The sequence below is a fragment of the Duganella sp. SG902 genome (assembly GCF_013376005.1).
In the GTDB taxonomy this organism is placed as follows: Bacteria; Pseudomonadota; Gammaproteobacteria; order Burkholderiales; family Burkholderiaceae_D; genus Rugamonas.
Map to the genome: position 1 here is coordinate 1 of NZ_JABMJK010000002.1, position 55803 is coordinate 55803.

54 protein-coding genes (1 of these 54 only partly in view) are annotated in these 55803 nt (G+C 65.7%); 37 read left to right on the forward strand and 17 right to left on the reverse strand.

Annotation, left to right across the window (positions count from 1 at the left end; all coding sequences use genetic code 11):
- Positions 1–416 precede the first annotated feature (416 nt).
- From FHW83_RS03475 to kdpE, 6 genes are all read left to right on the forward strand, one after another.
- Positions 417–506, forward strand: coding sequence for a potassium-transporting ATPase subunit F (locus tag FHW83_RS03475; protein ID WP_176644983.1), 90 nt, complete (start codon positions 417–419; stop codon positions 504–506).
- A 1-nt stretch (position 507) separates the two neighbouring features.
- The gene (kdpA, locus tag FHW83_RS03480; RefSeq protein ID WP_176644984.1) at positions 508–2319 is read left to right on the forward strand and encodes a potassium-transporting ATPase subunit KdpA; all 1812 of its coding nucleotides are present in this window, start codon (positions 508–510) and stop codon (positions 2317–2319) included.
- 9 nt (positions 2320–2328) lie between these two features.
- Positions 2329–4443, forward strand: a complete 2115-nt coding sequence (gene kdpB, locus FHW83_RS03485; RefSeq protein ID WP_176644985.1) for a potassium-transporting ATPase subunit KdpB — start codon at positions 2329–2331, stop codon at positions 4441–4443.
- An 81-nt stretch (positions 4444–4524) separates the two neighbouring features.
- The gene (kdpC, locus tag FHW83_RS03490; protein ID WP_176644986.1) at positions 4525–5106 is read left to right on the forward strand and encodes a potassium-transporting ATPase subunit KdpC; all 582 of its coding nucleotides are present in this window, start codon (positions 4525–4527) and stop codon (positions 5104–5106) included.
- 16 nt (positions 5107–5122) lie between these two features.
- Positions 5123–7915 carry a two-component system sensor histidine kinase KdpD gene (gene kdpD, locus FHW83_RS03495; protein ID WP_176644987.1) on the forward strand — a complete coding sequence of 931 codons (2793 nt, stop codon included), beginning with the start codon at positions 5123–5125 and terminating at the stop codon, positions 7913–7915.
- A 5-nt stretch (positions 7916–7920) separates the two neighbouring features.
- A complete protein-coding gene (kdpE, locus tag FHW83_RS03500; RefSeq protein WP_176645551.1) occupies positions 7921–8616 on the forward strand; it encodes a two-component system response regulator KdpE in 696 nt (231 codons plus the stop codon).
- A 1-nt stretch (position 8617) separates the two neighbouring features.
- On the opposite strand, the gene FHW83_RS03505 is transcribed toward kdpE, so the two are convergent.
- The 3 genes from FHW83_RS03505 to FHW83_RS03515 are packed head-to-tail and all read right to left on the reverse strand — an operon-like array spanning position 8618 to position 11227.
- On the reverse strand, positions 8618–9787 hold the full coding sequence (locus FHW83_RS03505; RefSeq protein WP_176644988.1) for a VWA domain-containing protein: 1170 nt from the start codon (positions 9785–9787) through the stop codon (positions 8618–8620).
- 1 nt (position 9788) lies between these two features.
- Positions 9789–10382 (reverse strand): GNAT family N-acetyltransferase, encoded by a 594-nt coding sequence (locus FHW83_RS03510; RefSeq protein ID WP_176644989.1) that lies wholly within the window; start codon positions 10380–10382, stop codon positions 9789–9791.
- A complete protein-coding gene (locus tag FHW83_RS03515) occupies positions 10379–11227 on the reverse strand; it encodes a MoxR family ATPase (protein WP_176644990.1) in 849 nt (282 codons plus the stop codon). The genes FHW83_RS03510 and FHW83_RS03515 overlap by 4 nt, the downstream gene beginning before the upstream one ends.
- Positions 11228–11419: 192 nt before the next feature.
- Here FHW83_RS03515 and FHW83_RS30445 point away from each other — a divergent pair, with 192 nt between their 5' ends.
- Entirely contained in the window at positions 11420–11758 is a 339-nt protein-coding gene (locus tag FHW83_RS30445; protein WP_218106067.1) for a cytochrome c, read from the forward strand.
- 11 nt (positions 11759–11769) lie between these two features.
- Positions 11770–12114 carry a cytochrome c gene (locus tag FHW83_RS30450; protein ID WP_218106074.1) on the forward strand — a complete coding sequence of 115 codons (345 nt, stop codon included), beginning with the start codon at positions 11770–11772 and terminating at the stop codon, positions 12112–12114.
- A 13-nt stretch (positions 12115–12127) separates the two neighbouring features.
- On the opposite strand, the gene FHW83_RS03525 is transcribed toward FHW83_RS30450, so the two are convergent.
- The gene (locus FHW83_RS03525; protein ID WP_176644991.1) at positions 12128–12553 is read right to left on the reverse strand and encodes a DUF1841 family protein; all 426 of its coding nucleotides are present in this window, start codon (positions 12551–12553) and stop codon (positions 12128–12130) included.
- An 81-nt stretch (positions 12554–12634) separates the two neighbouring features.
- On the opposite strand from FHW83_RS03525, the gene FHW83_RS03530 reads away from it, so the two are divergent.
- Positions 12635–13216 (forward strand): malonic semialdehyde reductase, encoded by a 582-nt coding sequence (locus FHW83_RS03530; protein ID WP_176644992.1) that lies wholly within the window; start codon positions 12635–12637, stop codon positions 13214–13216.
- Positions 13217–13254: 38 nt separating this feature from the next.
- On the opposite strand, the gene FHW83_RS03535 is transcribed toward FHW83_RS03530, so the two are convergent.
- Positions 13255–13881, reverse strand: coding sequence for an RNA pyrophosphohydrolase (locus tag FHW83_RS03535; RefSeq protein WP_229224008.1), 627 nt, complete (start codon positions 13879–13881; stop codon positions 13255–13257).
- A gap of 202 nt (positions 13882–14083) precedes the next feature.
- On the opposite strand from FHW83_RS03535, the gene FHW83_RS03540 reads away from it, so the two are divergent.
- Positions 14084–15811 (forward strand): proline--tRNA ligase, encoded by a 1728-nt coding sequence (locus FHW83_RS03540; protein WP_176644993.1) that lies wholly within the window; start codon positions 14084–14086, stop codon positions 15809–15811.
- Positions 15811–16401 carry a lytic transglycosylase domain-containing protein gene (locus FHW83_RS03545; RefSeq protein WP_176644994.1) on the forward strand — a complete coding sequence of 197 codons (591 nt, stop codon included), beginning with the start codon at positions 15811–15813 and terminating at the stop codon, positions 16399–16401. The genes FHW83_RS03540 and FHW83_RS03545 overlap by 1 nt, the downstream gene beginning before the upstream one ends.
- 130 nt (positions 16402–16531) lie before the next feature.
- On the opposite strand, the gene FHW83_RS03550 is transcribed toward FHW83_RS03545, so the two are convergent.
- Positions 16532–16903 carry an SWIB/MDM2 domain-containing protein gene (locus tag FHW83_RS03550; protein ID WP_176644995.1) on the reverse strand — a complete coding sequence of 124 codons (372 nt, stop codon included), beginning with the start codon at positions 16901–16903 and terminating at the stop codon, positions 16532–16534.
- A gap of 180 nt (positions 16904–17083) precedes the next feature.
- The gene (ffh, locus tag FHW83_RS03555) at positions 17084–18451 is read right to left on the reverse strand and encodes a signal recognition particle protein (RefSeq protein WP_176644996.1); all 1368 of its coding nucleotides are present in this window, start codon (positions 18449–18451) and stop codon (positions 17084–17086) included.
- A gap of 175 nt (positions 18452–18626) precedes the next feature.
- On the opposite strand from ffh, the gene FHW83_RS03560 reads away from it, so the two are divergent.
- The 12 genes from FHW83_RS03560 (at position 18627) to FHW83_RS03615 (ending at position 32542) form a co-directional block, all read left to right on the forward strand.
- Positions 18627–19700 (forward strand): YjgN family protein, encoded by a 1074-nt coding sequence (locus FHW83_RS03560; protein ID WP_176644997.1) that lies wholly within the window; start codon positions 18627–18629, stop codon positions 19698–19700.
- Between the two features lie 2 nt (positions 19701–19702).
- The gene (locus FHW83_RS03565; protein ID WP_176644998.1) at positions 19703–20710 is read left to right on the forward strand and encodes a M48 family metallopeptidase; all 1008 of its coding nucleotides are present in this window, start codon (positions 19703–19705) and stop codon (positions 20708–20710) included.
- A gap of 58 nt (positions 20711–20768) precedes the next feature.
- Positions 20769–21743 (forward strand): ABC transporter substrate-binding protein, encoded by a 975-nt coding sequence (locus FHW83_RS03570; RefSeq protein WP_176644999.1) that lies wholly within the window; start codon positions 20769–20771, stop codon positions 21741–21743.
- The gene (locus FHW83_RS03575; RefSeq protein ID WP_176645000.1) at positions 21743–22567 is read left to right on the forward strand and encodes an ABC transporter permease; all 825 of its coding nucleotides are present in this window, start codon (positions 21743–21745) and stop codon (positions 22565–22567) included. Before FHW83_RS03570 ends, FHW83_RS03575 begins: the two co-directional genes overlap by 1 nt.
- The gene (locus FHW83_RS03580) at positions 22567–23358 is read left to right on the forward strand and encodes an ABC transporter ATP-binding protein (protein WP_176645001.1); all 792 of its coding nucleotides are present in this window, start codon (positions 22567–22569) and stop codon (positions 23356–23358) included. The genes FHW83_RS03575 and FHW83_RS03580 overlap by 1 nt, the downstream gene beginning before the upstream one ends.
- A 21-nt stretch (positions 23359–23379) precedes the next feature.
- Entirely contained in the window at positions 23380–24183 is an 804-nt protein-coding gene (locus FHW83_RS03585) for an inner membrane protein YpjD (protein WP_176645002.1), read from the forward strand.
- Positions 24180–24476, forward strand: coding sequence for a PP0621 family protein (locus FHW83_RS03590; RefSeq protein ID WP_218106076.1), 297 nt, complete (start codon positions 24180–24182; stop codon positions 24474–24476). Before FHW83_RS03585 ends, FHW83_RS03590 begins: the two co-directional genes overlap by 4 nt.
- A gap of 12 nt (positions 24477–24488) precedes the next feature.
- Positions 24489–26186, forward strand: a complete 1698-nt coding sequence (locus FHW83_RS03595) for an ATP-binding protein (RefSeq protein WP_176645003.1) — start codon at positions 24489–24491, stop codon at positions 26184–26186.
- Complete coding sequence (locus tag FHW83_RS03600; RefSeq protein ID WP_176645004.1) at positions 26186–27607, forward strand: sigma-54 dependent transcriptional regulator; 1422 nt, start codon at positions 26186–26188, stop codon at positions 27605–27607. The genes FHW83_RS03595 and FHW83_RS03600 overlap by 1 nt, the downstream gene beginning before the upstream one ends.
- Positions 27604–28221, forward strand: a complete 618-nt coding sequence (gene ampD, locus FHW83_RS03605; protein WP_176645005.1) for a 1,6-anhydro-N-acetylmuramyl-L-alanine amidase AmpD — start codon at positions 27604–27606, stop codon at positions 28219–28221. The genes FHW83_RS03600 and ampD overlap by 4 nt, the downstream gene beginning before the upstream one ends.
- Positions 28222–28391: 170 nt before the next feature.
- The gene (locus FHW83_RS03610; RefSeq protein ID WP_176645006.1) at positions 28392–31313 is read left to right on the forward strand and encodes a ribonucleoside-diphosphate reductase subunit alpha; all 2922 of its coding nucleotides are present in this window, start codon (positions 28392–28394) and stop codon (positions 31311–31313) included.
- A 116-nt stretch (positions 31314–31429) separates the two neighbouring features.
- Positions 31430–32542 carry a ribonucleotide-diphosphate reductase subunit beta gene (locus FHW83_RS03615; RefSeq protein ID WP_176645007.1) on the forward strand — a complete coding sequence of 371 codons (1113 nt, stop codon included), beginning with the start codon at positions 31430–31432 and terminating at the stop codon, positions 32540–32542.
- Positions 32543–32587: 45 nt separating this feature from the next.
- Here FHW83_RS03615 and FHW83_RS03620 read toward each other — a convergent pair whose 3' ends face one another.
- The gene (locus FHW83_RS03620; protein WP_218106079.1) at positions 32588–34084 is read right to left on the reverse strand and encodes an FAD-dependent oxidoreductase; all 1497 of its coding nucleotides are present in this window, start codon (positions 34082–34084) and stop codon (positions 32588–32590) included.
- Between the two features lie 80 nt (positions 34085–34164).
- Here FHW83_RS03620 and FHW83_RS03625 point away from each other — a divergent pair, with 80 nt between their 5' ends.
- From FHW83_RS03625 to FHW83_RS03640, 4 genes are all read left to right on the forward strand, one after another.
- Positions 34165–34635 carry a MarR family winged helix-turn-helix transcriptional regulator gene (locus FHW83_RS03625; protein WP_229224009.1) on the forward strand — a complete coding sequence of 157 codons (471 nt, stop codon included), beginning with the start codon at positions 34165–34167 and terminating at the stop codon, positions 34633–34635.
- A gap of 358 nt (positions 34636–34993) precedes the next feature.
- A complete protein-coding gene (locus tag FHW83_RS03630; protein WP_176645009.1) occupies positions 34994–35476 on the forward strand; it encodes a hypothetical protein in 483 nt (160 codons plus the stop codon).
- A gap of 129 nt (positions 35477–35605) precedes the next feature.
- Entirely contained in the window at positions 35606–36586 is a 981-nt protein-coding gene (locus tag FHW83_RS03635; protein WP_176645010.1) for a hypothetical protein, read from the forward strand.
- A 100-nt stretch (positions 36587–36686) separates the two neighbouring features.
- Complete coding sequence (locus FHW83_RS03640; protein WP_176645554.1) at positions 36687–37199, forward strand: YggT family protein; 513 nt, start codon at positions 36687–36689, stop codon at positions 37197–37199.
- A 28-nt stretch (positions 37200–37227) separates the two neighbouring features.
- Here the strand turns inward: FHW83_RS03640 and FHW83_RS03645 are convergent, their stop codons facing one another.
- From FHW83_RS03645 to FHW83_RS03680, 8 genes are all read right to left on the reverse strand, one after another.
- Positions 37228–38166: a carbohydrate kinase family protein gene (locus FHW83_RS03645; protein WP_176645011.1), complete on the reverse strand. Its 939-nt coding sequence runs from the start codon at positions 38164–38166 to the stop codon at positions 37228–37230.
- Positions 38167–38175: 9 nt separating this feature from the next.
- Positions 38176–39744 carry a DUF3426 domain-containing protein gene (locus FHW83_RS03650; RefSeq protein WP_176645012.1) on the reverse strand — a complete coding sequence of 523 codons (1569 nt, stop codon included), beginning with the start codon at positions 39742–39744 and terminating at the stop codon, positions 38176–38178.
- Between the two features lie 11 nt (positions 39745–39755).
- Entirely contained in the window at positions 39756–40697 is a 942-nt protein-coding gene (gene prmA / locus FHW83_RS03655; protein ID WP_176645013.1) for a 50S ribosomal protein L11 methyltransferase, read from the reverse strand.
- Positions 40698–40700: 3 nt separating this feature from the next.
- On the reverse strand, positions 40701–42080 hold the full coding sequence (gene accC / locus FHW83_RS03660) for an acetyl-CoA carboxylase biotin carboxylase subunit (RefSeq protein WP_176645014.1): 1380 nt from the start codon (positions 42078–42080) through the stop codon (positions 40701–40703).
- Between the two features lie 108 nt (positions 42081–42188).
- Entirely contained in the window at positions 42189–42662 is a 474-nt protein-coding gene (gene accB, locus FHW83_RS03665) for an acetyl-CoA carboxylase biotin carboxyl carrier protein (RefSeq protein ID WP_176645015.1), read from the reverse strand.
- A gap of 52 nt (positions 42663–42714) precedes the next feature.
- Entirely contained in the window at positions 42715–43152 is a 438-nt protein-coding gene (gene aroQ, locus FHW83_RS03670) for a type II 3-dehydroquinate dehydratase (protein ID WP_176645016.1), read from the reverse strand.
- Positions 43153–43236: 84 nt separating this feature from the next.
- On the reverse strand, positions 43237–43785 hold the full coding sequence (locus FHW83_RS03675; protein WP_176645017.1) for a TlpA disulfide reductase family protein: 549 nt from the start codon (positions 43783–43785) through the stop codon (positions 43237–43239).
- Entirely contained in the window at positions 43782–44411 is a 630-nt protein-coding gene (locus FHW83_RS03680) for a hypothetical protein (RefSeq protein ID WP_176645018.1), read from the reverse strand. Before FHW83_RS03680 ends, FHW83_RS03675 begins: the two co-directional genes overlap by 4 nt.
- A gap of 183 nt (positions 44412–44594) precedes the next feature.
- Between FHW83_RS03680 and mpl the strand changes: the two genes are divergently transcribed.
- The 8 genes from mpl to corA all read left to right on the forward strand — a co-directional run bounded on the left by mpl (position 44595) and on the right by corA (position 52690).
- Positions 44595–45962 carry a UDP-N-acetylmuramate:L-alanyl-gamma-D-glutamyl-meso-diaminopimelate ligase gene (gene mpl / locus FHW83_RS03685; RefSeq protein ID WP_176645019.1) on the forward strand — a complete coding sequence of 456 codons (1368 nt, stop codon included), beginning with the start codon at positions 44595–44597 and terminating at the stop codon, positions 45960–45962.
- Positions 45959–46537 carry a YqiA/YcfP family alpha/beta fold hydrolase gene (locus tag FHW83_RS03690; RefSeq protein WP_176645020.1) on the forward strand — a complete coding sequence of 193 codons (579 nt, stop codon included), beginning with the start codon at positions 45959–45961 and terminating at the stop codon, positions 46535–46537. The genes mpl and FHW83_RS03690 overlap by 4 nt, the downstream gene beginning before the upstream one ends.
- Positions 46534–47127, forward strand: coding sequence for a chorismate lyase (locus FHW83_RS03695; RefSeq protein ID WP_176645021.1), 594 nt, complete (start codon positions 46534–46536; stop codon positions 47125–47127). Before FHW83_RS03690 ends, FHW83_RS03695 begins: the two co-directional genes overlap by 4 nt.
- A complete protein-coding gene (locus FHW83_RS03700) occupies positions 47124–49139 on the forward strand; it encodes a ribonuclease catalytic domain-containing protein (protein ID WP_176645022.1) in 2016 nt (671 codons plus the stop codon). The genes FHW83_RS03695 and FHW83_RS03700 overlap by 4 nt, the downstream gene beginning before the upstream one ends.
- Before the next feature lie 17 nt (positions 49140–49156).
- On the forward strand, positions 49157–50041 hold the full coding sequence (locus FHW83_RS03705) for a TonB family protein (RefSeq protein ID WP_176645023.1): 885 nt from the start codon (positions 49157–49159) through the stop codon (positions 50039–50041).
- 4 nt (positions 50042–50045) lie between these two features.
- Entirely contained in the window at positions 50046–50864 is an 819-nt protein-coding gene (gene aroE / locus FHW83_RS03710) for a shikimate dehydrogenase (RefSeq protein WP_176645024.1), read from the forward strand.
- Positions 50861–51565, forward strand: coding sequence for a monofunctional biosynthetic peptidoglycan transglycosylase (gene mtgA / locus FHW83_RS03715; RefSeq protein WP_176645025.1), 705 nt, complete (start codon positions 50861–50863; stop codon positions 51563–51565). Before aroE ends, mtgA begins: the two co-directional genes overlap by 4 nt.
- A gap of 159 nt (positions 51566–51724) precedes the next feature.
- Positions 51725–52690, forward strand: a complete 966-nt coding sequence (corA, locus tag FHW83_RS03720) for a magnesium/cobalt transporter CorA (protein ID WP_176645026.1) — start codon at positions 51725–51727, stop codon at positions 52688–52690.
- On the opposite strand, the gene FHW83_RS03725 is transcribed toward corA, so the two are convergent.
- Complete coding sequence (locus FHW83_RS03725) at positions 52683–53183, reverse strand: hypothetical protein (RefSeq protein ID WP_176645027.1); 501 nt, start codon at positions 53181–53183, stop codon at positions 52683–52685. The genes corA and FHW83_RS03725 overlap by 8 nt on opposite strands.
- A gap of 141 nt (positions 53184–53324) precedes the next feature.
- On the opposite strand from FHW83_RS03725, the gene FHW83_RS03730 reads away from it, so the two are divergent.
- Both FHW83_RS03730 and FHW83_RS03735 read left to right on the forward strand, forming a co-directional pair.
- Positions 53325–55055 (forward strand): ABC transporter permease subunit, encoded by a 1731-nt coding sequence (locus tag FHW83_RS03730; RefSeq protein ID WP_176645028.1) that lies wholly within the window; start codon positions 53325–53327, stop codon positions 55053–55055.
- Positions 55056–55065: 10 nt separating this feature from the next.
- Positions 55066–55803 carry the 5' portion of a nitrate/sulfonate/bicarbonate ABC transporter ATP-binding protein gene (locus FHW83_RS03735; RefSeq protein ID WP_176645029.1) on the forward strand. The gene runs 582 nt beyond the window's last position, so the window shows 738 of its 1320 coding nt (coding positions 1–738); its start codon is at positions 55066–55068; the stop codon falls past the right edge of the window.

Sequence of the window (55803 nt, forward strand, 5' to 3'; positions counted from 1 at the left end):
GCCAGGCGCAAAATCCCAATAATCTGCTCGTCGGTAAATCGTTTCTTCATCTAGCCTCCATGTGTAAAAATATCATGAAGACTAACCAGCCGCATGGCTACAAAGTTCCGATCAGGTCACTTTTAGTTCCGCTTATCGATGAATAGGTGTAGGTAGTACGGGATAGGCAATTTTAGTAAAACCGCGAAAAAAGAAACCCCCTCCCTATATCCTCCAAATTTTTACGCCTTGTTTACACTCCGCAGCCCAGTCTTTACAAAATCTTTAGGCCCTTGTCGCTAAGCTTCATTCCATCAAAACAAGACCTGTGAGGGTGTGATGGACTTTGTATTTATCGGCGCCATGGCGCTGTTTTTCCTGCTGACGGTGGTCATGGCCGCCGGCTGCGACAAATTGGCCGAATCGGGAGGCCAGTCATGAACACGTTCTATGTGATCGGCGCGATCGCCGCGGCCGGCCTGCTGGTCTACCTGGTGGCGGCCCTGCTGAAGGCGGAGGAGCTGTAACATGACCACGCAATCCATCGTGCTGTTGATCGTCTTCCTGGCCGTGCTGCTGGCGCTGGCCTGGCCGCTGGGCGCGCTGCTGGCCCGCGTCGGCGAGGCGGGCGCCGGCCCCGTGCCAGGCATGCGCTGGCTGGCGCGCATCGAACATCTGATCTACCGCGCCGCCGGCGTCGATCCCAAGCAGGGGCAGGGCTGGAAGTCGTACGCCGTGGCGCTGCTGCTGTTCAGCGTGATCGGCGCGCTGTTCACCTACGGGCTGCAACGGGTGCAACTGTGGCTGCCGCTGAATCCCCAGGCCATGGCCAATGTCAGCCCCGACTCGGCGTTCGACACGGCGGTCAGCTTTGTCGCCAACACCAACTGGCAGGGCTACAGCGGCGAGCAGACCATGAGCTACCTGACCCAGATGCTGGCGCTGGCGGCGCAGAACTTCTTCTCGGCCGCCACCGGCATGGCCGTGGCGTACGCGCTGATCCGCGGCTTCGCGTCGCGCTCGGCCAAATCGATCGGCAACTTCTGGGTCGACCTCACGCGCTCCACCCTGTACGTGCTGCTGCCGCTGTCGCTGCTGCTGGCCGTGTTCCTGATGGGGCAGGGCGTGATCCAGAACTTCTCGCCATATAAAGAGGTCCAGCTGCTCGACCCCGTCACCTACACCCAGCCGAAGGTGGGCGCCGACGGCCAGCCGCTGCTGGACGCCAAGGGCCAGCCGCTGACCGAGACGCTGACCGCCACCACGCAAACCATCGCCATGGGCCCGGTGGCGTCGCAGGAGGCGATCAAGATGCTGGGCACCAACGGCGGCGGCTTCTTCAACGCCAACTCGGCCCACCCTTACGAAAATCCGACCGCGCTGACCAACTTCGCCCAGATGCTGGCCATCTTCCTGATCCCGGCCGGCCTGTGCTTCGCCTTCGGCCGCATGGTGGGCGACCAGCGCCAGGGCTGGGCGGTGCTGGGCGCGATGACGCTGTTGTTCGTGGCGTGCACCGTGTTCGTGCTGGGCGCCGAGCAGGCCGCGCATCCGGGCCTGCAGGCGCTCAACGTCGACCAGGGCGCCAGCGCGCTGCAGGCCGGCGGCAATATGGAGGGCAAGGAGACGCGCTTCGGCATCAGCGCCTCGGCGCTGTTCGCGGCCGTCACCACCGCCGCCTCGTGCGGCGCGGTCAACGCCATGCACGACTCGTTCATGCCGCTGGGCGGGCTGGTGCCGATGCTGCTGATCCAGTTCGGCGAGGTGATCTTCGGCGGCGTCGGCTCCGGCCTGTACGGCATGCTGATCTTCGCCATCATGGCGGTGTTCATCGCCGGCTTGATGATCGGGCGCACGCCCGAATACCTGGGCAAGAAAATCCAGGCCTATGAAATGAAGATGACCGCGATCGCCATCCTGGTTACGCCGACGCTGGTACTGGCCGGCACCGCGATCGCGGTGCTGTGCGACGCCGGCAAGGCCGGCATCGCCAATCCCGGCGCGCACGGCTTCTCGGAAATCCTGTACGCCTTCAGCTCGGCCGCCAACAACAACGGCAGCGCCTTTGCCGGCCTGTCCGCCAACACGCCGTTCTACAACACCCTGCTGGCGATCGCCATGTGGTTCGGCCGTTTCGCCATGATCGTGCCGATCCTCGCCATCGCCGGTTCGCTGGCCGGCAAGCGGCGCCTCGAGGCCAACGCCGGCACCATGCCGACCCATGGCGCCATGTTCATCGGCCTGCTGTGCGGCGTGGTGGCGCTGGTCGGCGTATTGAATTACGTGCCGGCGCTGGCGCTCGGCCCGGTCGTCGAGCATCTGCAGCTGTTTGCCCAATAAGGAGTCACCATGTCACAAGCAAGTACCTTGTTCACCAATCCTCCGGCCAGGAGGCTGCGCATGTTCGAGTCCACGCTGGTGCTGCCGGCCGTGGCCGACGCCGTGCGCAAGCTGCACCCGCGCACCCAGTTGCGCAGCCCCGTGATGTTCGTGGTCTACGTCGGCAGCATCCTCACCACCTTGCTGGCGGCGCAGGCGCTGGGCGGCAAGGGCGAGGCGTCGTTCGGCTTCATCGCCGCCACCGCCGTGTGGCTGTGGTTCACCGTGCTGTTCGCGAACTTCGCCGAGGCGCTGGCCGAGGGCCGCAGCAAGGCGCAGGCGGCCTCGCTGCGCAGCCTGAAACAGAGCGTGACGGCCAAGAAGCTGGCCACGCCCAAGCATGGCACCACCTGGCTGCCGGCGCCGGCGCTCGAGCTGCGCAAGGGCCACACCATCCTGGTCGAAGCCGGCGACGTGATCCCGATCGACGGCGAGGTGATCGAGGGCGTGGCCTCGGTCGACGAAAGCGCCATCACCGGCGAATCGGCGCCGGTGATCCGCGAGTCGGGCGGCGACTTTTCCTCGGTCACCGGCGGCACCCGCGTGCTGTCGGACTGGCTGGTGGTGCGCGTCACCGCCAACCCGGGCGAGACCTTCCTCGACCGCATGATCTCGATGGTGGAGGGCGCCAAGCGCCAGAAGACGCCCAACGAGATCGCCCTGACCATCCTGCTGGTGGCGCTGACCATCGTGTTCCTGGTGGTGAGCGTGACCCTGCTGCCGTTCTCGCTGTTCTCGGTCAGCGCCGCCGGCGCCGGCGCGCCGGTGTCGATCACCGTGCTGATCGCGCTGCTGGTGTGCCTGATCCCGACCACCATCGGCGGCCTGCTGTCGGCCATCGGCGTGGCCGGCATGAGCCGCATGATGCAGGCCAACGTGATCGCCACCTCGGGCCGGGCGGTGGAAGCGGCCGGCGACGTCGACGTGCTGCTGCTCGATAAAACCGGCACCATCACGCTGGGCAACCGCCAGGCCGCGGCCTTCGTGCCGGCGCCGGGCGTCACCGAGCAGCAGCTGGCCGACGTGGCGCAACTGGCCTCGCTGGCCGACGACACGCCGGAAGGGCGCAGCATCGTGGTGCTGGCCAAGCAGAAGTTCAACATCCGCGAACGCGAGATGGCGGCGCTGAACGCGGTGTTCGTGCCGTTCAGCGCGCAGACGCGCATGAGCGGCGTCGACCTGCCGGGCGATGCGGCCGGCGCGGTGCGCAGCCTGCGCAAGGGCGCGGCCGACACCGTGCGCCAATACGTCGCCTCGCTGGGCCAGCCGTATCCGCCCGAGGTGGCGCGCGCGGTGGACGACATCGCGCGCCGCGGCGGCACGCCGCTGGTGGTGGTCGACGGCGGCCGCGTGATGGGCGTGGTCGAGCTGAAGGACATCGTCAAGGGCGGCATCAGGGAGCGCTTCGCCGAGCTGCGGCGCATGGGCATCAAGACCGTGATGATCACCGGCGACAACAAGCTGACCGCCGCCGCCATCGCCGCCGAAGCGGGCGTGGACGACTTCCTGGCCGAGGCCACGCCGGAGGACAAGCTCAAACTGATCCGCGGCTACCAGGCCGAAGGCCGGCTGGTGGCCATGACCGGCGACGGCACCAACGACGCCCCGGCGCTGGCGCAGGCCGACGTCGCGGTGGCCATGAACTCGGGCACGCAGGCGGCCAAGGAGGCGGGCAACATGGTCGACCTGGACTCGAATCCGACCAAGCTGCTGGAGATCGTCGAAATCGGCAAGCAGATGCTGATGACGCGCGGCTCGCTGACCACCTTCTCGATCGCCAACGACATCGCCAAATACTTCGCCATCATCCCGGCGGCGTTCGTCGGCACCTTCCCGCAACTGAGGGCGCTGGACATCATGCACCTGGCCAGCCCGGCGTCGGCCATCATGTCGGCGGTGATCTTCAACGCCCTGATCATCGTGGTGCTGATCCCGCTGGCGCTCAAGGGCGTGCGCTACCGCGCCATCGGCGCCGTGGCCCTGCTGCGCCGCAACCTGCTGTTGTACGGCGTGGGCGGCGTCATCCTGCCGTTCATCGGCATCAAGGCCATCGATATGCTGCTGGCCGCGTTCAACCTTGTATAACCCGTCGCTCCCGCGCAGGCGGGAGCCCATCCTCAGCATGGATTCCCGCCTGCGCGGGAATGACGCTGTTCTGGAGCTATCATGACATCTCATATCCGTCCCGCCGTCACCGTGTTTGCCGCGCTGACCCTGATCTGCGGCGTGCTGTACCCGCTGGCCGTCACCGGCATCGGCGCCGCCGCCTTCCCGGGCCAGGCGGCCGGCGGCATCGTCGAGGTGAACGGCAAGGCGGTCGGCTCGGCGCTGATCGGCCAGGCCTTCACCTCGCCGCGGTACTTCTGGGGCCGGCCGTCGGCCACGGCGCCGATGCCGAACAACGCGGCCGGCTCCGGCGGCTCCAACCTCGGCCCCTACAATCCGGCCCTGCTGGACGCCGTCAAGGGCCGCATCGAAGCCTTGCGCGCGGCCGATCCGGCCAACACCGCGCCGGTCCCGGTCGACCTGGTCACCGCCTCGGCCAGCGGCCTCGATCCCGAGATCAGCGTGGCGGCGGCGCGCTATCAGGCCGGCCGCGTGGCCAGCGCGCGCCACATCAGCCGCGAGCAGGTGCTGGCGCTGATCGAGCGCGCCACGCGGCCGCGGTGGCTCGGCTTCTTCGGCGAGGCGCGCGTCAACGTGTTGGCGCTGAATCTGGCGCTGGAACGCGCACAAGCGCGCGGCTGAGAGTAAAATCCCGCGCATGGCCTTCCCCTCCGACCCGGTCCGCCCCGACCGCCCCGACCCCGACGCGCTGCTGGCGCAGGTGCGGGCGCAGGAACGCAAGGCGGCGCGCGGCAAGCTGCGCATCTACTTCGGCGCCTCGGCCGGCGTCGGCAAGACCTACGCCATGCTGGCCGCCGCGCGCCAGCTGCAGGCCGCAGGCCAGCCGGTGCTGGTCGGCGTGGTGGAAACCCACGGCCGCGCCGACACCGCCGCCATGCTGGCCGGGCTGCCGCAGCTGGCGCCGCGCAGCGTCGCCTACCGCGGCAAACAGCTGGCCGAATTCGACCTCGACGCCGCGCTGGCCTCGCGGCCGCCGCTGATCCTGATGGACGAACTGGCGCACTCCAACGCGCCCGGCTCGCGCCACCCCAAGCGCTGGCAGGACGTCGACGAACTGCTGGACGCCGGCATCGACGTGCTCACCACCGTCAACGTGCAACACCTGGAAAGCCTGAACGACGTGGTGGGCGGCATCACCGGCATCCGCGTCGCCGAGACCGTGCCCGACACCGTGTTCGACCACGCCGACGAGGTGGTGCTGGTCGACCTGCCGGCCGACGAACTGCTGGCGCGCCTGCGGGGCGGCAAGGTGTACCAGGCGGCGCAGGCCGAGCGCGCCTCGAAAAACTTCTTCCGCAAGGGCAACCTGATCGCGCTGCGCGAGCTGGCGCTGCGGCGCACGGCCGACCGCATCGAGGGCGACGTGCGCGCCTACCGCGTCGAGCAATCGATCGCCGACATCTGGCAGACCGGCGCCGCGCTGCTGGCCTGCGTCGGCCCGCGCGCCGACGGCGAGCACACGGTGCGCGGCACGGCGCGCCTGGCCAGCCAGCTGGGCACCGGCTGGCACGCGGTGTACGTCGAGACGCCGGCGCTGCAACGGCTGCCGGCGGCGCGGCGCGAGCAAATCCTGCGGCACCTGAAACTGGCCGAAACGCTGGGCGCCAGCACCGCCGTGCTGGCGGGGCAGGACATCGCCGCCACCGCGCTCGAATACGCGCGCAGCCACAACCTGTCCAAGCTGGTGCTGGGCCGCGCCCACCGCGGCGCGTGGCGACCGTGGCGCACGCCGCCCATCGAGCGGCTGGCGCAACACGCGCCCGACCTCGACCTGATCGAAATCGGCACCCCACGCACCCCGCCGCGCGGCGCCGGCGGCGCCGCCGACGCCGGCGATGCCGCGCACGGCGCATGGGGCGGCGGCGCCGAGGCCGACGCCGACGCCGGCCTTGCGGCCGCCCCGGAGCGGCGCGGCCGCAAGGCCGGCTACATCGTCGCGGCGCTGGCCAGCATAGCCACCGCGCTGGCGGCCACGCCGCTGCTGGCCTACCTCGACCTGGCCAACATCGCCATGCTGTTCCTGCTGGTGGTGGTGCTGGTGGCGGTGCGTTTCGGACGCGGGCCGTCGGTGCTGGCCACCTGCGTCAGCGTGGCCTGCTTCGACTTCTTCTTCGTGCCGCCGCGCTTCACCTTCGCCGTCAGCGACTTCCAGTACCTGATCACCTTCGTGGTGATGCTGGCGGTGGGCCTGATCACCGGCCACCTGACCGCCGGCCTGCGCTTCCAGGCGCGGGTGGCGGCGCAGCGCGAACGGCGCGCCCGCGCCCTGTACGAATTCGCCCGCGAACTGTCCGGCGTGCTGCAAACCGAGCAAATCTTCGACGCCACCCGCGGCGTGATCCAGCGCGCCTTCCGCGCCCGCGCCACGCTGCTGCTGCCGGACGCCGACGGCCGCCTGCAGCCGCCGCCGGCCGGCGCCGACCGGGCCGGCGGCGCGCCGCTGTCGGTGCTGGACCTGGGCATCGCCCAGTGGGCCTACGACCGCGCCGAGCCGGCCGGCCTGGGCACCGCCACCCTGCCGGCCAGCCGCATCTTCTACCTGCCGCTGGTGGCGCCGATGCGCACCCGCGGCGTGCTGGCGATCGAGCCGGCGCAGCGGCGCTGGCTGCTGATCCCGGAACAGCGCCAGCAACTGGACACCTTCGCCGCGCTGGCCGCCATCGCGCTCGAGCGGGTGCACTACATCGAGGTGGCGCAGCAGGCGCTGGTCAGCATGGAGTCCGAGCGGCTGCGCAACTCGCTGCTGGCGGCGCTGTCGCACGACCTGCGCACGCCGCTGACCGCGCTGGTCGGCCTGTCCGAAGGGCTGGCCGGCTCGACGCCGGCGCTGAGCGCGGCGCAGCGGGAGGCGGCGCGGGCGCTGCATGCCGAGGCGCTGCGCATGAGCACCATGGTGGCCAACCTGCTGGACATGGCACGGCTGCAGAGCGGCGAAGTGAAACTCCATCTGGAATGGCAGCCGCTGGAGGAGGTGGTGGGCAGCGCCTTGCGCGCCAGCGCCGCCCAACTGACGGCGCACCGCGTCAGCACCGCGCTGGCGCCGGACCTGCCGCTGGTGCGGTACGATGCGGTGCTGATCGAGCGGGTGCTGGCCAACCTGCTGGAAAACGCCGCCAAGTACACGCCGCCGGGCGCGCGCGTCGCCATCCGCGCCGCGCCGCACGGCGCCTGGCTGCGGGTGACGGTGGCCGACGACGGCCCGGGCTTGCCGCCGGGGCGCGCCGAGCTGCTGTTTGAGAAGTTCACGCGCGGCGAGCGCGAATCGGCCAAGCCGGGCGTGGGACTGGGGCTGGCGATCTGCCGCGCCATCGTCGAGGCGCACGGCGGCGGCATCGGCGCCGCCAACGACGATGGCGGCGGCGCCGCCTTCACCTTCACACTGCCGCTGGGCACACCACCGGCCATGCCGGACGAGGAAGCATATGAGTGATCACCATGACTGACAGCGCGCCGACCGCCCTGCTGGTGGAGGACGAGCCGCAAATCCGCCGCTTCGTGCGCGCCGCGCTGGAGCAGGAGGGCTGGCAGGTGCACGAGGCGGCCGGCCTGCGGCGCGGCCTGATCGACGCCGGCACGCGCCAGCCCGACCTGATCGTGCTCGACCTGGGCCTGCCGGACGGCGACGGCGTCGACTTCGTGAGCGACCTGCGCAAATGGTCGACGGTGCCGGTGATCGTGTTGTCGGCGCGGGTGGGCGAGGCCGACAAGATCCGCGCGCTGGACGCCGGCGCCGACGACTACCTGACCAAGCCGTTCGGCACCGGCGAACTGCTGGCGCGGGTGCGCGCCACCCTGCGCCGCCAGCGCCAGCCGGCCGCCGCCGGCGACGGCCTGATCCGCTTCGGCGAGGTGGCGCTGGACTTGCAACAGCGCCGCGTCACCCGCAACGGCGAGCATGTGCACCTGACGCCGACCGAATACCGGCTGCTGGCGGTGCTGGCCGGCAACGCCAACCGGGTGATGACCAACCCGCAGCTGCTGCGCGCCGTGTGGGGGCCCTCGCAGGCCGAGAACGGCCACTACCTGCGCATCTACATGGGCCACCTGCGCCACAAGCTGGAACAAGACCCCGCCCAGCCGCGCTACCTGCTGACCGAGACGGCGGTCGGCTACCGCCTGCAGCTGCCCTGAACTATTTGCTCAGGGTGCGCATGGCGCGTTCCAGTCCGTCCATGGTGAGCGGGAACATGCGGTGGTTCATCAGCTGGCGGATGATGCCGACCGACTGGCGGTACTGCCAGATGTTTTCCGGCTCGGGGTTGAGCCAGACGAACTTCGGGAAGGCCGCCGTGCAGCGCGCCAGCCAGGCGCTGCCCGCCTCCGCGTTGTTGTACTCGACCGAGCCGCCCGGCTGCAGGATCTCGTAGGGGCTCATGGTGGCGTCGCCGACGAAAATCAGCTTGGTGTCGGGCGGGTACTTGCGCAGCACGTCCCAGGTCGGGAAGCGCTCCGAATGGCGGCGCCGGTTGTTCTTCCACACGTGATCGTAGACGCAGTTGTGGAAGTAAAAGAACTCCATGTTCTTGAACTCCGACTTCGCGGCCGAGAACAGCTCCTCGGTGCGCTCGACGTGGTCGTCCATGGTGCCGCCGACGTCGAACAGCATCAGCACCTTGATGTTGTTCTTGCGCTCGGGCTGCATCTTGATGTCGAGGTAGCCGGCGTTGCTGGCGGTGGCGCGGATGGTGGCGTCCAGCGCCAGTTCCTCGGCCGCGCCCTGGCGCGCGAACTTGCGCAGGCGGCGCAGCGCCACCTTGATGTTGCGGGTGCCGATCTCGCGCTCGCCGTCGTAGTCCTTGTAGCTGCGCGCCTCCCACACCTTGACCGCGCCGCGGTTGCCGCCCTTGCCGCCGATGCGGATGCCCTCCGGGTTGGTGCCGCCGTGGCCGAACGGCGAGGTGCCGCCGGTGCCGATCCACTTGCCGCCGCCCTCGTGGCGCTCCTTCTGCTCCTTGAGCAGCTCGCGCAGCCGGTCCATCAGCTTGTCGTAGCCGAACTTTTCCAGCGCCGCGATCTGCTCGGGCGTCAGCTCGCGCTTCATGCGCTGCACCAGCCAGTCCAGCGGCACCGCGCCCTGCGCCTCGAAGGCGGCGTCGACGCCCTTGAAGTACTGGCCGAAGGCGCGGTCGAACTTGTCGAAGTGGGCCTCGTCCTTGACCAGCGTCAGGCGCGCCAGATAGTAAAACTCATCGAGCGAGGCGCCGATGACCTGCTTCTGCATGGCCTCCAGCAGCGTCAGAAACTCCTTGATGCTGACCGGGATCCGGGCGTCCTTGAGCGTGAAGAAGAAATCGATCAGCATCTCAGGCCATCCCGTGCCGCGCCAGCTTGTAGCGCAGATGCGCCTTGATCTCCGGCCACTCGCCGGCCGCGACGCTGTACATGACCGTGTCGCGCACGGTGCCGTCGCGGCGCAGGGCGTGGTGGCGCAGCACGCCGTCCTTTTTGGCGCCCAGGCGCTCGATGGCGGCCTGCGAGGCGTGGTTGAAATTATCGGTGCGCAGCCCGACCAGCGCCGCGCCCAGCGTCTCGAACGCGTGCGTCATCAACAGCAGCTTGCAGGTGGTGTTGACGTGGGTGCGCTGCCAGCTGCGCGCGTACCAGGTGTAGCCGATCTCGAGGCGGCCGATGGCCGGCACGATGTCGTGGTAGCTGGTGGTGCCGACCAGCGCGCCGCTGGCGGCGTCGATCACGGCGAACGCCAGCCGGGTGGGGCGCTGCTCGATGGCCTTGTAGATGTAGGCGTCCACCTCGTGCGGCTCGGGCACCGAGGTGACGCGCAGCTGCCACAAGGCGCCATCGCTGGCGGCCGCGCGCAGGCCGTCGGCGTGGTGGGCGCCCAGCGGTTCCAGGCGCACGCCGTGCAGTTCCAGCGTGGTGGGCAGGACGGTGTTCATCGGTTGCTGCGCGACATGAAGACCAGACGCTCGAACAGATGGACATCCTGCTCGTTCTTCAGCAGCGCGCCGTGCAGCGGCGGCACGATGGCCTTGCTGTCCCGGCTGCGCAGCGCTTCCGGCGGAATGTCCTCCGCCATCAGGAGCTTGAGCCAGTCGAGGAATTCCGAGGTCGAGGGCTTCTTCTTCAGGCCCTGCACCTCGCGCAGCTCATAAAACGTCTGCAGCGCCTGCGCCAGCAAGGCCTGTTTCAGGTGCGGATAGTGCACCTGGACGATCTGCGCCATGGTGTCGCGGTCGGGGAACTTGATGTAGTGGAAGAAGCAGCGGCGCAGGAAGGCGTCCGGCAGCTCCTTCTCGTTGTTGGAGGTGATGATCACCAGCGGGCGGTGGACGGCGCGCACCATCTCGCGCGTCTCGTAGACGTGGAACTCCATGCGGTCCAGCTCGCGCAGCAGGTCGTTGGGGAACTCGATGTCGGCCTTGTCGATCTCGTCGATGAGCAGCACCACCGGCGCGGGCGCCGTGAAGGCCTGCCACAGCACGCCCTTGACGATGTAATTATGGATGTCGCGCACGCGCTCGTCGCCGAGCTGGGAGTCGCGCAGGCGCGACACGGCGTCGTACTCGTACAGGCCCTGCTGCGCCTTGGTGGTCGACTTGACGTGCCACTGCAGCAGCGGCATGCCGAGCGCGGCGGCCACCTCCTCGGCCAGCATGGTCTTGCCGGTGCCGGGCTCGCCCTTGATCAGCAGCGGGCGTTGCAGGGTGAGGGCGGCGTTGACGGCCAGTTTCAGGTCGGCGGTGGCGACGTAGTGGTCGGAACCTTCAAAACGAGCGTGCATGGGAATGTCCGGATAAATGAAACAGTATAGGGCGAAACGCCGGCGCCGGCGCGCGCCGCCGCGTGGCGGCCGTGTTGTTTCTAAAAAGTACTTGGGTTAGAATCCCTGCACAAATAGTACAAAAGTCAATATAGTGGCACCGTGGTAGTAGTATCCGAGATAGCCGTATCCGATTACTTACTTAGAGACACCATGAAAAAACTCACCGCACTCCTCGTGCTCGCAGGCTTGTCCCACGTCGCCGTCGCCGCCGAGGTCGTGGGCAATGTCCAGAACGCCAAAGCCAAGATCGAAATGTGCATCGGCTGCCACGGCATCCCCGGCTACAAGGCCACCTTCCCCGAGGTGTACCAGGTGCCGATGATCGGCGGCCAGTCGGCCAAGTACATCGAGGGCGCGCTGCAGGCGTACAAGAAGGGCGACCGCAAGCATCCGTCGATGAAGGGCATCGCCGCCAGCCTGTCGGACCAGGACATCGCCGACGTGGCCGCGTTCTACGCGCAGCAGACCCGCACCGCGGACCCGAAATGAGGACTGAGTTCATGAAAAACACCATCGCCGCCCTGGGCCTGGCCCTGATCGCCGCCGGCGCCGCGCAGGCGGCCGGCAACGTCGAGGCGGGCAAGGCCCTGACCGAGAAATACGCCTGCTTCAGCTGCCACGGCAAGGACTTCAACACCCCGATCGACGCCAGCTATCCGAAGCTGGCCGGCCAGCACCGCGACTACCTCGAGCACGCGCTCAAGGCCTACAAGCGCGGCGACGGCGCCAACGGCCGCAACAACGCCATCATGACCGGCCAGGTCAAGCCGCTGAGCAACCAGGACATCAAGGACATCGCGGCCTATCTGCACAGCCTGCCGGGCACGCTGGCCACCCACCGCTGAGCCGGCATGACGCTCAGAGGCGCCGCTTGATGGCCTCGATGTAGGCGGCGCCGTCGGGCGCGGTGCCGGTGCGCTGGGCGTGCCAGATCATCTCGCCCAGGCACTCCATGATCTCGTGCTGCGCCGCGTGGGCGTCGTCCAGCTTGAGGGTGAGCGCGGTGGCCAGCGCGCGGATGCCGGGCGGCTGGTCGATCGAGATCTGCTCGTCGATCGACAGGTGCATGGACAGGTGCAGGAACGGATTGGCCTGCGCGCCCTCGACCTGGTAGTCGCGCGTGAGCGCCGTCTCGACGTCGCCCAGCACGTCGTGGTATTCGGGATGGTGGCGGATCCAGTCGGACGCCATGGTTTCCAGCGGCGTCAGGAGCTCGTTGGCGCGCTGCTTGCGGTACGTCTCGCAGAAAAAGCGGCGGACGTCGTCTGAGGATGGATTGAACATGGCGCCATTGTACCTCTTGCCGGAGGCGGGCGCCCGGCGCGGCTGGTAAGATGGCGGTCCGACCAACTCACGCCTCACGCCATGCTGAACCCATCCGCCCTTGACACCCTGTTCTACAACGCCCACACCCACAACGGCTGGCAGGACCGCCCGGTCAGCGACGAGCAGCTGCGCCAGCTGTACGACGCCCTGCGCTGGGCGCCGACCGCCGCCAACGGCTCGCCGGCGCGGCTGGTGTTCGTGCGCTCGCCCGAGGCCAAGGCCAGGCTGGCGCCGGCGCTGTCGGAAGGCAACCTGGCCAAGACCCTGGCGGCGCCGGTGACGGTGATCGTCGGCATGGACCTGGAATTCCACGAGAAGCTGCCGCGGCTGTCGCCGGCGGTGGACGCCCGTTCCTGGTTCGCCGGCAACGACGCGGCGATCCAGTCGACCGCCTTCCGCAACTCCTCGCTGCAGGGCGGCTACCTGATCCTGGCGGCGCGCGCGCTGGGCCTGGACGTGGGGCCGATGTCGGGCTTCGACAACGCCAAGGTGGACGCGGCCTTCTTCGCCGGCACCGCCATCAAGTCCAACTTCATCTGCAACCTCGGCCACGGCGACCCGGCCAAGGTGCGCCCGCGCGCGCCGCGCCTGTCGTTCGACGAGGCGTGCCGGATCGTCTAGGCGAAAAAAACGGGACGGCCGGGCCGTCCCGTTGCAGCCTATTTCTTTTCCTCGGCGGCGCAGGCCGCGCCCGAGGCCTCGGCCGTGACCAGCGCCGGCGCGGCGGCCGCGGCCGCGCTGCCATTGCCGCGCGGCGCGTGCGGCTGGCGCAGGTAGCGCGAGCCGTGGTGGCGGCGGTCGTGGCCGTTCGGCGGCCAGGTCAGGAAGCGCGACAGCTCCTGCAGGGCGCGCTGGTAGACCTCGCGCTTGAATTCAATCACGACATCGAGCGGCACCCAGTAGTCATGCCAGCGCCAGGCGTCAAATTCCGGATGGTCGGTCAGGCGCAGGTTGACGTCGTTGTCCCGGGCGCACATGCGCAGCAGGAACCAGATCTGCTTCTGGCCACGGTAATGGCCGCGGATTTCCCGCTTGATGAAATGGTCCGGCACCTCATAGCGCAGCCAGTCGCGGGTGCGACCGACGATCTTGACGTGCTCGGCCCGCAGACCGATTTCCTCTTCCAGCTCCCGGTACATCGCCTGTTCCGGCGTCTCTCCGTATTTGATGCCGCCTTGCGGAAACTGCCATGAGTGCTCGCGCACCCGCTTGCCCCACCACACCTCGTTATGGGCGTTCAGCAGGATGATGCCGACGTTGGGGCGGAACCCTTCCCGATCGAGCATATTGCACCTCAAACTTTCTGCGGCCGAGCTCCCGTCTTATATTTTTGCCCACAAAACGGCCGTCCACCGGCCATTTCCGGGTAGGAAATCGGTGCGAGGGCCTATTATTGAACGCATTTGTATAAAGTATGGACGCATCAGCCAGCTAATCCTTTAAAATTAGGTTGATTATAACCCTCTCTTTTTAAAAAGAATTCACCGTATGCGCGCGTCACGTTTTTTTATTTCCACGCTTAAAGAAGCACCTTCCGATGCCGAGATCGTCAGCCATCAGTTAATGATGCGCGCCGGCATGATCAAACGCCTGGGTTCGGGCATCTACACCTACATGCCGATGGGCCTGAAAATCATCCGCAAGGTGGAGGCCATCGTGCGCGAGGAGATGAACCAGTCCAACGCCATCGAGCTGCTGATGCCCCTGATCCAGCCGGCCGAGCTGTGGCAGGAGACCGGCCGTTGGGACAAGATGGGGGCCGAACTGCTGCGCGTCAAGGACCGCCACGGCCGCGAATTCGCGTTCCAGCCGACCGCCGAGGAGGTGATCACCGATGTTGTCCGTTCGGAAATTAAATCGTACCGCCAACTTCCGTTGAATTTTTACCACATCCAGACCAAATTCCGCGACGAGCGCCGCCCGCGCTTCGGCCTGATGCGCGGGCGCGAGTTCACCATGAAGGACGCCTACTCGTTCGACCGCGACCTGGCCGGCATGCAGGCCTCGTACCAGATCATGTACGACGCCTACGTGCGCATCTTCAACCGTTTCGGCCTGAAGTTCCGCGCGGTGGCGGCCGACAACGGCGCCATCGGCGGCACCGGCTCGCACGAATTCCACGTGATCGCCTCGACCGGCGAGGACGCGCTGGTGTACTGCCCGAGCTCGGACTACGCGGCCAACATGGAGGCGGCCGAGGCGCTGCCGGTCAACCCCAGCCGCCCGGCCGCCAGCCAGGCGCTGAGCAAGCCGGCCACGGCGGGCGCGACCAAGTGCGAGCAGGTGGCCGCGCAGCTGGGCCTGCCGCTGTCGCGGACCGTCAAAGCGCTGGCGCTGACGGTCGAGAAGGAGGAGGGCGGCAAGGCCTACTTCATGCTGCTGTTGCGCGGCGACCACGAACTCAACGAGATCAAGGTCGGCAAGGTGGCGGGCCTGGCGGCGCACCGCTTCTCGACCGAGCAGGAAATCCTCGAGGTGTACGGCAGCGTGCCGGGCTACCTGGGGCCGATCAACACCAGGCTGCCGGTCACCGTGGTGGCCGACCGCACGGTGGCCAACATGGCCGACTTCGTCTGCGGCGCCAACGAGGAGGGTTACCACTACGCGGGGGCCAACTGGGGCCGCGACTGCGCCGAGCCGGCCATCGTGGCCGACCTGCGCAACGTGGTCGAGGGCGACGCCTCGCCGGACGGCAAGGGCGTGCTGGCGATCGAGCGCGGCATCGAGGTCGGCCACGTGTTCCAGCTGGGCACGGCCTACTCGGAAGCCATGAAGGCCACCTTCCTGGACGAGAACGGCAAGCCGGCGCCGTTGCAGATGGGTTGCTACGGCATCGGCATCACCCGCATCCTGGGCGCCGCGATCGAGCAGAATTACGACGACAAGGGCATCATCTGGCCGACCGCCATCGCGCCGTTCGAGCTGGTGCTGTGCCCGATGGGCATGGACCGCAGCGAGGCGGTCAAGGAGGCGGCCGAGCGGCTGTACGCCGAGGCGGTGGCGGCCGGCATCGACGTCATCCTGGACGACCGCGGCCACCGTCCGGGCCAGATGTTCGCCGACTGGGAACTGATCGGCGTGCCGCACCGCGTGGTGATCGGCGACCGCGGCCTGAAGGAAGGCAACCTGGAATACCAGGGCCGCCGCGACAGCGAGGCCACCGCCGTGCCGGTGGCCGAGGCGCTGGCCTTCATCAAAGGCAAACTGGCGCGGTGATGAGAACGCGGTGGGCGGCGCTGCTGCTGGCGCTGGCCGTGGCGGCGCCGGCGCTGGCCGGCAACCAGAAGGAGGAGGCGCTGGCCGACTCGGTGCGGCTGGCGCTGTCGAACGCCATCAAGGACGCGACGCCGCCGACGCCGAGCTTCCGCACCCCGTCCGACCAGGCGCGCTACCGCAACTGGCTGGAGACCATGTCGTACCGGCTGCGGCGCAAGCTGCCGGACGAGCAGACCCGCAACGAATTCCTGGCCACCGTATGGTACGAGGCGCGCCGCGCCGGGCTCGACCCGGGGCTGGTGCTGGGGCTGATCCAGGTCGAGTCGGCGTACCGCAAATACGCGGTATCGATCGTGGGCGCGCGCGGCTACATGCAGGTGATGCCGTTCTGGACCAACGTGATTGGCGACCGCGACCGGCGCGCCCTGTTCGACATGCAGACCAACCTGCGCTACGGCTGTTCGATCCTGCGCATGTACCTCGACATGGAGGCGGGGAACCTATATCTGGCGCTGGGCCGCTACAACGGCAGCCGCGGCAAGCCGGACTACCCGAACGCCGTGCTGGCGGCCTGGAACAACTGGAAATAAATCCGGGGTCAGGTCCTCCATTTCTACACGGCCTCAACAGCTGCGCTGTTGAGGCCGTGTAGAAATGGAGGACCTGACCCCGGAATACGGAATAAAAAAACCGGGGAGGCCCCGGTTTTTTTTCGTCTGATTATTTCAGGTGGTCCGAAATCAGCTTGGTCATTTCGAACATGGAGACTTGGGCTTTGCCGCCGAACACGGCTTTCAGTTTGTCGTCGGCATTGATGTTGCGACGGTTGGTCGGGTCTTGCAGGTCGTGCTTCTTGATGTAATCCCAGACTTTCTTGGTCACTTCGGTGCGCGGCAGGGCGGTGGCGCCGACGATGGCGGCCAGCGAGGCGGATGGCGTCATCGCTTTCATGAAAGCGGCGTTCGGCTTGCGGGCCGCAGGGGCTTTTTTCGCTGCTGGTTTGGCTGCTGGTTTTACGGGTGCTGCTGCTTTCTTCGCGGCGGGCTTGGCCGCCGGTTTCTTAGCTGGTGCTGCTTTTTTGGCTGTTGCCATATTCGAGCCTCCTTAACGAACACATGGAAAATTGCGCAATTGATCGCACCGGCTAATATTGGTGGGGATTTAACCTGTGCGCAACTGTTTTTTGCGTTTTTTTCCGGAAACACCACGTAAACACGGGGCGTCGCCCCGGTTTACGCGCTTTTTCCCCATGCGCGGGCGCCTTGCACCAGCTTAGCGCAGGCCCGGCATCATGCCCTTCATCGAGCGCATCATCTTCATCATGCCGCCGCCCGAGAGCTTTTTCATCATGGTCTGCATCTGCTCGAACTGGTTCAGCATGCGGTTCACCTCCTGCACCTGCACGCCGGCGCCGGCCGCGATGCGGCGCTTGCGGGTGGCCTTGATCAGCTCCGGCTTGGCGCGCTCGGCCGCGGTCATGGAGTCGATGATGCCGACCATGCGCCGCACCTGCTTGTCGGCCTGGTCCATGTTGGCGTTGCCGGCCGCCTGCTGGAACTGCGCCGGCAGCTTGTCCACCAGGCTGGCCATGCCGCCCATTTTCTTCATCTGGCCCAGCTGCGCCTTGAAGTCGTTCATGTCGAACTTGCCGCCCGATTTGACCTTGGCCGCCAGGTCGGCCGCCGCCTTGGCGTCGACGCCTTTACGGGCTTCCTCCACCAGCGCCAGGATGTCGCCCATGCCCAGCACGCGGTTGGCCATGCGGGCCGGGTCGAACGCCTCCAGGCCGTCGAGCTTTTCCGAGACGCCGGCGAACTTGATCGGCTTGCCGGTAATGTGACGCACCGACAGCGCCGCGCCGCCGCGCGAGTCGCCGTCCAGCTTGGTCAGCACGATGCCGGTCAGCGGCAGGGCGTCGTTGAAGGCCTTGGCGGTGTTGATGGCGTCCTGGCCCAGCATGGCGTCCACCACGAACAGGGTTTCCACCGGCTTGACCGCGCCGTGCACGGCGGCGATCTCGGTCATCATCGCTTCATCGATGCCGAGGCGGCCGGCGGTGTCGATGATCAGCACGTCGTGGTAGTGCTTCTTGGCCCAGTCCAGCGCGGCCAGCGCGATGTCGACCGGCTTGTCCTGCGCGGTGGAAGGGAAGAAATCGGCGCCGACCTGGGCGGTCACCGATTGCAGCTGGGCGATCGCGGCCGGACGATACACGTCGGCCGACACCGTCAGCACCTTCTTTTTCTTTTCTTCCTTGAGGTACTTGGCCAGCTTGCCGACGGTGGTGGTCTTGCCCACGCCCTGCAGGCCGGCCATCAGGATGATGGCGGGCGGCTGCTGGGCAAAGCTCAGCTGCGCGGCCTCGGGGCCGAGGTCGGCGCCCATGATGGCGGCCAGCTCGCGCTGCACCACGCCGACCAGCGCCTGGCCCGGCGACAGCGAGGAGATGACTTCCTCGCCCAGGGCTTTTTCTTTGACGCGGGCGATGAATTCGCGCACGGCCGGCAGGGCGACGTCGGCCTCCAGCAGCGCCATGCGCACCTCGCGCAGCATCTCGGCGGTGTTGGCTTCGGTCAGGCGGGCCTCGCCGCGCATGGTCTTGACGACCTTGGCGAGGCGTTGAGTCAGATTATCTAGCATGGTGATCGTTCAATGGGTGATGGCGCCGGCCCCAGGGCCGGACAATGGCCGCCATTTTACCGCATCGCCCAGGCCACGGCAGCTACGCCTTGTTATCAAAAATTATAATTTCCTATTGATAATATTGTGCGCGCGGCGCATTGTCTTGTTATCTATTTAATTGTCAGGAGCGTGCATGGAGCAGTTACTGGAACAGGCTGACGTGGCGCCGGCGGTTGCCGCGTCGGCGCCACAGCGCATCAAATTCCACGCCACCGGCGGCGAATACTTCCGCATCTGGATCGTCAACCTGCTGTTGACCATCGTCACGCTGGGCATCTACTCGGCCTGGGCCAAGGTGCGGCGCAACCAGTATTTCTATGCCAGCACCGAACTGGCCGGCGCCAGTTTCGAATACCACGGCAGCCCGGTGGCCATCCTCAAGGGCCGCATCGTGGCCGGCCTGTTCGTCGGCGCCTACGCCCTGACCGTGCACAGCTCGCCTGGCCTGGCGCTGCTGGCGCTGCTGGTGCTGGCCGCGATCTCACCGTGGTTCATGTGGAAGAGCCTGCAGTTCCGCCTGCATAACACCAGCTATCGCGGCATCCGTTTCCGTTTCGCCGGCGACAAGCATGACGCCTACATCAACTACATGGTGCGCCCGTGGCTGAGCGGCGTGACCGCCGGCCTGGCCGTGCCGTTTGTGCACCAGCGCGCCAAGGCCTGGACCCACAACAACGCCCGCTACGGCAACGCGCGCTTTTCGTTCGACGCCGAGGTCGGCGATTTTTATAAACTGTATGGCTGGTTTGTGCTGGTCGGCGGCGGCGGCTTCGCGCTGCTCACCTGGCTGATCATGTCCGGCGTGTCGCCGGCCGACGGCGCGGCGGGCGCGGCCGAGGCGCGCGCCATCGAGGCCGGATTCGTGATGATGGCTGGCTACGCCTGGTTCTTCCTGGTCTACCCGCTGTTCATGCAGATGCTGCAAAACCTGGTGTGGAACCACACCAGCCTCGAGGCGCACCGCTTCCGGTCCGACATGAAATGGGGCCGCATGGTGTTCATCACCGTGACCAATTACCTGGCCGTGATCTGCACGCTGGGCCTGTTCCTGCCGTTCGCCCGCGTGCGCACGCTGCGCTACCGGCTGGAATCGATCGCGCTGCTGCCGGAAGGCTCGCTCGACGACGTGCTGGCCGCGCCGCAGGACGCGGTCGGCGCCACCGGCGAGGGCGCGGCCGATTTCTTCGACTTCGACCTGTCGATATAAATATGAGCGTGGTCGCCGCCCGCTATTTCGATGGCCGCAGCTCGCGCCTGCACCGCGTCACGCTGACGGTGGAGGATGGCCACGCGGTGTTGCGCGGCGACGCCGAGCGGCGCGAACCGCTGCACGCGCTGCATGTGTCCGAGCGCAGCCGCCACGCCGCCCGCAAGGTCAGCTTCGCCGACGGCGCTTATCTGGAGGTGGACGACGGCGCGGCCTTCGCCGCTCTGCTGCGGCAGACCGGCCACCGCGACGGCCTGGTGGTGCGGCTGCAGCACAGCTGGCGCGCGGTGCTGGCGGCGGCCGCCGCCACGGTGGCGACGCTGTGGCTGGGCTATCTTTATTTGCTGCCGGCGCTGGCGGCCGGCATCGCCGCCGCGCTGCCGCCGCAGGTGGAGCGGCAGCTGGGCGCCGGCGTGCTCAAGCTGCTGGACGACCGTGTGCTGGCGCCATCCACCCTGAGCGCGCAACGGCAAGCCGCGCTGCGCGAGCGTTTCCGCCGGTTGCAACCGCCGCTTGGCGCGGCGCCGGACTGGCGCTTGCAGTTTCGTAGCAGCCGGGTCGGCCCCAATGCCTTCGCGCTGCCGTCCGGCGACATTGTGATGACCGACCAGCTGGTCAAGCTGCTGGACAGCGACGCCGCCGTGATGGCGGTGCTGGCGCACGAGCTGGGCCATCTGCATCAGCACCACGGTATGCGCCGCATGATACAGGGTTCCATCGTCACCGCCGTCTCCGGGCTGGTGTTTGGCGATATGTCGGCCCTGATGGCGACCGCGCCGGCCCTGCTGCTGGACATGAAATACTCGCGCGACGCCGAACGCGAGGCCGACGACTACGCGGTCGCCATGATGCTGCACAACGGCCTCGGCGTGCAGCCGCTGGTCGAGGTGTTCGCCCGCTTCCAGCAACTGGAACGGGAAGAGGGCGGCGACATGGGCTACCTGTCGAGCCATCCGCCCAGCGCCGAACGCCTCGAACGCATCCGCGCGGCCGGGGTAAGAATGCGCTGATAGGCAAGACCAGCCGGGCTTGGTATGATTTCTCCAAACAACACCTTTGGAGAGACGGATGAAACTGAAAGCGCTATGCACCGCCGTAGTCATGACCACCATGCTGGGCGCCAGCCACGCCCAGGCGCAGGAGGTGGTTCGCCTGGGCAACCTGAAGTTCGCCCACTACGGCGCCGTCTCCTATATAAAAGAGATCGCCCCCAAGTGCGGCATCAAGGTCGAGGAGCGGGTGTTCGCCAAGGGCCTGGACGTGATGCAGGCCATCATCGCCGGCGAGCTCGATGTCGGCACCACCGCCTCCGAGGCCGCCATCTCGGGCCGCGCCGGCGGCGCGCCGATCTACGTGGTGGCCGGCTTCGCCAAGGGCGGCGCGCAGCTGGTCAGCCGCGCCGACCTGAAACTGAAAACCGTCAAGGACCTGAAGGGCAAGAAGGTCGGCGTCACCCGCGGCGGCATCCAGGAGGTGCTGCTGCTGGCCGAGCTGCAGCAGGCCGGGCTGACCGTCTCCGACCAGCCGGGCAAGGATGTGCAACTGGTGTTCCTGGCCTACGCCGACCTGAATCAGGCGCTGCTGGGCAAGCAGATCGACGCCATGATGCAGTCCGAGCCGCAATCCTCGCAGGCCATCAACAAGGGCTTCGGCAGCGAGATGATCAAGCCCTACGACACCCCGATCGGCGAGCCGGTGCGCACCATGGTGATGACCGAGAAGTTCTACAAGGAGAAGCGCCCGCTGGCCGAGAAGTTCATGAACTGCTTCGTGCAGGCCACCAAGACCTTCATCGACAACAAGGCCATCGCCGAGAAGTATGTGCGCGAGGTGGTGTTCAAGGGCCAGATCACCAAGGACGACTTTGACGACGCCATCGGCAATTCGCCGTACAGCTACGACATCACGCCCGAGCACATCCAGATCACCACCGACGTCATGGTCAAGACCGGGGTCGGCCGCATGAGCAAGCCGCCGGTGGCCAAGGACTGGGTCAAGACCGACCTGCTGGAGGCCGCCAAGAAAAACCTGGGCGTCAAATAATGGCGGCGACTTCCTCCTGGCGCCAGATCGGCGTCGGCCTGGTGCTGCCGGCCGTGGTGGTGGCGCTGTGGCAGACGGTGGCCACGCTGGGCTGGGTCAATCCGCAGGTGCTGCCGTCGCCGCTGGCGGTGGCGGAGAAGTGGGTGGCCTACCTGCTGCCGCTGCAGCCCTATGATCCGGCCGCCGGCAGCTGGCTGCACTGGGCCGTCTCCGGCGAGCTGATCACCGACTCGCTCAGCAGCTTGTACCGCGTGGTGGTCGGCTTCCTGATCGGCGGCGGGCTGGCCCTGCCGCTCGGTCTGGCCATGGGCATGAGCAAGCACGTGTACGACTGGTTCAACGTGCTGGTGCAGATGGTGCGGCCGATTCCGCCGATCGCCTACATTCCGCTGTCGATGCTGTGGTTCGGGCTGGGCAATCCGCCGGCCGTGTTCCTGATCGCGCTGGGCGCCTTCTTCCCGGTGCTGATGAACACCATCGCCGGCGTGCGCCAGGTGGACGGCATCTATATCCGCGCCGCCCGCAACCTGGGCGCCTCCGGCTTCACCATGTTCACCCGCGTGATCCTGCCGGCGGCCGTGCCCTACATCCTGTCCGGCGTGCGGATCGGCATCGGCACCGCCTTCATCGTGGTGATCGTGGCCGAGATGGTGGCGGTGAACAACGGCCTCGGCTTCCGCATCCTGGAGGCGCGCGAGTACTTCTGGTCCGACAAGATCATCGCCGGCATGATCACCATCGGCCTGATCGGCCTGGCCATCGACGTCGGCATGAACAAGCTGAATAACTATCTGCTGCGCTGGCACCGCGGCCTGGAAAACTGATGACACATATATTAGTCTCGCAAGTGAACAAGGTGTTCCAGACCGCCGAACGGGAGGTGGTGGCGCTCAAGGACATCAACCTGGAGATCCCGCAGGGCCAGTTCGTGTGCCTGCTCGGCCCGTCCGGCTGCGGCAAGTCGACCCTGCTGAACGCGGTGGCCGGCTTCGCGCCGCCGTCGTCCGGCAGCATCACGGTGGAGGGGCGGGCGGTGACCACGCCCGGCCCGGAGCGCGGCATGGTGTTCCAGGAGTACGCGCTGTTCCCGTGGATGACGGTGGAGGACAACGTCGCCTTCGGCCTGCAGATCAAGGGCCAGCCCAGGGCGCGGATCCAGGCCACGGTGGACAAGCTGCTCAACATGCTGTCGCTGCAGGACTTCCGCAGCCGCTATCCGAAGGACCTGTCGGGCGGCATGCGCCAGCGGGTGGCGATCGCGCGCGTGCTGGCGCTGGATTCGCCCATCATGCTGATGGACGAGCCGTTCGGCGCGCTGGACGCGCTGACCCGGCGCAATCTGCAGGACGAGCTGCTGCGCATCTGGTCCGAGCTGAAAAAGACCATCATCTTCGTCACCCACTCGATCGAGGAGGCGATCTACCTGGCCGACCGCATCGTGGTGATGACCTACCGGCCCGGCACCGTCAAGCGCGACATGCTGGTCGAGCTGCCGCGCCTGCGCGACCCGGCCGCCGCCGAGTTCAACGCCCTCAAGCGCGAGCTGGGGCAGCTGGTGATGGAGGAGCAGCAGCGCCATCACCATGACGAACTGCGCATGGCAGCCGTGGATTGAGCGATGGTGTAAACTGCCGGGATGCAGATCTATTCTTTCATCGCAGCCATCGCGCTGTACATCGTGTGCGCCGCCTTGCCATCGCGCCGCGGCGGCCTGATTTCGGCCGTCACGCTGGCGGCCTGGCTGCTGCACGGCGCCGGCCTGTGGTCGGAAATCGCCGGCGGCGGCGAACTGCGCTTCGGCTTCGCCGCCATGCTGTCGTCGGCGCTGTGGGTGTCGGTGGCGGCCTACTGGATAGAGAACCAGAACTTCAGCCTGGACGGCCTGCGCCGCCTGGTCATGCCCAGCGCCGCCGTGGCCGCCGCGCTGCAGCTCATTTTCCCCGGCAACCTGGTGCCGATGGAGGGCAAGTCGCCGCTGTTCGGCTGGCATATCGCCATCGCCACCATGGCCTATTCGACGCTGACCATCGCCGCCTTCCACGCCGTGCTGATGGCGCTGCAGGAGTCGCGCCTGCACGCGCGCAGCGACAAGAAGTCCTTCCTGTCCGGCGCGCTGGACCAGCTGCCGGCGCTGCTGACCATGGAGAAGCTGTTGTTCCGCATGATAGGCTTCGGCTTCGCCCTGCTCAGCCTGACCGTGTTGTCGGGCATCGTGTTCTCGGAACAGCTGTTCGGCCAGGCGCTGAAATGGGATCACAAATCCGTATTCACCCTGCTGTCGTGGGTGCTGTTCGCCGCGCTGCTGGCCGGGCGCCGCTTCCGCGGCTGGCGCGGCAAGACGGCGCTGAGCTTCACGCTGGCCGGTTTCGCGACTTTGCTGCTGGCCTACGTCGGCAGCCGTTTTGTATTTGAAGTGGTTTTGCATAAGGGTTGGGCATGATTACCAAGATTGTGATGTGGTTGGCGCTGATAATGCTGGTGATCTTCGCGATCCGCTCCAAGATCCGCGAGGCGCAGAAGCGCCATCAGCAGCAGTTCCGCCAGCCGCCGCAGCCGGCGCCGGCGCAGCCGCAGCAGACGTATAAGGCGCGCGCCGCCGCCCAGGCGGCCAACGACGCCGAGGTGATGCTGCAATGCGCGCACTGCGGCGTCTTCTATCCCGCCTCGGAGACGGTGCGGGCCAACGGCCGTGACTATTGCAGCGCGGCCCATGCCGCCCTGCCGTCCGCATAACCGCCAGCGACCGTGATCGCGCGCCTGCAAGCCCTGTCGGCCGAAGCGCGCGCCACCTTCTGGCGTTCGCTGCAGACGCTCAACGCCACCCGCGTGGTGATCGCGCTGGTGCTGCTGGTTTACCTGAGTTTCGACAATCGCGGCCTGCGCGCCTCCGGCCAGTACCTCTACCTGCAAATCTGCCTGCTGTATCTGGGGCTGGCGATCGGTTTCGCGCTGTCGGCGGTGTACGTGCAGCGCCGCTTCGTGCTGCAGCTGCTGTCGCAGATCGCCTGCGACCTGGCCATCATCTCGCTGCTGTACCTGGCCGGCGGCGGCATGCGCAGCGGGCTGGCCATCCTCTACCTGTTCCCGCTGGCCGGGCTGGCCATCCTGGCGCCGCTGGTGGTGTCGCTGTTCTGCGCCTCGCTGGTGTCCTTGTTCCTGCTGGGCGACACCACCTGGCAGATCTTCCTGACCGACAGCGACCGCGATGTGATGCAGGCCGGCCTGTACGGCGCCGCCTTCCTGGCCGCCGTGCTGGTGGTGAACCGCATGGCCGCCAAGTTGATCGGGCAGGAGGAGCTGGCCATCCAGCGCGGCGTGGAAATCAATGTGCAGCAGGCCGTGAACCGGCTGGTGATGGCCAATATCGGCGACGGCATCCTGGTGGTCGATCCGGACGGCCAGGTCTTCGCCGGCAACCCGGCGGCGCGGCAGATGCTGGGGCTGGTGGGGCCCGAACTGAAGTTCAAGCTGTCGGCGGCGGTGGCGCTGGCGCCGCTGGCGCAGGCCTACCACGAGTGGCGCGAGGACACCGCGCGCGCCACCGCCTTCATCACCATCAAGCCGTTCAACGACGCCGCGCTGGAAGGCATGACCGCCGCCTGGGGCGCGCGCCGCGACCTGGCCGCGCATTTGAAGGTGCGCTTCGCCGCCGCCGACATGCAGGGGCTGGGGCTGGGCCAGGGCGCCGAGCGCAGCGTGATCTTCCTGCAGGACGTGACCGGCATCGAGAACCAGGCGCAGCAACTCAAGCTGGCGTCCATGGGGCGGCTCACCGCCAGCATCGCGCACGAGGTGCGCAATCCGCTGTCGGCGATCGGCCACGCCACCTCGCTGCTGGCGGAGGACTTGCACGACCCGGTGCATCAGCGCCTGCTGAGGATCGTCGGCGACAACGTCACCCGCGTGAACCGCATGGTGGAGGACATCCTGCAGCTGTCGCGCAAGGCGCACGCGCACCACGAGCCGCTGGCGCTGGACCTGTTCCTGGCCGAGCTGCGGGCGGAATTCATCGAGACCCACAACCTGGCGCCGGAGATCGTCGGGCTGGCGGTGGCGTCGGGCACCACGGTGCATTTCGACGCGCTGCACCTGCGCGAGGTGGTCCTCAACCTGCTGAACAACGCGGTGCGCTACGCCAGCGGCGGGGCGGACTCGATCCGGCTGGACGTGGTGCGCGACAAGGCGCGGCGGCTGGAGCTGCACGTGCAGGATGATGGTCCCGGCATTTCGCCGGAGGTGCGCGCCCACCTGTTCGAACCGTTTTACACCACCTCCAGCAAGGGCACCGGGCTGGGGCTGTATCTGGCACGCGAATTGTGTTTGAATAACGAGGCGCGCCTGGACTATGAATACCGTTTTGACAACAAGGACAGCGCCGACGGCAGCCCCGCCCTGAGCGGGCGCTTTGTGATCACCTTCGCCCAGCAAGGAAAGGCCGCTTGATGAGTGCTGCTGCTGCCCGCGTTCCGCGTGTGCTCGTCGTCGACGACGAGGCCGACCTGCGCGAACTGCTGGAACTGACCCTGCTGAAAATGGGGTTGGACGTCGACAGCGCCGCCACGCTGGCCGAGGCGCGCGCGCTGCTGCCCGGCACCGAGTACCAGCTGGTGCTGACCGACATGCGCCTGCCCGACGGCCTGGGGCTGGAGCTGGTGCGCGAGGTCACGGCCGCCTACAAGAACACGCCGGTGGCGGTGGTCACCGCCTTCGGCAGCGCCGACAACGCGGTGGTCGCGCTCAAGGCCGGCGCCTTCGATTACATCTCCAAGCCGGTGGCGTTGGACCAGTTGCGGGTGATGGTGCAATCGGCCTTGCGTCTGAACGCCGAACCGGCGGCGGTGCAGGCGCCCAGCGCGGCGCCGGCGGCCAGCCGCTTGCGCGGCCAGTCGGCCGTGATCCAGGCCTTGCGCGCGCAGATCGCCCGGCTGGCGCGTTCGATGGCGCCGGTCGCCATCCACGGCGAATCGGGCAGCGGCAAGGAACTGGCCGCGCGCGAGATCCACGCCCAAAGCTCGCGCGCCGGCAAACCCTTCATCGCCGTCAACTGCGGCGCGATTCCGGAGGCGCTGATGGAGGCGGAATTCTTCGGCTACCGCAAGGGCGCGTTCACCGGCGCCGCCGACGAGCGCGAGGGCTTCTTCCAGGCCGCCAACGGCGGCACCCTGATGCTGGACGAGGTGGCCGACCTGCCGCTGGCCATGCAGGTCAAGCTGCTGCGCGCGATTCAGGAGCGGCGGGTGCGCAAGATCGGCGCCACCGCCGAGGAGCCGGTCGACGTGCGCATCATCAGCGCCACCCACAAGAACCTGGCGCAGTGCGTGGAGCAGGGCAGCTTCCGCCAGGACTTGTTCTACCGCCTGAACGTGATTGAACTGAGCCTGCCGCCGCTGCGCGAGCGGTTGGACGATCTGGAGGTGCTGACTGGCGCCATCCTCGACCGGCTGGGCACTTTCGAGCACAAGGTGGTGCTCGGCCCGGGCGTGCTGGAGGCGCTGCGCGGCTATTCCTTCCCCGGCAATGTGCGCGAGCTGGAAAACATCCTGGAACGCGCGCTGGCCTTTGCCAACGATGGCGTGATCGAGGTCGGCGACCTGTCGCTCAAGGGCGCGCGCATGGCGGAGGCGGCGCCGCTGCCGACGCCGGCGCCGATGATGGCGGCCGCGCCGGCCATCCCGCCGCCCAACCCGGACAGCCTGCCCGCCAGCCTGCCCGAGTACCTGAACCAGGTGGAACGCGACATCATCCTGCGGGCGCTGGCGCAGACCCAGTTCAACCGCACCCAGGCCGCCCAGCTGCTGGGCATCAGCTTCCGCCAGCTGCGCTACCAGATGCAGAAATTGAATATCCAGGAGCCCGATTCGTGAGTTCTTTCGACGGCTGGCTGGCGCTGGCCGAGCGCTACGACAGCCCGTATTTCGACACCCGGCCCGGTCCGGCGCCGGACGACATCACCCTGCTGGTGGTCCACAACATCTCGCTGCCGGCCGGGCAGTTTGGCGGCCCGCACGTGTCCGACCTGTTCACCGGCCGGATCGATTATAATGCTGACCCCTCGTTCGCCGACCTGCGTGGCCTGAAGGTTTCCAGCCACTTTTTTATCCGCCGGGACGGCCGCGTCATTCAATATGTTTCCGCCAACGACCGCGCCTGGCATGCCGGCGTGTCGCAATTTTGCGGACGCGATAAATGTAATGACTTCGCCATCGGCGTGGAGCTCGAGGGCAGCGATTTCGTGCCGTTCGAGGCGGCCCAGTACGGGGCGCTGGCGGCGCTCACCGTGGCGCTGCGGCGGCACTATCCGTTGACCGATGTGCAAGGGCACGAACACATCGCGCCGGGCCGGAAAACCGATCCCGGACCGTTGTTCGACTGGGATTATTACCAGAAACTGCTGAATCAAAAGGCACTGGAAGAGCCCGCGTTAGTGGGCGCTATCGCGGGATTGCGCGTGGTAAAAGGCGTTCCGCAAAGTCAATAGAAAAATTGCCGTAAACGACAAAATTTCCCCTTGCACGGGTCCAGAGCGGCTACTACAATCAGTGGATCGGGCTAGGCCTGACACTAGATCTAGTGGTTGCAGTGACACTAATTCTTAATAAACATACACGCGGCGCAGCAATGACTGCACGTTGTAACCGGGGAGCTTAAATGCAATCTACTCAAGACATCACCATCAATCCAGCGCTGGTACCCACCGCCGCTGCGAGTACCGCCAGCAGCCCGGCAACGGCAGCGAGCGACCTCGGCGACTACCGTATCATCCGCCGCAACGGCGCGGTTGTCGCGTTTGAACCGTCGAAAATTGCAGTCGCCATGACCAAGGCCTTCCTGGCCGTCAACGGCGGCCAGGGCGCCGCATCGGCCCGTATCCGCGAACTGGTGGAACAGCTGACCAGCAGCGTGGTCGCCGCGCTGGTGCGCCGCCAGCCATCGGGCGGCACCTTCCACATCGAGGACGTGCAGGACCAGGTTGAGCTGGCGCTGATGCGCTCGGGCGAACACGACGTGGCCCGCGCCTACGTGCTGTACCGCGCCAAGCAAATGGAAGAGCGCCGCCTGGCCAAGGAAGCCGCCGGCGCCACCACCATCGCCGCGCCGCAAATCCACGTGCTGGAAAACGGCGAGCGCAAGCCGCTGGAGCTGAGCCGCGTGACCAGCCTGATCGGCGCCGCCTGCCAGGGCCTGGAAAAACACGTGGACGCCGACGCCATCGTCGCTGAAACCCTGAAAAACCTGTACGACGGCGTGCCGGTCGAGGAGCTGCACAAATCCGCCATCCTGGCTGCCCGCGCGCTGATGGAAAAGGACCCGGCCTACTCGCAGGTGACCGCCCGCATCCTGCTGCACACCATCCGCAAGGAAGTGTTCGGCAAGGAAGTACCGCAAGCCGGCGCCGCCGCCGAGTACGTGACCTACTTCCCGCAATACATCGCCAAGGGCATCGCCGCCGAGCTGCTGGACACCAAGCTGGGCGAGTTCGACCTGGCCCGCCTGGCCAAGGCCATCGTCGCCGACCGCGACCTGCAGTTCGGCTACATCGGCCTGCAAACCCTGTACGACCGCTACTTCCTGCACGTGCGCGACGTGCGCATCGAAATGCCGCAGGCCTTCTACATGCGCGTCGCCATGGGCCTGGCCCTGAACGAAACCGACCGCGAAGCGCGCGCCATCGAGTTCTACAACCTGCTGTCGACCTTCGACTTCATGTCGTCGACCCCGACCCTGTTCAACTCGGGCACCCTGCGTTCGCAGCTGTCGTCGTGCTACCTGACCACCGTCTCGGACGACCTGGAAGGCATCTACGACGCCATCAAGGAAAACGCCCTGCTGGCCAAGTTCGCCGGCGGCCTGGGCAACGACTGGACCCCGGTGCGCGCGCTGGGCGCCCACATCAAGGGCACCAACGGCAAATCGCAAGGCGTGGTGCCGTTCCTGAAAGTGGTCAACGACACCGCCGTGGCGGTCAACCAGGGCGGCAAGCGCAAGGGCGCGGTGTGCGCCTACCTGGAAACCTGGCACATGGACATCGAGGAATTCCTCGACCTGCGCAAGAACACCGGCGACGACCGCCGCCGCACCCACGACATGAACACCGCCAACTGGATTCCGGACCTGTTCATGAAGCGCGTGATGGAAAAAGGCGAGTGGACCCTGTTCTCGCCATCGGACACCCCGGACCTGCACGACCTGGTCGGCAAGGCCTTCGAAAAAGCCTACCTGGGCTACGAAGCCAAGGCCGCCGCCGGCGAGATCCGCGTGTTCAAGAAAGTCCAGGCGCTGGACCTGTGGCGCAAGATGCTGTCCATGCTGTTCGAAACCGGCCACCCATGGATCACCTTCAAGGACCCATGCAACATCCGTTCGCCGCAGTCGCACGTGGGCATGGTCCACAGCTCCAACCTGTGCACCGAGATCACCCTGAACACCGGTCCGGACGAAATCGCCGTCTGCAACCTGGGTTCGGTCAACCTGCCGGCCCACATGAAAGAGGGCAAGCTGGATCACGTCAAGCTGCAGAAAACCATCCGCACCGCGATGCGCATGCTGGACAACGTGATCGACATCAACTACTACGCGGTCGACAAGGCGCGCAACGCCAACATGCGCCACCGTCCGGTGGGCCTGGGCGTGATGGGCTTCCAGGACTGCCTGCACATGATGCGCGTGCCGTTCTCGTCGATGGAATCGGTGCAGTTCGCCGACACCTCGATGGAAGCGGTCTGCTACTACGCCTACCTGGCCTCGACCGAGCTGGCCGAGGAACGCGGCCACTACGCCTCGTACAAAGGTTCGCTGTGGGATCGCGGCATCCTGCCGCAGGATTCGATCAAGCTGCTGGCCGAAGAGCGCGGCGGCTACCTGGAGCAGGACCTGTCGTCGTCGATGGACTGGACCCCGGTGCGCGAGCGCATCAAGAAGTTCGGCATGCGTAACTCGAACTGCGTGGCGATCGCCCCGACCGCGACCATTTCGAACATCATCGGCGTGTCGGCCTGCATCGAGCCGACCTTCCAGAACCTGTACGTGAAGTCCAACCTGTCGGGCGAGTTCACCGAGATCAACGCCTACCTGGTGCGCGACCTGAAGGCGCGCGACCTGTGGGACGAGGTGATGATCGCCGACTTGAAGTACTTCGATGGCTCGCTGGCCAAGATCGACCGCATCCCGCAAGACCTGCGTGACATTTATGCAACCGCGTTCGAAGTGTCGCCAAGCTGGCTGGTGGAAGCCGCCTCGCGCCGCCAGAAGTGGATCGACCAGGCGCAGTCGCTGAACATTTACATGGCCGGCGCCTCGGGCAAGAAGCTGGACGAGACCTACAAGCTGGCATGGCTGCGTGGCCTGAAGACCACCTACTACCTGCGCACCATCGCGGCGACCCACATGGAGAAATCCACCACCAAGACCGGCGCCCTGAACGCCGTGCCGGTGGACGGCGGCCTGGCGGCCGCGGGCCACGCCGCGCCGGCGCCGGCTCCGGTGGCTTCGGCCCCGGCGGTGGAAGAGGGCGCGGCCTGCTACCTGCGTCCGGGCGACGACGGTTTCGAGGAATGCGAAGCCTGCCAATAATCAGCCGCCACCGTCATTCCGGCGGACGCCGGAATCCATGCTGAGTATGTATGGGCCCCGGCTTTCGCCGGGGCGACATTGGTACTAATATAGATAGAACACAGAAGGAACTCATTATGTCGCTGTCCTGGGACGACGAGGCCGCACCGGCCAAACAAGTAGTCAATCAAGCCGCGCTGGCCGCCTCCGAGGGCAGCGCCGAGCAAGTCGCGCTGCGCGTGAACGCGGACGACAAACGCATCATCAACGGCAAAACCGACGTCAACCAGCTGGTGCCGTTCAAGTACAAATGGGCCTGGGACAAATACCTGGCCGGCTGCGCTAACCACTGGATGCCGCAGGAAGTGAACATGCAGCGCGACATCGAGCTGTGGAAGAATCCGAACGGCCTGACCGAGGACGAACGCCGCCTGGTCAAGCGCAACCTGGGCTTCTTCGTGACCGCCGACTCGCTGGCCGCCAACAACATCGTGCTGGGCACCTACCGCCACATCACCGCGCCGGAGTGCCGCCAATACCTGCTGCGCCAGGCGTTCGAGGAGGCGATCCACACCCACGCCTACCAGTACATCGTCGAGTCGCTGGGCCTGGACGAGCAGGAAATCTTCAACGCCTACAACGAGATCAAGTCGATCCGTGACAAGGACGAGTTCCTGATTCCGTTCATCAACACCCTGACCGACCCGTCGTTCACCACCGGCACCGTCGAGCAGGACCAGAAGCTGCTCAAATCGCTGATCGTGTTCGCCTGCCTGATGGAAGGCCTGTTCTTCTACGTCGGCTTCACCCAGATCCTGGCGCTGGGCCGCCAGAACAAGATGATGGGCGCCGCCGAGCAGTACCAGTACATCCTGCGCGATGAATCGATGCACTGCAACTTCGGCATCGACCTGATCAACACCATCAAGATGGAAAATCCGCTGCTGTGGACCCCGGCCTTCAAGGAAGAGATCAAGCAGCTGTTCCTGAAAGCGGTGGAACTGGAGTACGCCTACGCCGAAGACACCATGCCGCGCGGCGTGCTGGGCCTGAACGCCACCATGTTCAAGGGCTACCTGCGCTTCATCGCCAACCGCCGCGCCACCCAGATCGGCCTGGAGGCGCTGTTCGAGCAGGAAGAGAACCCGTTCCCATGGATGAGCGAGATGATCGACCTGAAGAAAGAGCGCAACTTCTTTGAGACCCGCGTCATCGAATACCAGACCGGCGGCGCGCTGAACTGGGACTAATCTCTCCGTTCCCCCCCATCAAAGCCCTGCATTGCAGGGCTTTTTTCATTGGGGCGAGGAAGACTGGCGCAGTGAGCTACTAATATAAGCAGCCAACGCGGGACTGCGCTCGTCGTGGGTGAGGACGGCGAGGTAGCCGTCGGGGCGGAGCAGGGCGATGTCGCCGGCCGCGAAGCCGTAGGCGCGGCGCAGATGGCCCGCATGGTCGCGCAGCTCGGCGTGCTCCCCGATGTCGATGATGCGCAGGCCGCGGCGTGGTGCGATCACTGGCGCGGCGGCGGGTTCATAGCGCAGCATAATCCAATCCCCCGATTCCAATAGCGAAAACAAACGACGCGGCTGACCGCTGGCGCCGAGCAGCGACGCGTCCGGCGCGCGGTAGCCGGCGCGCAGCGGGGCGTCGTCGCCACGCTCGTCCAGCGACAAGGGGGACGCCGGATAGCCCAGGTCGAGCTGCTGCTGTTCGCGCCCGCGCCGCAGGTCGCCGCGTTCGCGCGCGGCGTCGAGCAGGCGGGTGGACATGCCCAGCATGCTGGCGGCGACCTCGCGCCGTTCCTCCTCATAGGTGTCGAGCAGCGCGTCGCCGGTGCCGTCCAGCACCGCCGCCAGCTTCCATCCCAGATTCCACGCATCCTGCACGCTGGTGTTCAGACCCTGGCCGCCGGTCGGCGGATGCACGTGCGCCGCATCGCCGGCGAGGAACACGCGGCCCACTCGATAGCGCTCTGCTAGCCGCGCGCTCATGGCGTAGTCGGAACGCCAGTGCACCGCGTGCACCTGGATGTCATCGCCGCCGGTGCGCTCGCGGATGGCGGCGGCGATCCCCGCGTCCGACAGATCGAACGCGCCGTCGAGCGGGATCGGCATCTGCAATTGGAACAGCGGCGTGCCGCGCAAGAGGCACAAGCTGATTTGCTGGCCCCCTTTGCCCCAGCGATGCCAGACCTCGCGCGTCAATCCGCTCAGCGTCAGATCCGCCACCACCGCGCGCGCATGCAGCGACTCGCCGGGAAAATCCACACCCAGGGTTTTGCGCACGAAGCTGCGGCCCCCATCAGCGCCGATCAGGTAGCGGGCGCGCACTTCATGCTCGCCGTCGGCGCTGATGACACGTGCGCTCACACCGTCGTCATCCTGCGTGAAGCCGGCCAGCGTCTGGCCATACTGAGGCGCATGCCCCAGCTCCGCCAGCCGCGCGCGCAGTATGCCTTCGGTCAGATACTGCGGCAGCATCAGCGGTTCGCCATATGGTTCGGCCGGCGTGGCGGCGCTGGCGATGATGGCTGCCTCGTCGTGATGGCTGCCGTCGGCGGCGTAGTGACGCTGGGACGGATAGCGTCCGCCGGCGGCGATCATGCGGTCGGCCACTCCCAGCGCCTCAAAGATTTCCAGTGTGCGCGGCTGGATGCCTTTGCCGCGCGAGCCGCCGAATGGCTCTCGCGTTTGATCGATCAGCAGGAAGTCTACATTGCGGCGCGCGAGGTCGATCGCCAGGGTCAGGCCGGCCGCGCCGGCGCCGCAGATCAGAATATCGGTATGCATAGCACTCTCCATGTATGTGTATTTTGCACATATTATTCCGACCCTAAAACCGTGTCAATAACTATGTGTATAATGCACATATGAATAAAGATATCCGCGATTTGCATGATGCGCTGCTCGACATCATCGGCTTCATGAGCCGCCCAGAGCCCGACGTCGAACTGATGTCCGACATGTCCATGCCGCTGGAGCGCGCGCTGCTTCCTCTGCTGGTGCGCATCGACCGCCGGGGCCCGATCGGCGTGGTGGAGCTGGCCGATCTGGTGGGGCGCGACTACACCACCGTCAGCCGGCAGGTCGCGCGCCTGGACGAACTGGGTCTGGTGGTGCGACGCGCCGGCACACGCGACAAGCGTGTGCGCGAGGCGGAAGTGACGGAGCTGGGACGCGAGATGGCCGACGCCATCGACCGCATGCGCGAGGAGCTGGTCGGCGAGTTGATGGCCGATTGGACCAGCGCCGAGCGCCGCGACCTCGCCCGTCTGCTCAAGCGCATGGCCGCCGGCATGAACGAGTGGGTGGCGCGCCGCAAGCACGACGACACCGAGTAAAGCCACCGACCATTTCAAACGCCGCCTGTCGCGGCATGCCTTAACGCCGATTGACGGCGCCGCGCACGCGCGGATTGGAGCGCGCTTCAGGTCCGATCACGCGCGCTGAAACGCCGGCGCGATGCGCTGCACCGCTGCATTCCGCTTGCTATTCGTCTTACTCTGTCTCATAATCGCGACGAATTAAAAACAGCGGGTAGTGGCGGCGCGAAGTTCAAGCGCAGGCGCTCTCGGATTCGGAAGCGGGTCACGCGATTGTCGAGCCGATTTTGGCGGCGTCGAAGAAACCCAGGCGGCATAAGGCTTACTTTGAAGTGCGATGTTCCGGCGCGAGGCGCGCCGCACTTCCCGAACCCGATTGAGCGCGCGTGAAGCACGCGCGGCCACGCAAGCGAGCACGCCGAATCGGTACGCCTACGTTAGCTGGCGCGCGTTGAACGTAAAAAAAGCGCGCGAATATCTATCGTGCTGGTTGCGCACCGACAAGGTTTTCGTGTACTTTACGAACTTGAAAATGCGTGATTTAAAAAGTGCGAAAAAATTTGAAGACGCACCACGCAGAGATGACCGCGATACGGGACACAGATTCACACGATATGCACAAGACCACGTCGTTTTTGTTCAACCGCCTTGCCTGATCCAATTCAGGCTGGGCGGTTTTTTGTTTGAAAACGAAAACCGCGACGTGGCTGCGACGCAGGTTCCAGGAGCTGAGGACACGCCCGGACCACCGCAAAACGTCGCCACAAGATTTGTATCCTCACGCCGCTCCGGCCTCGGACGGCGGGTGGATCGATGGCTGAAGCGCTGCACTTGTGAGGAGATGCAGCAGTTCAGCTAGTGCCGAATTCATTAGCGCAAACGGATTGTGGTTTGCGCCGATGAATAATTCGCCTGGCCCAATCCCGGGTTGGACGGGTTTAAATCTTGTAAACGAATTTTTCCCATCCCCGATGAAGGAGAACTAAACATGGCAACCGCCGCAAAGAAACCAGCAGCCAAAAAAGCTGCCGCACCAGCAAAAAAACCAGCAGCCGCCAAAGCCGCCGCTAAACCGGCAGCTAAAGCCGCCGCCAAACCAGCTGTGAAAAAAGCCGCTGCCAAGCCAGCCGCCAAACCAGCAGTGAAGAAGGCCGCCGCCAAGCCAGCAGCGAAACCGGCAGCGAAGAAAGCCGCCGCTAAGCCAGCAGTGAAAAAAGCAGCAGCCAAACCAGCAGCGAAGAAGACCGTCGCCAAGGCAGCAGCTAAACCAGCAGTGAAAAAAGCAGCAGCCAAACCAGCAGCGAAGAAGACCGTCGCTAAAGCAGCAGCCAAGCCAGCAGCGAAGAAAGTAGCCGCCAAGCCAGCAGCGAAGAAAGCCGCTCCTAAAGCAGCCGCCAAACCAGCTGCCAAAAAAGCCGCCGCCAAGCCAGCAGCGAAAAAAGTAGCCGCTAAACCAGCAGCGAAAAAAGCCGCGCCAAAAGCAGCCGCCAAACCAGCTGCCAAGAAAGCAGCCGCCAAGCCAGCAGCCAAAAAAGCTGCAGCCAAGCCAGCCGCGAAAAAAGCCGCTGCCAAGAAACCAGCAGCGAAAACGGCAGCCAAACCGGCTGCAAAGGTAGCGGCTAAGCCAGCAGCAAAAAAGCCGGTTAAAGCAGCTGCGCCTAAGGCAGCTGCTAAACCAGCCGCGAAAAAGCCAGCAGCAAAAAAAGCCGCTAAGCCAGCCGCCAAGCCAGCGGCCGCTCCAGCAGCAGCACCGGCCGCAGCTCCAGCGGCAGCAGCTCCAGCCGCCAAGCCGGCAGCGAAAAAAGCCGCTCCTAAAAAAGCAGCTCCGAAGAAGGAAGCCGCCAAGCCAGCAGCTCCAGCCGCCGCCGCTCCAGCAGCGCCGGCCGCGCCAGCCGCCGCTCCGGCAGCTAAAACCGTACTGGCTCCGGCCGCCGCATGGCCGTTCCCAACCAGCACCCGTCCTTCCTAAGCCTTAAACGCTTAAAAGCCTGCTGAGGCAATGGCCGCTGTGTGAGACAATCACACAGCGGCTTTTTTATTGGAGGGGATTCGTGCTCAGTATTCTTAAGTTGATAGTCGACGCCATCGCCGTCTTGTTGGGCAGCGTCTTGCTGCTGCGTTTCTGGATGCAGGCGATCCGCGTGCGGCCGCCGTCGTCGGTGGCGCAGTTCACATTCCAATTGTCCGACTGGCTGGTGCGGCCCTTGCGCCGGATCGTGCCGGGCGTGGGCGGTTATGACTGGGCCAGTTTGATCGGCGCCTTCCTGATCGTGCTGGCGGCCACCTCGATCCTGTTCTTCGCCGGCTGGCCGTGGCCGGCGGTGGCGCTGATGGCGTTCCAGCGTTTCCTCGAATGGATTTTGTATGGCTTCATGGCCTTGCTGGTGATCGAGGCGATTTTCAGCTGGGTCAATCCGCACGCGCCGCTGGCGCCTTTCGTGCGCGCGCTCAACGAGCCTATCCTGCGTCCGATCCGCCGCGTGGTGCCGCTGGTGGGGAATCTGGATCTGTCGCTGCTGGTGGCGCTGATCCTGCTGCAGATTGCGCAGCTGTTGTTAGGCATGGCTTTCGCCGGCCGATAAAAAAAGCCCCGCGAGGGGCTTTCTTACATCAGAAGCGGTAGCCGAAGGCGGCTTCGAACTTGTCCGCGATCTCGGCGGCGGTGAAGTGGTGGTTCTGCGCGCCCTTGTGGGCGATCTTGATCGCGCCCAGCAGGCTGGCCAGGCGGCCGGTGGTTTCCCAGTTCCAGCCGTTGGTGATGCCGAACAGCAGGCCGGCGCGATAGGCGTCGCCGCAGCCGGTCGGGTCCAGCGCGGCCGCCACCGGCACGGCCGGGATGTCGATGCGCTGCCCCTTGGTGTGGATCTCGGAACCCTGCTCGCCACGGGTGACGATCAGCGCTTCCACGCGGCCGGCGATTTCTTCCAGCGACAGGCCGGTACGCTCGATCAGCAGCTCAATTTCATAATCGTTGGTAGTGACGTAGGTAGCCTTGTCGATGAACTCGATCAGTTCCTCGCCGTTGAACATCGGCAGCTGCTGGCCCGGATCGAAGATGAACGGGATCTGCAGGCCGGCCAGGTCGGCGGCGTGCTTCTTCATGCCCAGGTGGCCGTCCGGCGAGATGATGGCGATGCGCGCCGGGCCGGCCTTGGCGACCTCGTTCTCGTGCGCGTACGACATGGCGCCCGGGTGGAAGGCGTTGATCTGGTTGTTGTCCTGGTCGGCGGTGACGAAGCACTGGGCGTTGTAGGCGTCTTCCTTGATCAGGATGTTGTCGGTGGCCAGGCCCAGTTTGCGGAAGCGCGCCATGTAGGCCGCGTTGTCCTGGCCCATCACGCCGACGATGCGCGGCGAGCCGCCCAGCAGTTTGAGGTTGTAGGCGATGTTGGGCGCGCAGCCGCCGAACTCCGTGCGCATGGTCGGCGCCAGGAAGGACACGTTCACCTTGTGCAGCTGGTCCGGCAGCAGGATGCTGTCGAAACGGTTGGGGAATTGCAGGATGGTGTCGATGGCGATCGAACCGCAAATCAGGGAGGTCTGGGTCATGATAGTTCTTTATGGGTAGAAGACTGCGATGTGATAGCCGGATGCTTTCAGATCGTGAAGCTCGAAGTACAGTTTAACGGCTTGTTCGGAGTGCGGGGCAAATCCTTTGTCGATCGCCACATCGGCGCCGAGATAGTCGCGCGGCGTGAACACGCGGCGCAGGATGCGCTTGTCGTTGGCGTCGTCCAGCACCAGCTCGATCGACGGCCAGGCCTGCGCGGTGGCGCTCTGGTTGCGCAGCAGGGTGGTGAAGGAGAAGGTGGTGTCGCTCAGGGTTTGCAGTTCCCCCTGTTCGATGGTGAGGTCGTCGATCTGGGTCGGCAGTTCGATCTTGCAGCCCAGCGTGCGGCAGGCGGCCGTCAGCGCAGGTTTCAGCGCCGGCACGTTGGCGGCGATGGCGTTGCGGAAGGTGGTGACGGCTTGCGCCAGCAGGGCGGCCACCAGCAGCACCGAGCCCAGGCTCATGAGGATGGTGGCGGCCTTGCCGAATTTCTGGCGCTGGCGGTCGCGTTTGACGAAGCCGGGCTCCTCGGGCGCCGCCTGTTCCTCGTTGGCGGGCGCGAGCTCGTCGTCCATGCTGTGCTTGTGCAGATAGGCGTGGCCGCGCGCGGCTTGCGCCTCGGCCAGGCCGTTGCCCGACAGGTGGGCCAGGGCTTCCTCGTCGATTTCATCGAGCTCGTCGTCGCGCGGCGGACGCGCCGGCGGAGCGGCGGCGGCGGGGACGGCCTCGGCGTCACCGGTTGAGGCGGCGTCCTCCGCCTCGGCGGCGAAGACGGCGTCGGCCGCGGCGGCCAGGGCGGTGTCCAGGCCCGGGCCGGCGCCGGCTTGCGGTTCGTCGTCCAGCGGCGGCTCGCCCCAGGTTGGCTCGACCCGGCCGCCGCTCATGTCGGCGTAGGCGTCTTCCGCGATGGGCTGGCCGTCGGCGTCGTGCTGCACGTCGCCCAGGGTTTGCTCCATGGCCGACAGCTCGGCTTCCAAGGCGGCCTCGAGCTCGTCTTCGCTCATGCTTTCGGCGTTCAGCACGTCTTCGAGCGGCGTGGGGCTGACGTCCGGCTCGCTGCTGGCTTCCAGGTCGGGCTCGGATTCGATGTCGAGATCGAGGTCGAACAGGGCGTCGGTGCTGGCCGGCAGGATGGCTGGCTCGGCCGGCAGCGGGATCGGCGCCGGCGCGGCGGTGGCGATCGGCTCGTCGTCCATGTCGGTGTCCGGCGCCGGGCCGGCTTGCGCTTGCGGCGCCTCGGCGGCAATGGCTGGCGCCGGGGCGGACCGCGGCTCTGGCTCGGCGGCGATGGCCGGCGCGGGCTCGGGCGCGGCCGCGTCGTCCGCGACGTCGAGCTCCAGCGTCGGCGGGGCCGGTTCGGCGCCCAGCACCGCGGCCGCGCGCGTATCGAGCGCGGCCATTTTCTGGTCGAGGGGAATGCTTGGGGGGAGGGCGGAAGGCGGCTCCAGCAGGGCCGCGTTGCCGTCGAAGACTTCGTTGCAGGAGCCACAGCGCACTATGCCCCCACGTAATTTCAACTGGTCATGAGCGACCCGAAATACCGTGTTGCAGTGGGGGCATTTGGTGGCGAGCGCCATCGATGCTGGGCTTACTGTTCCGAACGCGCTGGCGGAACCGTGTCGCTGCCGAGGCGGCCATGCAGCGCCACCCAGCCGTCTTGCTCGGCCCACACGCCCAGCTTGATGAACGGCGCGTAAGCGGCCGCCACTTCCTCGGCCTGGCGCGCCAGCACGCCGGACAGGACCAGCGCACCGCCATCGGCCACGCGGCCCGACAGCATGGGCGCCATCAGCTTCAGCGGGCTGGACAGGATGTTGGCCACCACGATGTCAAAGCGCTGCGCCGCATGCTTGGACTCGGCGAAGCTGTCCGGCAGGAAGTACGCGATGTCGCAGTGGTTGCGGGTGGCGTTGTCGGCCGCCGACTCGATCGCCTGCGGATCGATGTCCACGCCCACCACCTCGCCGGCGCCGACCTTCTTGGCCACCATGGCCAGGATGCCGGAACCGCAGCCGTAGTCGAGCACGGTCTTGCCCGGCGCCGGATTGGCTTCCAGCCACTCCATGCACAGGCGCGTGGTCGGATGGCTGCCGGTGCCGAAGGCCAGGCCGGGGTCCAGCTCCAGGATCAGCGCGTCCGGATTGGGCGCCTCGTGCCAGGATGGCACCACCCAGATGTTCTTGCCGATCTGGATGGGGGCGAACTGCGACTGGGTCAGGCGCACCCAGTCCTGCTCCTCCACCTTGCGGGTGGTGAACTTGGGCAGGGTGGTCAGGCCGATCTGGCCGGCGGCGGCCGCGACGATCACGGCCTGGTCGTCATCCTCGTCGGTCAGGGCCACCACGCGGCTGTGATCCCAGGCCGCTTCCGTCGGCTCCATGCCCGGCTCACCGAACAGCGGTTTTTCCGCGTCCGTGCCTTCGTCCGCGTCTTCCACGGACACCGACAGGGCGCCCACGTCCATCAGCGCTTCCGACAGCGCCTCGGCGTGGTCACGGGCGATTTCGATGACGATTTCAGTCCAGCTCATGGTTTAACCCTTGTTGCCCAGGCTCAGTTTGTTCAAGTCCGGCATGTCGGCCAACTTGTGCTCCAGGTAGTGAATATTGGTGCCGCCTTCGATGAAGCGGGCGTCGACCATCAGCTCGCGGTGCAGCGGGATGTTGGTCTGGATGCCTTCGACCACCATTTCCGACAGCGCGATCTGCATGCGGCGGATCGCCTGCTCGCGGGTGGCGCCGTAGGAAATGACCTTGCCGATCATCGAATCATAGTGCGGTGGCACATAATAACCCGCATACGAGTGCGAGTCGACGCGCACGCCCGGGCCGCCCGGCACGTGCCAGGAGGTGATGCGGCCTGGCGACGGCGTGAACTTGAACGGGTCCTCGGCGTTGATGCGGCACTCGATGGCGTGGCCGGACAGCATCACGTCGCGCTGGCGGAAGCGCAGCTTCTCGCCGGCGGCGATGCGGATCTGCTCCTGCACGATGTCGATGCCGGTGATCATCTCGGTGACCGGGTGCTCCACCTGCACGCGGGTGTTCATCTCGATAAAGTAGAACTCGCCGTTCTCGTACAGGAATTCAAAGGTGCCGGCGCCGCGGTAGCCGATCTTGCGGCAGGCCTCGGCGCAGCGCTCGCCGACCTTCTCGATCAGCTTGCGCGGGATGCCCGGCGCCGGCGCCTCCTCGATCACCTTCTGGTGGCGGCGCTGCATCGAGCAGTCGCGTTCGCCCAGCCAGACGGCGTTCTTGTGCTCGTCGGCCAGCACCTGGATTTCCACGTGGCGTGGGTTTTCCAGGAACTTCTCCATATAGACTTCCGGATTGCCGAAGGCCGCGCCGGCTTCCGACTTGGTCATCTGCACGGCGTTGATCAGGGCCGCCTCGGTGTGCACCACGCGCATGCCGCGACCGCCGCCGCCGCCGGCCGCCTTGATGATGACCGGATAGCCGACCTTGCGGGCGATCTGCACGATGGCCTTCGGATCGTCCGGCAGCGCGCCTTCCGAGCCCGGCACGCACGGCACGCCGGCCTTGATCATGGCTTGCTTGGCGGTGACCTTGTCGCCCATCAGGCGGATCGAGTCGGAGCGCGGGCCGATGAACACGAAGCCGGATTTTTCCACGCGCTCGGCGAAGTCGGCGTTTTCCGACAGGAAGCCGTAGCCCGGGTGGATCGCCTCGGCGTCGGTCACTTCGGCCGCGCTGATGATGGCGGGCATGTTCAGGTAGCTCAGCGACGATGGCGCCGGGCCGATGCAGACCGACTCGTCGGCCAACTTCACGTATTTGGCGTCTTTGTCTGCTTCCGAGTGGACCACGACCGTCTTGATGCCCAGTTCGCGGCAGGCGCGCTGGATACGGAGGGCGATTTCGCCGCGGTTGGCAATGAGGATTTTTTCAAACATGATAGGTTCGCTATGTCTGTGAGCGCCGGTAATGGGCTGCGTCAGGTGAGGAGGGATTGCGGACCAGGACGGCGCGCCCGTCGCCGACAGGGAGGGCGCGATCCGTTCTTAGCCGATCACAAACAGCGGTTGGCCGAATTCGACCGGCTGGCCGTTCTCGACCAGGATCTGGGTGATGGTGCCGGACTTGTCGGCGTCGATTTCGTTCAGCAGCTTCATCGCCTCGATGATGCACAGGGTGTCGCCTTCCTTGACCGACTGGCCGACTTCGACGAAGGCCGGGGCGCCTGGCGACGACGAGCGGTAGAAGGTGCCCACCATCGGCGACTTGACCACGTGGCCGGTCGGCTCGGCGGCGGCGGCCACCACCGGCGCGGCGGCGGCGGCCGGGGCGGCGGCCGGTGCCGCCGGGGCGGCGTGGTATTGCGGGATTGCCTGCGGCTGCATCATCACCATTTGGTTTTGCGCGATGGCGGACGACTTGACGATGCGAACTTTGCTCTCGCCTTCGGTCACTTCGAGCTCGGCGATGTCCGATTCCGCGACCAAATCAATCAAGGTCTTCAGCTTGCGTAGATCCATGTAACCCCCAGGAATGTCTTATGTGTATAAAAATGCGCGCAGATCGCGTAGGTTATCGCTTTTTAAGGGCGAAGTCGATGGCAAACCGATATCCTTCGATACCCAGTCCGCAGATGGTTCCTATTGCAATCGCGCTAAGGAACGAGTGGTGGCGAAACGACTCGCGCTGGTAAATATTCGAAATATGCACTTCCACAAACGGGATCGCCACCCCAGCCAGGGCGTCGCGCAAGGCCACGCTGGTGTGGGTCAGGCCGCCCGGATTGATGACGATGGCGTCCACGCCCTCCGCTTTGGCGGCATGGATGCGGTCGATCAGCGCACCTTCGTGGTTGCTCTGGAAGCAGGACAAGCTCGCGCCCGCCGCCTGGGCCTGGGCCTGGGCAGCGTGTTCGATGTCGGCCAAAGTGCTTGCGCCGTAGACCTCGGGCTCGCGGGTGCCCAGCAAATTGAGGTTGGGGCCGTTGAGCAGTAGGAGGTTTTTTGCCATGATTCTTGAGCCTTCTCCGCGAAAGATCCGCATTTTGACGCCAACTGCGGACATTTGGCAAGAGAAAAAAACTTATGAATCTATTTAGAGAGTTGCCAAATCTTTGCGCAGCTCGTCAAATTTCAGCCGGCCGAGGTAGGTCTTCTTGACCTGGCCGTCGGCGCCGATCAGGACCGTGAAGGGCAGGCCTCCCTGGGCGTTGCCGAACTGGCGCGACAGCTCGGTGCCGCTCATGCCGGCCACCAGCACCGGGTAGGTGATCTTATATTTGTCGTTAAATTCCGCGATATTTGTTGGCGAATCAATACCAATGCCGATAACTTGCAGCTTCTTGCCTTCTTCTCCGGAAGCCAGCGCCGACAGCTCCGGCATCTCCTGCACGCACGGGCCGCACCACGGCGCCCAGAAGTTGACCAGCATGGCCTTGCCCTTGTACTGGGCCAGCGGGGTGGATACGCCCTTGGCGTCCGGCAGCGTCTGTTTATACAGCGCCGCCACCGGCTCGGTGACCCCGGGCGGCGGCACGGCGGTCAGCGGTGGGGCCGGATTGTTCTTGTTCATGCCGACGTAGGCGCCGGAGGCGGCGAACAGCACCGCGACGATGGCATAGGCAGCCAGGTGTTTTTTATTCATGGTGATGATGGATGAGTACTGTTAACTAATAGGGCGCGCACGGCGGCGATGTCGGCCCGGGCCAATTTGCCGTCGGCGCGGTTCTTCACGGCGCCGCGCAAATCGTCCAGCTCATAGAGCGCGGCGTGCACGCCTTCCTTGTGCCACATGAAGCTGACGGTTTCGACCATGCCGTGGCGCGGTCCCTTGAAGTGGGGCGTTTCCGAGATGTCGATTTGCAAATTCCGGTTCAGCAGGAAGATTTCCACCTCCTTGGCGCTGTCGGCGAACAATTGCAGGTGAATATCGTCGTGTGGACCGGCCGTGCCATTTAACACCGCGCCGGTTAAATAAGGCTGAAAGCGCTCCAGCCCTTCCATGATGTCCACCGCCAGCGTGCGCAGGCGGAACAGGCGGGCCGGCTGGGTGTCGGCGTGGAACAGCGACTGGTAGATCCGGACTTCGGCCTCGATCTGCGCGTTGTCGGGCAGCAGGTTGAGCGGCGGCTGGGTGTCGCCGAGGATTTGCCTGGCTGCCTTGCGCTTGGCGGTGTTGTAGTCGGCTCCATCCTCGGCGATCAGGCGCGCGGCGGCCGCCGCGATCTCGGCACGCAGGAGCTGGAGTTCTTCATTAACATTCGGCGTCATGGACGAGATAATACTCTGAACCGGGAAAAGCGCGGCGGGTCAGGTAAAATCGCATATTCAGTTTCGCCTGCGCGTCATTCCGGCGCAAGCCGGAATCCATGCTGAGTCGGAAAGCCGGCGTTCTATGGATTCCGGCCTTCGCCGGAATGACGGTGGGGCGGCTCATACTTCGTCTTACTTATTATGCACATTCACATCCTCGGTATTTGCGGCACCTTCATGGGCGGCCTGGCCGTGCTGGCCAAAGAAGCGGGCCACCGCGTCACCGGCTGCGACGCCAACGTCTATCCACCGATGAGCACTCAGCTGGAAGCCCAGGGCATCGAACTGATCACCGGCTTCGGCCCGGAGCAGACCGCGCTCAACCCGGACCTGTACGTGATCGGCAACGTGGTCACGCGCGGCAATCCGCTGATCGAGGAAATCATGAACCGCGGCCTGCCGTACGTGTCCGGCCCGCAATGGATCGGCGACCATATATTAAGAGACAAATGGGTGCTGGCCGTGGCCGGCACGCACGGCAAGACCACCACCTCGGCCATGCTGACCTGGATCCTGGAAGACGCCGGCTACGCGCCCGGCTTCCTGATCGGCGGCGTGCCGATGAACTTTGGCGTCTCGGCCCGCATGCAGGGCGACAAGGACTCGATCTTCTTCGTGATCGAGGCCGACGAGTACGACACCGCCTTCTTCGACAAGCGCAGCAAGTTCGTGCACTACCACGCCAAGACCGCCATCCTGAACAACCTGGAATACGATCACGCCGACATCTTCCCCGATCTGGCCGCGATCGAAACCCAATTCCACCACTTGGTGCGCACGGTGCCGGGCATCGGCCGCGTCATTCACAACGGCGATGAGGCATCCCTGCAGCGGGTGCTCAAGCGCGGTTGCTGGAGCGAGAAGGAAAGCTTTGGCCGTGGCGAAGGCATGGATTGGACGCTGAACGAGCACGATGACGGCAGCTTCGACGTCATTTTCAACGGCGAAGTGGCCGGCCGCGTCGAATGGTGGCTCACTGGCAAGCACAACCGCGCCAACGCCCTGGCGGCGATTGCAGCGGCCCGCCACGTCGGCGTGCCGGTCGCGCAGGCGGCCAAGTCGCTGGCCACGTTCGAAAGCGTCAAGCGCCGCATGGAAGTGCGCGGCGTGGTCAACAACATCACGGTGTACGACGACTTCGCCCACCATCCAACAGCGATTGAAACGACGGTCGGCGGCCTGCGCCAGAAGGTCGGCAAGGGCACCCGCATCCTGGCCGTGCTGGAACCGCGCTCCAACACCATGAAGCTGGGCGCGATGAAGGATGCGCTGCCGGGCAGTCTGCGCGATGCCGACCTGGTGTTCGGCTACGGCGTGGAAAAATCGCTGGGCTGGAGCGTGGGCGCGGCGCTGTCGCCGCTGGGCGATATCGCCAGCGCCCACGAGGACATCGACGCCCTGGTGGCCGCCATCGCCAAGGCCGCGCGGCCGGGCGACCATATTATCGTGATGAGCAACGGCGGCTTCGGCGGCATCCACGACAAGATCCTGAAAGCGCTGGCGCAATGATTTTGTACCTGCACGGCTTCCGCTCCTCGCCGCAATCCATGAAAGCCCGCCTGGTAGGCGAGCGCATGGCGGCGCTGGGCCTGACCGACCAACTGATCTCGCCGCAACTGCCGGCCTCGCCAAAGCTGGCCATGGAACTGGCGCAGTCGCTGATCGCCGGCGTGCCGGCCGAACAGTTGAGCATCATCGGTTCCTCGCTGGGCGGCTACTACGCGACCTGGCTGGCCGAGCGCGTCGGCTGCCGTGCGGTGCTGCTGAACCCGGCCGTGGTGCCGAGCCTGGACCTGGACAAGCACGTCGGCGTGACCACGCAATACCATTCCGACGAGCCATTCGAATTCAAGCGCGAATATATCGACGAACTGCGCGCGCTGGAAGTGTCGAAGATCAGCAAGCCGGAACGCTATTTCCTGATCGCCGCCACCGGCGACGAAGTGCTGGATTACCGCGACATGGTGGCCCACTATCAGGGCGCGCGCCAGCACATCATCGACGGCAGCGACCATGCGATCTCTGAGTTCCCGCAGTATCTGGATGAGGTGCTGGGCTTTTGCGGCGTCGGGGCGCGGGCTTGAGCGCGCCGCCGCGCGGCGCCTCGCTGCGGCAGGCGCAATGGCAGCCGCACGTGCTGGCGGTGAACCCGCCGGCGGGCTATGTGCCGTGGCTGACGGAGGACGGTTCGCTGACCGCGCGCCTGAAGGAGCACAGCGACAGCTTCCGCGTGCAATGCCTGCACCAGCGCGTGGAGCGCTGCCTGAGCGACGAGGCGGCGGCGATCGGCATGCACCGGCCCGGCCGCGTGTGGGAAAGGGAAGTGCTGCTGAGATGTGATAATACGCCTGTGGTGTTCGCGCACACGGTGGTGCCGATGTCGGCCACGGCGGCCGACTGGCCCTTGTTCAGCGCGCTGGGCGAGCGTTCGCTGGGCACCACGCTGTTTGGCGATCCGCTGGTGCGGCGTGGTGTGTTGGAATTTGCAAGATTGCGGGAAGGGCATCCTCTGGCGCGGCGCGCGCGCGCCGCACTGGCGCCGGCTGCCCTCGATGCGCACATATTATATGCACGGCGCTGCCTGTATCGGCGCCGCCAAGGTACCCTGCTGGTGACGGAAGTGTTTCTACCTTCCGTCCTGGAACTGATTAAAACGAGTAAAAACAAACGATGAATGTATTTTTTGAAGAGTCCGGCGATTTCAAGGTCGGCACCGTGATGACGCAAGCCGGCGAGGCCTATCAAGTCGAGATGGCCAGCGGCAAGCGCACCAAGGTCAAGGCCAAGGACGTGCTGCTGCAGTTCGAGAAGCCGTCGCCGGGCGAGCTGATGGAGCAGGCCAAGGCCATCTCCGCCGAGATCGACCTGGAATTCCTGTGGGAAGTCGCCGGCGAGGAAGAGTTCGGCTTTGCCGAGCTGGGCGCCGAGTATTTCGGCCACGCGCCGCAACCGGCCGAGGCGGCCGGCCTGATCCTGAGCCTGCATTCGTCGCCGATCTACTTCTATAAAAAAGGCCGTGGCCGCTACAAGGCCGCGCCCGAGCAATCGCTGCGCGCGGCGCTGGCCGGCATCGAGAAAAAGAAACAGCAGGCGCTGGTGCAAGCCGCCTATGTGGAAGAGCTGAAAGCCAACAAGCTGCCGGCCGCGATGCAGAACATCGTCATGCAGCTGCTGTTCAAGCCTGACAAGAACGGCATCGAATACAAGGCGCTGGAAGCGGCCTGCAATGAACTGCACACCAATCCGCAACGGCTGATGCTGGCGGTGGGCGGCGTGCCCTCGGCCAAGGCGCTGCACATGGCCAAGTTCCTGTTCGAGAACTTCCCGAAAGGCGCGGGCTTCCCGGAGGTGCCGGTGCCGGTGTCGCCGACCAAGCTGCCGCTGGCGGAGGTGCAGGCGTTCTCCATCGACGACGTCACCACCACCGAGATCGACGACGCCTTCTCGGTCACCCAGCTGGCCGACGGCAACGTCAAGATCGGCATCCACATCGCCGCGCCGGGCCTGGGCATCAAGCCGGACGACGCGGTCGACAAGCTGGCGCGCACCCGCATGTCCACCGTCTACATGCCGGGCGATAAGATCACCATGCTGCCGGACGCGATTGTTGACGCCTTCACCCTGGCCGAGGGCAAGACCTGCCCGGCGCTGTCGCTGTACGCCACCCTGAACCCGGCCGACTGGTCGGTGCTGGCCACCGAAACCCGCGCCGAGATGGTGCCGATCGCGCACAACCTGCGCCACAACGATCTGGACGACCTGGTCAACGAAGAGACGCTGGCCAGCGGCGAGGGCGACTACCCGCACAAGGACGAGCTGTGCCTGATCTGGAAATGGGCGCAGGTGCTGGAGGCGGCGCGCATGGTCAAGCGCGAGGGCTTCGGCCTCAAGCCGGAGCAGAACAACCGCGTCGACTACAACTTCTACGTGGAAGACGACGTGGTCACGGTCACCCGCCGCAAGCGCGGCGCGCCGCTGGACAAGATCGTGGCCGAGCTGATGATCTTCGCCAACAGCACCTGGGGCAAGCTGATGCACGACAGCGGCGTGCCCGGCATCTACCGCAGCCAGGGCCGCGGCGTCGGCGGCTGGAACGCCAAGATGCAAGTGCGCATGCTGACCCACGCCGCGCCGCACGAGGGCCTGGGCGTGGACCAGTACGCCTGGAGCACCTCGCCGCTGCGCCGCTATACCGACCTGGTCAACCAGTGGCAGATCCTGGCCTGCGCAGAGAAGGGCGTGATGGCGCCGCTGGTCGCGCACTTCAAGCACAAGGATGCCGAGCTGTTCGCGATTGTGTCGCAGTTCGACGCCGCCTACGGCGCCTACGCCGACCACCAGGCCAATATGGAACGCTACTGGTGCCTGCGCTGGCTGGGCCAGGAAAACGCCCGCCAGGTGGAGGCCGTGGTGCTCAAGGACGAGGTGCTGCGGCTGGTCGACATTCCGCTGATCATCCGCCTGCCGGGCATGCCATCGGTGGCGCGCGGGGCGCAGGTCAAGCTGGACATCCTGCGCTGGGACGAAGTGGACCTGACGGTGGAAGCCCGCATCCTCGAAATCCCGACCGACGTGGTCGCCACCGACGTCGACTTCGAAGACGAGGTGGAGGACGCGCCGGAAGAGGCGGTCGACGCGCCGGAAGTGGTGGTCGAGGCCGCCGCCGAGCAACCAGCGGCGGAATGACGTGTAGAATCTGACTCATGTCTTTCAGAGAAAATCGCTTGCTCTACACCGCCCTCGCCATCTCGCTGATGGCGCATGGCGCTTTGCTGGCGATGCGCTTCGTGGCGCCGACCCCGGCGCCGGTGCAGGCCACCGATCCGGGACTGGAAGTCATCCTCGTCAACGCCAAGCACAACAAGGCGCCGCTGAAGGCCGACGCGGTGGCGCAGGCCAACCTCGACGGCGGCGGCACGGTGGACCAGGGCCGTTCCAAGTCGCCCATGCCGGACATGCGCAAGACCGAGATGGGCGACAGCGTCAAGGCCAACAAGCGCCGCATCCAGGAACTGGAGGAGCGCCAGAAAAACCTGCTGACGCAGGTGCACTCGTCGTCCGAGGTGGCGGCGCCGCCGATCACGGAAAAGGCCAAGCCCGATCCGCTGCCGACCGGCGCCGACCTGCTGGAATCGAGCAAGGCGATCGCCCGCCGCGTGGCGGAAATCAGCGAAACCATCGAGGACCAGAACAAGCGTCCGAAGAAAACCATGATCACGCCGAGCACGCGCGAGGCCGGTTATGCGACCTACTACAAAACCATGCAGAAGCGCATCGAGGATTTCGGCACGCTGAACTTCCCGAACGTGAACGGGCGCAAGCTGTATGGCCAGCTGATGCTGTCCATCCCGGTGTTCCAGGACGGCACCATCTATGAAAAGGAAGGCGGCATCAAGGTCGAGCGCAGCTCCGGCAATCCGGCGCTGGACGAGGCGGCGATGCGCATCGTGCGCCGCTCGGCGCCGTTCGGCAAATTCCCGCCGAACATGCTGTCGAGCGACAGGGATGATTTATGGGTGATCATCACCACCTTCAAATTCACCCGGGAAGACAAACTACAAGCCGATATGAGCGGCGGAGGAAAATAAGCAGATGGACCGCTACTGCGTGTTCGGCAACCCGATTGCCCACAGCAAATCCCCTGAAATCCACGCCGCGTTCGCGGCGCAGACCGGGCAAGACCTGCACTACGAGCGCCGGCTGGCGCCACTGGACGGCTTTGCCGACGCCGTGCGCGCCTTCATGGCCGAAGGCGGCAAGGGCGCCAACGTCACCGTGCCGTTCAAGCTGGAGGCGGTCAAGCTGGCGCAGGCGCTGACCATCCGCGCACGCGCGGCCGGCGCGGTTAACACGCTGGTGTTCAGCGAGGAGGGCATCATCGGCGACAACACCGACGGCGCCGGGCTGGTGGCGGACATCGTACAGAATGCCGGCGTGCCGATCACCGGCAAGCGGGTACTGATCCTGGGCGCGGGCGGTGCGGTGCGGGGCGTGGTGCTGCCCATCCTCGAACATCGTCCGGCCAGGCTGGTGATCGCCAACCGCACCGTGGCCAAGGCTGAGGAACTGGTGCAACAGTTCGCCGCGCTGGGCGGCGAGGGCGTGGTGTCGGCGTGCGGGTTTGATGGCATTGAGGGCGAGTACGACATCATCATCAACGGCACGGCGGCCAGCCTGAGCGCGGAAGTGCCGCCGGTGTCGTCATCGATCTTCGCGCCCGGATCTTTGGCTTTGGACATGATGTACGGAGCCTCCCCCACTGTATTCTTGCAGTTCGCCGCCCAGCATGGCGCACAGTTGCGCGACGGCCTGGGCATGCTGGTCGAACAGGCGGCGGAAGCCTTCCAGTTGTGGCGCGGCGTGCAGCCGGCCACCGGCGACGTGCTGCGGAACCTGCGCGCCAAGCTATGAGCAAGACCGCTGGCAAATGGCGCTGGGTGAAGTGGATCTTCATCGTCCCGATCCTGCTGTTCCTGGCGGTGCAGCTGTACTTCTTCCTGCAGATCTGGTGGTGGGTGGATCACAACCCGTCGATGACCAGCTTCATGCGCCAGCAGCAGTCGGCGCTGCGCGAGAGGAACCCCAAGGCCAACATCCAGCAGATGTGGGTGCCGTACAACCGCATCTCGAACAACCTGAAGCGGGCCGTCATCGCCTCCGAGGACGCCAACTTCTCCGAGCACGAGGGCGTGGACTGGGAGGCCCTGCAAAAGGCCTACGAGAAGAACAACAAGAAGAAAAAAGTGGTGTCGGGCGGCTCGACCATCACCCAGCAACTGGCGAAGAATTTGTTCCTGTCCGGCTCGCGCAGCTACCTGCGCAAGGGACAGGAGCTGATCATCACCTTCATGCTGGAAACGCTGATGGACAAGGAGCGCATCTTCGAGATCTACCTGAACGTGGTGGAGTTCGGCACCGGTACCTTTGGGGCCGAGGCGGCGGCGCGTCATTATTACGGCGTCAGCGCGGCCAATCTGAGCGGCTTGCAGGCGGCCAAACTGGCGGTGATGCTGCCAAATCCGCGCTATTTCGACAAACATCGGGACTCCAACTACCTGGCCCGCCGCACGGCGATAATTTTGCGCCGGATGAACTCCGCCGAACTCCCCTAAAATCCGGGGTCAGGTCCTCCATTTCTACACGGCCTCGGCTGTAGCGTCCCGCTACAGCCGAGGCCGTGTAGAAATGGAGGACCTGACCCCGGACTGCGGACTGGCCTCGGCCGGGCTTTGCAGGTACACTTGCGCTGTTTCCAGAAGGCGCGTGACTCCATGATTAATGTTTTCGTTCTCCAGAATGGCCGGCTCAACCAGGTTCCTATCGACACGCGCGAAGATCTGGAGAAGGTGGAGCCGGTCTGGGTCGATCTGACCGACCCGACCGACGCTGAACGCGCCTGGGTACGCACCATCTACGGCGTGATCCTGCCCGGCGAGGACGAGGTCAAGGACATCGAGGCTTCGGCCCGCTACTACGAGGCCGAAAACGGCGACCTGCACCTGCGCACCGACTTCCTGCTCGAAGAAGAGGACGGCCCGTCGCGCATCGTCACCGTCGCTTTCATCCTGGCGCGCAAGATCCTGTTCTCGGTCCACACCGACGACCTGCCGGTGTTCCGCCTGGTGCGCATGCGCGCCCGTTCGCGCCCCGGCTCGATCGCCGATTACATGGACGTGCTGCTGGACCTGTACGCCACCGACGCCGAGTATTCGGCCGACGCGCTGGAAGGCATCTACCAGAACCTCGAGGAAGTCTCCGGCCGCGTGCTGCAAAAGGAATTCACCGACCAGGACGCCGCCGCCGCCCTGAACGCCATCGCCCACGAGGAAGACTTGAACGGCCGCATCCGCCGCAACATGATGGATACGCGCCGCGCGGTCAGCTTCCTGATGCGCGGCCGCTTATTGAATTCGGAACAGTTCGAGGAAGCCCGCCAGATCCTGCGCGACATCGAATCGCTGGATGGCCACACATCCTTCCTGTTCGATAAGATCAACTTCCTGATGGATGCCACGGTCGGTTTCATCAACATTAACCAGAACAAGATCATCAAGATCTTCTCCGTGGCCAGCGTGGCCTTCCTGCCGCCGACGCTGATCGCGTCCATCTACGGCATGAACTTCAAATGGCTGCCGGAACTGGAGTGGCAAATGGGCTATCCCTTCGCCATCGGCCTGATGCTGGCCAGCGCCATCGCGCCCTTCCTCTACTTCCGCCACCGCGGCTGGCTCAAATAACCGGGCTGAATTCCAGCGACAGCGTGCTGTAGTAGGGCGCGCTGCTCCACTGCTCGTTCAGTGCCAGCGCGCGTTCGTACAGCGCGGCCCTGAGATCGAGCGCCAGCGCGGCGAAATCGAAAGGCGGCTTGTTGCGCGCCGTGCAGGCCGCCGCCGCGCCGGCCAGGAAGGCGTCCTCGTCGAACGCGCCCGACCAGAGCTGCGCCTGCAAACCCTCCACGATGGCTTCCGCCTGCACCGCCTCCGTCTCGACGTTGGGATTGGCCTTGTCGTGCACGGATTCCATCACGAACTGCGCGTCGGCGCCGCGCGCCAGCAGGCTGAGGAAGCCGTGCCGCAGGGGCAGCGCCGACTCCACCACGTAGTGCACCAGGTCGTGCGGCAGGATGCCCTGGCGCGGCATCAACGCATCGGTGCAGCTGCCGTTGTTGCGCACGAAGCGCAGCACATCGTACTTGTCGGTCTTCGACCGTTTTTCAGCGATCAGTTTCATAACTGGCAATTATATATTAAGTAACTTTCACGACCGTAATAAAATCGGGGGAGTGAATCTATTAGAATGGCGGCCAGCGGTAACGCTCCCTCCCTTCGCTCCCCGCGGCCATCCCCTTGCCGCGCCAGAGAAAGTAATACGATGAACAAGAAACGGCAATTTTTCCCCCGCCAGGTGGTGGAGGCCGGCGGCAACCGCTGGGACTGGGCCCTGCTGCCCATCGTGCTGGCGGTTTTCGTGCTGATGGCCTATGGCAGCCAGCAGATGGCGCGCCCGTATGAACTCGGCCAGACGCTGCCGATGACGCTCGATCCGCTCTACCTGCCGTACTACCTGCTGCGCACCACGCTGCGCATGTTCATCGCCCTGGGCGCGTCGGTAATTTTCAGCTGCGTATTCGCGGCCCTGACCACCAAGTACCGCGTCGCCGAAAAGGTGATGGTGCCGATGCTCGACATCCTGCAATCGATCCCGATTCTCGGCTTCCTGTCGATTACCGTGACGGCCTTCATCGCGCTGTTCCCCGGCAACCTGCTGGGCGTGGAATGCGCCGCGATCTTCGCGATCTTCACTTCGCAGGCGTGGAATATGGCTTTCTCGGCCTACCAGGGGTTCCGCTCGGTGCCGGCCGAGTTGTCGGAGGCGGCGCAGGTGTTCCAGCTGTCGGGCTGGCAGCGTTTCTGGCGGCTGGAGCTGCCGTTCGCCATGCCGGGACTGCTGTGGAATATGATGATGTCCATGTCCGGCGGCTGGTTCTTCGTGGTGGCGTCGGAAGCCATCATGGTCTCCAACCAGACCATCAAGCTGCCCGGCATGGGTTCCTACATCGCGCTGGCGATCGAGCAGAGCGACCTCGGTGCGATCGGCTGGGCCATCTTCGCGATGCTGATCGCGGTGCTGCTGTACGACCAGCTGTTCTTCCGCCCATTGCTGGCGTGGGCCGACAAATTCCGCTTCGAGGAAACCGGCGGCGATACCGCGCAGTCCTCATGGCTGCTGACCTGGCTGCGCCGTACCGAGCGCACGCAGCAAATCGTGGCCTGGTTCGCGCAGCAGCTGGAGCGCTCGATCGCCGTGTTCCGCCTGTCGCACGACGGCACCTCGATCCGCGCCCGCAAGGACCAGCCGACGCTGGTGCCGCAGCGCGTGTGGGACGCGGTGATCGCCGCCGTGGTGTTCTACGCGCTCTGGAGCCTGGTGCATTTCATCCGCACCGAGGTCGGTTGGAGCGAGGTGGGGCATGTGGTGGTGCTGGGCGTGTACACCATGATCCGCGTGGTGGTGCTGCTGGCGCTGGCGGCCCTGATCTGGGTGCCGGTCGGGATCTGGATCGGCATGAACCCGCGCTGGGCTTCGCGCACGCAGGCGGTGGCGCAGTTCCTGGCGGCCTTCCCGGCCAACCTGGTGTTCCCGGTGGCGGTGATCATCATCGTGCGCTATCACCTGAACCCGGACATCTGGCTGTCGCCGCTGATGATCCTCGGCACCCAGTGGTATCTGCTGTTTAACGTGATCGCCGGCGCCTCCACCATCCCTACCGAATTGCGCCACGCGGCCAAAAACTTCGGCCTCACCGGCTGGCTGAAATGGCGGCGCTACCTGCTGCCGGCCATCTTCCCCAGCTTCGTGACGGGGGCGATCACCGCCTCGGGCGGCTCGTGGAACGCCGCCATCGTGGCGGAATTCGTCAGCTGGGGGCCGACCACCCTGAAGGCGCACGGCATCGGCAGCTACATCCAGGAGATGACCGTGGCCGGCGACTTCCCGCGCATCGCGCTGGGCATCGGCATCATGTGCATCTTCGTTATGGGCTTCAATCACTTCGTCTGGCGCCGTTTGTACACCATGGCCGAAAGCCGGCTGCATTTCTAGGAATCGAATCATGAGCACTCCTATCGTTGAATTGAAAGCCGTCGGCAAACACTTCCGCGCCGCCGATGGCTCCGCGCGCGCGGTGCTGGAAGGCGTGGACTTCACCCTGCGCGAAGGCGAGATCGTGGCGCTGCTCGGCCAATCCGGCTCCGGCAAATCGACCATGTTGCGCATCATGGCGGGCCTGATCCAGGCCGATGAGGGCCAGGTGCTGTATCGCGGCATGCCCCTGTATGGCACGGCGCGCGGCATCCGCATGGTGTTCCAGTCGTTCGCGCTGTTCCCTTGGCTGACGGTGCAGAAGAACGTGGAGCTGGGGCTGGAGGCGCAGGGCATGCCGCCGGAGGAGCGCGCCCGTCGCGCGGCCAAGGTGATCGACCTGATTGGCCTGTCCGGCTTCGAGGGCGCGCTGCCGCGCGAGCTGTCGGGCGGCATGCGCCAGCGCGTCGGCATCGCCCGCGCGCTGGTGATGGAGCCGGAGGTGCTGCTGATGGACGAGGCGTTTTCGGCGCTGGACGTGCTGACCGGCGAGCGTCTGCGCGAGGAGATCCTGGAGTTGTGGCAGTCCGGCCAGATCCCGACCAAGGCGATCCTGGTGGTGTCGCACAACATCGAGGAGGCGGTGATGATGGCCGACCGGGTGCTGATCTTCGCCAGCGACCCTGGCCGCGTGCGCGCCGAGCTGCCGATATCGCTGCAGCAGCCGCGCAAGGCGGAAAGCGCCGAGGTGCGCCACCTGATCGACAAG

Excerpts from the sequence above, each read along its gene's own strand:
- FHW83_RS03585 (WP_176645002.1), top strand. The coding sequence starts at position 23,380 with ATGCAGATCTATTCTTTCATCGCAGCCATCGCGCTGTACATCGTGTGC.
- FHW83_RS03530 (WP_176644992.1), top strand. The coding sequence starts at position 12,635 with ATGCTGAACCCATCCGCCCTTGACACCCTGTTCTACAACGCCCACACC.
- FHW83_RS03570 (WP_176644999.1), top strand. The coding sequence starts at position 20,769 with ATGAAACTGAAAGCGCTATGCACCGCCGTAGTCATGACCACCATGCTG.
- FHW83_RS03590 (WP_218106076.1), top strand. The coding sequence starts at position 24,180 with ATGATTACCAAGATTGTGATGTGGTTGGCGCTGATAATGCTGGTGATC.
- FHW83_RS03700 (WP_176645022.1), top strand. The coding sequence starts at position 47,124 with ATGAATGTATTTTTTGAAGAGTCCGGCGATTTCAAGGTCGGCACCGTG.
- kdpC (WP_176644986.1), top strand. The coding sequence starts at position 4,525 with ATGACATCTCATATCCGTCCCGCCGTCACCGTGTTTGCCGCGCTGACC.
- kdpE (WP_176645551.1), top strand. The coding sequence starts at position 7,921 with ATGACTGACAGCGCGCCGACCGCCCTGCTGGTGGAGGACGAGCCGCAA.
- FHW83_RS03600 (WP_176645004.1), top strand. The coding sequence starts at position 26,186 with ATGAGTGCTGCTGCTGCCCGCGTTCCGCGTGTGCTCGTCGTCGACGAC.
- FHW83_RS03550 (WP_176644995.1), bottom strand. The coding sequence starts at position 16,903 with ATGGCAACAGCCAAAAAAGCAGCACCAGCTAAGAAACCGGCGGCCAAG.
- FHW83_RS03680 (WP_176645018.1), bottom strand. The coding sequence starts at position 44,411 with ATGACGCCGAATGTTAATGAAGAACTCCAGCTCCTGCGTGCCGAGATC.
- FHW83_RS03575 (WP_176645000.1), top strand. The coding sequence starts at position 21,743 with ATGGCGGCGACTTCCTCCTGGCGCCAGATCGGCGTCGGCCTGGTGCTG.
- mtgA (WP_176645025.1), top strand. The coding sequence starts at position 50,861 with ATGAGCAAGACCGCTGGCAAATGGCGCTGGGTGAAGTGGATCTTCATC.
- aroQ (WP_176645016.1), bottom strand. The coding sequence starts at position 43,152 with ATGGCAAAAAACCTCCTACTGCTCAACGGCCCCAACCTCAATTTGCTG.
- FHW83_RS03650 (WP_176645012.1), bottom strand. The coding sequence starts at position 39,744 with ATGGCGCTCGCCACCAAATGCCCCCACTGCAACACGGTATTTCGGGTC.
- kdpD (WP_176644987.1), top strand. The coding sequence starts at position 5,123 with ATGGCCTTCCCCTCCGACCCGGTCCGCCCCGACCGCCCCGACCCCGAC.
- FHW83_RS03535 (WP_229224008.1), bottom strand. The coding sequence starts at position 13,881 with ATGCTCGATCGGGAAGGGTTCCGCCCCAACGTCGGCATCATCCTGCTG.
- FHW83_RS03615 (WP_176645007.1), top strand. The coding sequence starts at position 31,430 with ATGTCGCTGTCCTGGGACGACGAGGCCGCACCGGCCAAACAAGTAGTC.
- FHW83_RS03560 (WP_176644997.1), top strand. The coding sequence starts at position 18,627 with ATGGAGCAGTTACTGGAACAGGCTGACGTGGCGCCGGCGGTTGCCGCG.
- accB (WP_176645015.1), bottom strand. The coding sequence starts at position 42,662 with ATGGATCTACGCAAGCTGAAGACCTTGATTGATTTGGTCGCGGAATCG.
- FHW83_RS03645 (WP_176645011.1), bottom strand. The coding sequence starts at position 38,166 with ATGACCCAGACCTCCCTGATTTGCGGTTCGATCGCCATCGACACCATC.
- FHW83_RS03675 (WP_176645017.1), bottom strand. The coding sequence starts at position 43,785 with ATGAATAAAAAACACCTGGCTGCCTATGCCATCGTCGCGGTGCTGTTC.
- kdpB (WP_176644985.1), top strand. The coding sequence starts at position 2,329 with ATGTCACAAGCAAGTACCTTGTTCACCAATCCTCCGGCCAGGAGGCTG.
- FHW83_RS03565 (WP_176644998.1), top strand. The coding sequence starts at position 19,703 with ATGAGCGTGGTCGCCGCCCGCTATTTCGATGGCCGCAGCTCGCGCCTG.
- FHW83_RS03690 (WP_176645020.1), top strand. The coding sequence starts at position 45,959 with ATGATTTTGTACCTGCACGGCTTCCGCTCCTCGCCGCAATCCATGAAA.
- FHW83_RS03540 (WP_176644993.1), top strand. The coding sequence starts at position 14,084 with ATGCGCGCGTCACGTTTTTTTATTTCCACGCTTAAAGAAGCACCTTCC.
- FHW83_RS03610 (WP_176645006.1), top strand. The coding sequence starts at position 28,392 with ATGCAATCTACTCAAGACATCACCATCAATCCAGCGCTGGTACCCACC.
- FHW83_RS03730 (WP_176645028.1), top strand. The coding sequence starts at position 53,325 with ATGAACAAGAAACGGCAATTTTTCCCCCGCCAGGTGGTGGAGGCCGGC.
- FHW83_RS03620 (WP_218106079.1), bottom strand. The coding sequence starts at position 34,084 with ATGCATACCGATATTCTGATCTGCGGCGCCGGCGCGGCCGGCCTGACC.
- FHW83_RS03705 (WP_176645023.1), top strand. The coding sequence starts at position 49,157 with ATGTCTTTCAGAGAAAATCGCTTGCTCTACACCGCCCTCGCCATCTCG.
- aroE (WP_176645024.1), top strand. The coding sequence starts at position 50,046 with ATGGACCGCTACTGCGTGTTCGGCAACCCGATTGCCCACAGCAAATCC.
- FHW83_RS03625 (WP_229224009.1), top strand. The coding sequence starts at position 34,165 with ATGAATAAAGATATCCGCGATTTGCATGATGCGCTGCTCGACATCATC.
- kdpA (WP_176644984.1), top strand. The coding sequence starts at position 508 with ATGACCACGCAATCCATCGTGCTGTTGATCGTCTTCCTGGCCGTGCTG.
- FHW83_RS03525 (WP_176644991.1), bottom strand. The coding sequence starts at position 12,553 with ATGTTCAATCCATCCTCAGACGACGTCCGCCGCTTTTTCTGCGAGACG.
- FHW83_RS03475 (WP_176644983.1), top strand. The coding sequence starts at position 417 with ATGAACACGTTCTATGTGATCGGCGCGATCGCCGCGGCCGGCCTGCTG.
- FHW83_RS03725 (WP_176645027.1), bottom strand. The coding sequence starts at position 53,183 with ATGAAACTGATCGCTGAAAAACGGTCGAAGACCGACAAGTACGATGTG.
- FHW83_RS03580 (WP_176645001.1), top strand. The coding sequence starts at position 22,567 with ATGACACATATATTAGTCTCGCAAGTGAACAAGGTGTTCCAGACCGCC.
- FHW83_RS03515 (WP_176644990.1), bottom strand. The coding sequence starts at position 11,227 with ATGCACGCTCGTTTTGAAGGTTCCGACCACTACGTCGCCACCGCCGAC.
- accC (WP_176645014.1), bottom strand. The coding sequence starts at position 42,080 with ATGTTTGAAAAAATCCTCATTGCCAACCGCGGCGAAATCGCCCTCCGT.
- FHW83_RS03635 (WP_176645010.1), top strand. The coding sequence starts at position 35,606 with ATGGCAACCGCCGCAAAGAAACCAGCAGCCAAAAAAGCTGCCGCACCA.
- ffh (WP_176644996.1), bottom strand. The coding sequence starts at position 18,451 with ATGCTAGATAATCTGACTCAACGCCTCGCCAAGGTCGTCAAGACCATG.
- FHW83_RS30445 (WP_218106067.1), top strand. The coding sequence starts at position 11,420 with ATGAAAAAACTCACCGCACTCCTCGTGCTCGCAGGCTTGTCCCACGTC.
- FHW83_RS30450 (WP_218106074.1), top strand. The coding sequence starts at position 11,770 with ATGAAAAACACCATCGCCGCCCTGGGCCTGGCCCTGATCGCCGCCGGC.
- FHW83_RS03505 (WP_176644988.1), bottom strand. The coding sequence starts at position 9,787 with ATGCTGATCGATTTCTTCTTCACGCTCAAGGACGCCCGGATCCCGGTC.
- FHW83_RS03510 (WP_176644989.1), bottom strand. The coding sequence starts at position 10,382 with ATGAACACCGTCCTGCCCACCACGCTGGAACTGCACGGCGTGCGCCTG.
- prmA (WP_176645013.1), bottom strand. The coding sequence starts at position 40,697 with ATGAGCTGGACTGAAATCGTCATCGAAATCGCCCGTGACCACGCCGAG.
- FHW83_RS03545 (WP_176644994.1), top strand. The coding sequence starts at position 15,811 with ATGAGAACGCGGTGGGCGGCGCTGCTGCTGGCGCTGGCCGTGGCGGCG.
- mpl (WP_176645019.1), top strand. The coding sequence starts at position 44,595 with ATGCACATTCACATCCTCGGTATTTGCGGCACCTTCATGGGCGGCCTG.
- corA (WP_176645026.1), top strand. The coding sequence starts at position 51,725 with ATGATTAATGTTTTCGTTCTCCAGAATGGCCGGCTCAACCAGGTTCCT.